The sequence below is a fragment of the Pseudomonas sp. Fl5BN2 genome (assembly GCF_009908205.1).
Taxonomy (GTDB): Bacteria; Pseudomonadota; Gammaproteobacteria; order Pseudomonadales; family Pseudomonadaceae; genus Aquipseudomonas.
This window is the reverse complement of record NZ_JAAARL010000006.1, coordinates 56,769-111,912: the sequence shown is the minus strand read 5'-3', so window position 1 is coordinate 111,912 and position 55,144 is coordinate 56,769. Positions and strand designations below refer to the sequence as shown.

Here is a 55,144-nt window from a genome sequence, read left to right as displayed (position 1 = left end):
AGCAGTTCGAGGCTGATCCCCAGCTGTTGCAGGATTGGCGCGCAGTCGTAGCCACGGCGGCGTGCCCCGCCTAGGGCGGCGCGGGCAAAGTGGCTGGCGATGGTGCGTTCGCGCATGCGGGATGGTCCGTCCGTTGAGTGGCGGATGTTAGCCAGCCGCTCGGCAAGGGACAAGGCGGATATCCGCCAAATTGTAGGACGAGAGCCGGTGAATGGGCGGAAATCCGCCATGTTCACTGTGCGAAATGGATGCAAAGGTCGGCCCGACCCCTGATGTCTAAAGGCCTGCAGGTTTTTTTGACGAGATGGCACGGGCTTTGCGATAGAGCCGAGAGATCTGCCAGCACGCAGCTCGACACAACAAATCCCTCCAGCGCAGGAGGGTTCGCACTATAGGCACCGCATGCATCGACGGAAGGTGTATGCCGGGGCTCTTGAGGAACTTTGCAATGACGACTCGTCAGCCACTGTACAAATCCCTGTATTTCCAGGTGATCGTTGCTATCACCATCGGCATCCTGCTCGGTCACTTCTACCCGCAGACCGGCGTAGCCCTCAAGCCCTTGGGCGATGGGTTCATCAAACTGATCAAGATGGTCATTGCGCCGATCATTTTCTGCACCGTGGTGAGCGGTATTGCCGGCATGCAGAATATGAAGTCAGTGGGCAAGACTGGCGGCTATGCGCTGCTGTATTTCGAAGTCGTCTCTACCATTGCCTTGCTGATTGGCCTGGTCGTGGTCAACGTCGTGCAGCCGGGCGCGGGCATGCATATTGATGTTTCGACTCTGGATGCCTCGAAAGTCGCGGCCTATGTGACTGCGGGTGCCGATCAGAGCATCGTCGGCTTCATCCTCAACATCATCCCGTCGACCATCGTCGGTGCCTTCGCCAACGGCGATATCCTGCAAGTGCTGATGTTCTCGGTGATCTTCGGTTTCGCCCTGCATCGCCTGGGTGCCTATGGCAAGCCGGTGCTGGATTTCATCGACCGTTTTGCCCACGTGATGTTCAACATCATCAACATGATCATGAAGCTCGCGCCCCTGGGTGCGCTGGGCGCCATGGCCTTTACCATTGGTGCCTACGGTGTGGGCTCCCTGGTGCAGTTGGGCCAGTTGATGATCTGCTTCTACATCACCTGCGTAGTGTTCGTACTGGTGGTCCTGGGCGCTATCTGCCGCGCTCATGGTTTCAGCGTGATCAAGCTGATTCGCTACATCCGTGAAGAACTGCTGATCGTGCTGGGGACTTCCTCCTCGGAATCGGCACTGCCGCGCATGCTGATCAAGATGGAGCGCCTGGGTGCCAAGAAGTCGGTGGTCGGCCTGGTGATCCCAACCGGTTACTCCTTCAACCTCGACGGTACTTCGATCTACCTGACCATGGCTGCGGTGTTCATCGCCCAGGCTACTGACACCCATATGGACATCACCCACCAGATCACTCTGCTGCTGGTGCTGCTGCTGTCCTCCAAAGGTGCTGCTGGCGTGACCGGCAGCGGCTTCATCGTCCTGGCGGCAACCTTGTCGGCCGTGGGGCACTTGCCGGTAGCTGGCCTGGCGCTGATCCTGGGTATCGACCGCTTCATGTCCGAAGCCCGCGCCCTGACCAACCTGGTGGGCAATGCCGTGGCCACCTTGGTGGTCGCCAAGTGGGTCAAGGAACTGGATGAAGACAAGCTGCAGGTCGAGTTGGCTTCCGGTGGTCGGGCGATTACTGACACCCGTGAAACCGATGACCTGGGTGTGGCCGAAGGTCCGGCACCGAGCATCAAGTAAGCGTCACTGAACATGAGAAACCCGCTTCGGCGGGTTTTTTATTGCCTGGCGCTTGAGCGCAACGGTCAGTGCGGCTGACCGTTGCGGTAATTGTTGGAGCGCTCACGGCTGCCTACTCTGTGGGCAGTCGATCAACAGGAGAGGGCATATGCAAGGGCCGTTGGTGTCACTTAAGGTACTGGATTTCTCTACTCTGTTGCCGGGGCCGTTCGCCTCGCTGCTGCTGGCGGACATGGGCGCCGAGGTGCTGCGTATCGAGTCACCAACTCGCATGGACCTAGTGCGGGTGCTGCCGCCCCACGACAGTGGGGTGTCCGCCAGTCACGCCTACCTCAACCGCAACAAGCGCAGCCTGGCCCTGGATCTCAAGCGGCCCGAGGCACTTGAGGTAGTCCGGCAGTTGGTGCACGACTACGACATCGTCCTTGAGCAGTTCCGCCCGGGGGTGATGGAGCGCCTCGGCCTGGGGTACGAGGCGTTGAAGGCGATCAACCCACGGTTGATCTACGTCTCCATCACCGGTTATGGCCAGACCGGGCCTTACCGGGATCGTGCCGGGCACGATATCAACTACCTGGCCCTGGCCGGATTGGCCAGCCAGACCGGGCGCCAGGACCAGGGGCCATTGCCCCTGGGCATTCAAGCAGCGGATATTGCCGGGGGCTCGCTACACGGTGTGATCGGTCTGCTGGCGGCAGTGATCGCCCGCCAGCACAGCGGCCAGGGTCAGCGCCTGGACGTGAGCATGACCGATTGCGTGTTCAGCTTGAACGCCATGGCCGGAGCCGGTTACCTGGCTTGTGGGGTTGTGCCTGGGATGGAGCAGCAGGTGCTCAATGGCGGCAGTTTCTATGACTACTATCGCAGCCGGGATGGCCGTTGGCTGTCCGTCGGTAGCCTGGAGCCGGTGTTCATGCAGCAGCTATGTCAGGCGCTGGGACGGCCTGAGCTGGCAGCCCAGGGTTTGTCTTCCAGGCCTGAGCAGCAACAGGCCCTCAAGCAGGCCTTGCAGTTCGAGTTCGAAAAACACGACTTCGCCGAGCTTTGCCAGTTGTTCTCAGGGCTTGATGCTTGTGTCGAACCGGTGCTGAGCCTGGCCGAGGCGGTGGCACATCCCCAGTTGCAGGCCCGCCAACTGGTCAGCCAGGTGCCCCGTGGCGATGGCAGCTTCCAGGCGCAAATGGCCTGCCCGTTGAAGTTTTCCGAAGGCTTGCCCGAGCCGCGACACATCGGTGCCCAGTTGGGCGCGAATTCCGCTCAAGTGCTTGCAGAGTTGGGCTATAGCCCGGAACGTATCGAGGAGCTGCGGTGCAGCCGAGTCATCGCGTAGGAAGCTGATTGTCGATGAAGCGCTTTCGTCCCTTCACTCGACTCGGGTTTCCCCGCTGTAAACCAGGGTGTGCCGGCAGCGCCGGCACAGGTAGCGGCGCCCCTGGGCCACCAGCCTGTGGCGTTGTGCGGAGAACGGGAAGTCGCTCTCGGCACAGGGACAGCGGTAGATGTAGCGGGTCATGCTACGGCGTTTGATCTCATAGGTGTGGCAGCGATTGGGCGGCAGTTCGTACACCCCGCGCATGATCAGTTGCCATTCTTCGCCGTGGGGCTGAATGCGCTCGCCGAACAGCTGATGGGCGATCAGGTGCGCGACCTCGTGGGCCACGGTCTGCTTGAGGAAATCCTCGGTGTTTTCCCGGTACAGCTGCGGATTGAAGCGCAGCAGGTTTTCATGCAAATGAGCGACTCCGGCTTTCTGGCCGCGCAATTTGAGGCTGACCACCGGGCGTTTGAAAGGGCGTTTGAAAAAGGATTCAGCGAGTAGGAAACAGTCTTCGACGCGGGTATTGAGTGGCTCGGGCATGCTTAACGGTTCTCCAGAGCGACTGAGTATGCCGCAAAGACCGGAGAATCCGAATCCTCCGGGCGCCGAATGGTCGTCAGATCGTGCCCATAAAGAAGGCCGCCTTGCGGCGGCCTGTGGTGGCAGACAGAGGATTATTATTGGTGTGGCGTCAGTTGGTGTACACGGGGCCGACGCCCAGGCCCCAGACAATCACGGTGAAGGCCATGATCGCTACCAGTACCACCAGTCCCACCGCCAGTACCGAGCTGGAAAACAGGAATCCCTCATCCGACGGGATGTTCATGAAGGTCGGCAGCCCGACGTAGAGCAGGTACACCGTGTAGCAGATAGCTGCGGTGCCGACGATCATCCCCAACCACATATGGGGGTACAGCGCCGCCAGGCCTCCGACGAACAGCGGTGTCGCGGTGTAGGTGGCAAAGGCCACGCAGCGCGCCAGGCTCGGGTTGGCGTCATAGGTGCGAGCCATCCAGTGAATGAAGGCTCCCATCACCGCCACGCCGCCAAGCATGGCCAGGTACGACATGATGGTCATCCACAGGGCGCTTTCCATGGTCAGCATCACTGGCGCGCGACTGCCGATGACCCAGCCAACCTGAGTGGTGCCAATAAACGCCGAGATTGCGGGGATCGCCGCCAGAACCAGCGTGTGAGTGAGGTACATGTGGCTGATGCTTTCCTCGGCATCGCCACGGATGTCTCGCCATTCCTGATCGGGGTGGGTGAAGAGTCCTACGACATGATGAATCATGGTCAGTCACTCCTTGGTTATTGCCATCGCCCCCCAACGGAGCGCTTACAGCCAAGTGGCACAGTCAGTTAGGTCTACATATGCGTGCGACCTTATGTCGCAGTATAGGGAGGAGTTTTCGTCAGATGTGCGCACCTTTAGAGCAAATTGCGCTGTAAACCCCTGGGTTAATCGCTAGCGTCTCTGTCACCCGGGGGCTGTAGCCGCTGCTCGGGGGCGCTTTCGCGGGGTTGGGGTTTTTGCGTAAAATGTCCGGCTTTTCGTCACACACCTCGCGGATTTCAAGCGCCATGGGCACTCTTACGGTCAACCAGAACAAACTGCAGAAACGCCTTCGCCGACTGGCGGGCGAAGCGGTCGCCGATTTCAACATGATCGAAGACGGTGACAAGGTGATGGTTTGCCTGTCCGGTGGTAAGGACAGCTACGCCATGCTCGACGTGCTGCTGCACCTGCAGAAGGTGGCGCCGATCAAGTTCGAGATCGTTGCGGTGAACATGGACCAGAAGCAGCCGGGCTTTCCCGAGCATGTGTTGCCGGCCTACCTCAAGGCGTTGGGGATCGAGTACCACATTGTCGAGAAGGACACTTACTCGGTGGTCAAGGAGCTGATACCCGAAGGCAAGACCACCTGCTCGCTATGCTCGCGCCTGCGCCGCGGCACTCTGTATACCTTCGCCGACGAAATCGGTGCGACCAAGATGGCCCTGGGGCACCATCGCGACGATATCGTCGAGACCTTTTTCCTCAACATGTTCTATAACGGCTCACTCAAGGCCATGCCGCCCAAGCTGCGGGCCGATGACGGGCGCAACGTGGTGATCCGGCCACTGGCCTACTGCAGCGAGAAGGACATCCAGGCCTACTCCGACCTCAAGCAATTCCCGATCATTCCTTGCAACCTCTGTGGTTCCCAAGAGAACCTGCAGCGTCAGGTGGTCAAGGAAATGCTGCAGGAGTGGGAGCGCAAAAGCCCGGGTCGTACCGAGAGCATCTTCCGAGGCTTGCAGAATGTGATCCCGTCACAGCTGGCGGATCGCAATCTGTTCGACTTTACCAATCTGCGCATCGATGACAGCGCCGCATCGCGCTTCGTCAACCTGGTGAACCTCTGATCCACCCGTATTGAGCCTTTGCTGCGACGCCGGTGATTACCGGTGTCGCAGCGCAGTTTTCAAGCACCTGGTACCTGAGGGATAAAGGCCACGCTGCCCTCTGCGGATTTCTTGGCCAGGCGCTCGCCGTTGGTGGGAGTTGTGCGAATCATCTGATGATCGCCACTCAGGTAGCTCAGCATCAGCGGTTCATTCTCGCTCTGTTGCACGAAAATCAACGTGCGTTGGGGATCCCAGTGCTGGCCGCTGGTCTTATCCAGCCAGGCCATGAAGTCTGCGCTGTTGCCTGTGCGAGGAAAGTCCAGGGTTTGCGCCACGTAATAGAACGGCGTCCCCTGATTCTGCAGGTACATCGGCAACTTGTTGTCCACCTCGATCATCACCATGCGCCATTGGTTCCAGGGGGCGATGCGACTCGCCTCGGCTCTGACCTGCGCGCTGAACTGGAGCACACCGCCGCCGCCATTGCTCCAGGGGTAGGCAATCCCCAGTACCAGCAGTAGCACTCCAACTGCGCTGGCAAAGCCGATGACCCAGCGCCGCTCGCTGGGTTTGCCGCTGGCGCGTCTTTGCTGCAGGTGTCGGCTCAGCCACCAAGCCCCCAACAATTGGGCGAAGGGCACCAGTGGCAGGACGTAGTAACTGCGCCGGCTACCGCTGGCGGTGAAGAACAAAAACAGCAGGCCCAGAGCCCAGACCAGCCAGCGCTCGTTGGGTTGCAGCTGGCGCCAGTGACGGGCGGCTACCCAGAGGCCGATGATCCAGCAAGGGGCCCAGGGCAAGGTATAGGCCGGTAGGTAGATCAGGTAGGTGTAGATCGGCCCGACATGATCGAACGGGTCGAAGAAGCGCACCACATTTTCGCGGAAGACCAGGCTCAGGCCGCTTTCGCCGTAGGTCGGGGCACCGTACAGGTGCGAGAGTACGAACGGCACCATGTAGAACAGGCCGGCAATCAACAGCGCCAGGCACAGGCGCAGATTCAAGTGGCGTTTCCAGCGACCCTGGCTCAGCAGATGAGGCAGCAGAATCAGTCCCGGCAGGACGAAACCAATCAGGCCCTTGAGCAGCGAAGTCGCCGCCAGCAGCAGGAAGAACACGCTGTAGCGACCCAGGCGTGTGTCTTCCGGGCCACGCCAGTACCACCACACCGAGGCCAGGACGCCGCATACGGTGAGAATGTCGGCGGTGGCCACCCGTGCCCAGAACGCGAAGTAGAACGTGGTGGCCAGCATCCAACCGGCGATCAGTCCGGTGCCTTTGTGAAACAGTCGCTCGCCGATCAGATACACCAGCCAGATGCTCAACCACGCGGCGAGCACCGACGACAGGCGCAACGACCAGGGCCCCAGCCCCCCCATCAGCCAGGCGCTGGCGGTAATCAGCCAGTAGGACGGCAGGGGTTTGTCGTAGTAGGGGCTGCCCTTCAGATAGGGATCGAAGTAGTCGCCACTCTGCAGCATCTGCAATGCGATGTTGGCCCAGCGAGTTTCCGGCCCCCACAACTCACGGGAGCCCAGGCCCAGCAGCAGGATCAAGGCCGATACGCCGAGGAGCAGGATCAGCGCCTTGCGCTCGCTGTTGTAGAAATTCATACACGGGTTTCCCAAAGGAGGAGGTCGAAAGAGTCGCAGTCATCCATGGCGCAACTGCACCTAAAAAAACGCCAGCGCCAACCGCAGTCGACGCTGACGCTGTACCTCATGCGTCAGGGGAGCCTGTGCAGGTCAGGGTTGGCTCTGTGGCAGGATCAGGATCAGTATGTTGCCTTCCTCGTAGCGTTTGCCGCCGGTCGGCAGCAGTGCCACTTCCTCATTCTCGACCACGTCCTTGACCCGCATGACTACGCCCACCGAACCCAGCTTGCGTGCTTCGCTCACCCATTGTCCGACGTCGGCCATGTTGGTTTTGCGCTGCGCCGAATCAGGATAAGCCAGGCCATATTTCAATTCGCCCTCGGTGTTGTACAGCGTCACCTCCGGGCGTTGCAGGCGCCAGGCCAGGGCCGAGGCAGCCCCCAGGTCGTTACTCAGCAGGGTCTTGGTCTGCTTGAGTTCCTCGATGTGCTCCTTGATGAACTGGTCCGGCATCTGGTTGTGCACGATGAGCCCGGGCATACCCGCTGGCAGCAGGGCGACCAGCAACCAGATACCCAACGCTGGGGCTGCCCAGTAGTGCAGGGGTTTGGAGGCCGGTAGCAGGTTGGCGATGATCCAGCCCATCAGCATGATGAATACCAGGGACAGGCTGAGCATTTCGTTGTGGCCATAAACCGGCCGGGTCAGTTGGATGACCAGCAGCGCCACCATTGCTCCGACACCAATCAACAGGTTGAGCAAGCTGTTGAGCCGAATAGCGCGACTCTGCAGGGCGTTCACCCGGTCGATCAGGGTGTTGCCCATGAGCACGGCCAAGGGCAGCAGGCACGGCATGATGTAGGTTGGCAGCTTGCCGCGGCTCAGACTGAAAAAAACCAGCGGCAGCAGGAACCACAGCAACAGGAAACCAGTTGCCGCCTGGCGTTTATCTTTCCAGGCTTGAATGAATGTAGTGGGCAGGAGGGCAGCCCAAGGCAGGCTGGAGGCTACCAGCAGAGGCAGGTAGAACCACCAGGGGCGGGTGTGTTGCGCATTGTCGGCGGCGAAGCGGCGAATATGCTCATGCCAGAAGAAAAAGCGCCAGAAGTCGGGCTCGTGAGCATGAATGCTCAGGACCCAGGGCAGGCTGATGCCGATTGCTACTACTACTGCTACCAGGCCATAACGCAGCAATTCACCAAGGCGACGCTGCCAGAGCATGTAGGGCAGGGCGATGAGTACGGGTAGCAGCCAGGCGAGGAAGCCCTTGGTCATGAAACCCATGCCGCAAGCGGCACCCAGCACGGCCCAGGCCAGCATGCGACCGCGGCGGGTCTGGCTGTCCAGGGCGAACCACAGCGCCACCAGGCTCAGGTTGACCCATAAGGTGAACTGCGGATCCAGGTTGGAATACCCCGCTTGCCCGGCAATCAGGCCAAAGCTCATGTACAGCAAGGCCGCAGTGAAGCTCTTGCGCGGGTCGTTCCACATCCGGCGGGTGATCAGGTAGGCCAGCAGTACGCTCAAACCGGTGCTGAGGGCCGAGGCGATGCGCACCCCAAACAGGTTGTCGCCGAATACCGCCTGCCCGATGGCAATCATCCAGTAGCCGGCAATGGGTTTCTCGAAGTAACGGATGCCCATGAAATGTGGCGCAACCCAGTCCCCGCTCAGCAGCATCTCCTGGCTGATTTGCGCGTAGCGGGTTTCGTCGGGAATCCACAAGCCGTGAGTGGTCAGTGGGAGCAGGTAGAACAGGCCGAAGGCCAACAACAGAAATGGCAACGCCCAACGCTTGGTCATGCCGTTTTCGCTCCTGCAAGCAGTGCAGTCATGAGGCGTGGTGCTCGTTCCATAAGCTGGGGGCGTAAAGTGCGGTGCATTGCTGTCCTCGAAGTCAGGTAAGGAGTTCAACGTACAAGTTCTGGTGTCGGAGCTCACTGATAATCAGCGATTGCCGCATCAGCAGATTTCTCAAAATAAACCATAGCTTTCATCTGGTCTTTCAGGCGTTTTTGAGAATGCTTGTTATAAAGAGCTGGCACTAATTGCTAATAGTGCAAAACACAACAAAGTCAAATAAATAACAGGCTGGCTAGTCTGTCTGTCAGCTGAGTGAAGTCTGTTGTTGTGTTGTTAAAAATAGTTACAGATTGTTGGGCATCTCTTTAAGTACCTGAGGCCAGTTTCTTGCATTCATGATTCCCACTACTTGCATTTCACCGTCTGCGGTCAGGGTCACGAATAACGAACTGGTGTATTCACTGGCCAGGGCGTGGGCGAATCCCAGATGGCTTTCCAGATCACTGATGCAGCCGCTGTGGGTGACCAGGATCAGGTTACGTCCTTGAAGCTTGTGGGCTTTAATATCCCTTTCAAGGTTCTTGCCACAGGTCACCAGCCATTCCTGGGTTCTAGGCGCTTGATTGAACATGGACTGTGTGGTTTGCAGGGTGCGCGTCATGGGGCTGCTCAGGACATCCGTATGCTCCATGCCAAGAGTGCGAAAGGCCTGGCCCAGTTCGCTGGCTGTGACGCTGCCAAGCTGGGTGATGCCGTCCGCAGGGCCCAGGCACGGATTGGCAGAGCGATCGCAGCGCTCTGAGTGACGCACCAGAACAATCACCTGGCCGGCTCGCCAGTGCTCATAGAGACCGCTCTGTTGCATCTGGTTGTCGAGGGCCAGGTCTTGAGGGGTTGCAGGCCACAACATAAAGCCGCTGACCACGATAGTCAGGGCGACCGCAATCGCACTGAAGATGATTTTTCTGGAGCGGCGCATGCTGGCGGTTTTAGCTTGGGGGCCGGCTTGCAGAGTATTGACCACGTCGTTTACCTGAATATGTTTTTGAGAGGTTTTTTAATTCGGGTTGAAACTAATGTTCTGCAACGAACCGGCACGCGCACCGGCATCAGCGCCGCCACTAGAGCCAACTTAAAGAAGGCCAGGTGGGGGAATGGTGAAAGCAATGTGAAAAAAACGAATGGCATAGCGCCGCCTGTTTTACGCCAGACAGCAAACGTTCAGGTTACGAGTTTGAGAAAAGCGTTACCCGCCAAGCGATGGGCGAATGAGCTTCGCGTCCTGCAGCTATTTTTAATGGCGCTGTTCTTATCGGTATGACAAGCCGAAGAAACTGTAGCTGAGAAAAAAACTTCTGTGGAAAAACTGCAGGTTAGTTCAGCTTTCTGTCAGCTAGAGACGCGAGGAGATGACTGCTTCAGTCCGGTGTCCGGAGACGAAGCAGTGCGGGAGGCAAGAGTAATGACCAGCGGGCTTAGTGGTTGACGGTATAGGCCAGCATGGCTGAAAGCTGGCACAGCGGCCTGCCACTTTCGTTCTGCCATTGGTTGAACACTTCTTGCACCAAGGCCTGGTCGCGTTTGCTGCTGGGCACTTTGTCGATGATGTTCTGCGCGCTGAGTGCGGCGACCACATCCCAGGTAGGAATGAAGGTGTCTTTGCCCACCATGCGCAGGAAACGTGGCGCCGAGAGGCCACCCATCTGATTGCCGTGTTTGGCCAGGTATTGCCAGAGCCCGGTAATGTCCTGGACCGGCCAGTCGGCGATAAAGGCGCCGAAGCGGGTGTGTTGCTGCTCCACGTCGAGGATCATCTGGGCGTTGCGCGGGACGCTTTTGAGCTTACCCAGATGGCGAATGATTCGCGTGTCCTGCATCAGCCGCTCCAGGTGCTCGGCGCCCATCAGCACCACCTTGTCTGGATCGAAGCCAAAGAACACTTGTTCGAATGCCGGCCATTTGGCATCCACCAGGCTGTGCTTCAGGCCGGCACGAAAGACCCGCAATGCCAGGGTCGACAAATAGCGATCGGCGCTCAGTGAACGCAGATAGTCATCACTGGCTGGCGTTGGCAGCTGGGCTTCCAGTGCCGCGGTGGAGCCGAAGCGGTTAAGACAGTATTCATTCAGCCATTTGTAATCGTGCATGCCTGCTCCGGGTCGGTGTGGGAGTGTCGGTCAGCGAGTCTGTCGATCAAGATTGGGGCGCGAAACGACGATGCAAGTTCCCCGGAGCATTGCCTTGCGTTCCGGGGAACTCGTGTGCCTTCAGGATCAGGCTGGGCTTGCGCCTTCGCCGGCAAGCCTGCGGTTGAGCTGGAAGCGCCAGCGCACGTACAGCAACGCCGAGGTGAACACCGCCAGGCTGGCGAACATCTCCAGCAGGCCGAACAGCTGGCGATTCGGATCGTAGGCCGCCAGTGCACCCTTGATGAAGTACAGGTTGACCACGAAGCACATCCACGAATGTCCGCGAGCACTGCCGCTGAGCATGCCGGGCGCCATCAGCAACAGAGGCAGTAACTCGATCAGCAGGATCACCCAGGGCCGTGCGCCGTGCAGGTCGGCTATCAGCAGGTAATACACGCAGAGCAGGCCTACCAGGCCGAGAAAGCAGATCAGGCTGAGGACCCGGGTTACCCGGACCCGGGGTTCCAGCCACTCCACCGCAGGCAGGATTTTCGGCTTCTTAGCCACGGCCGCTCTCCAGTTGCTGGGCGGTTTTCGCTAGGCGCAGGCCCAGGGCCCGGCACAGCGCGATTTCGTGCTCGTCCAGCGGGCTCTTGCCGTCCGCCCCGGCATGATGGCTGGCGCCGTATGGGGTGCCACCGCCACGGGTTTCCAGCAAGGCCGACTCGCTGTAGGGCAGGCCAGTGATCAACATGCCGTGATGCAACAGTGGCAGCATCATCGACAACAAGGTGGCTTCCTGGCCGCCATGCAAGCTGGCGGTGGAGGTGAACACCCCGGCGGGTTTGCCCACCAGTGCGCCGGTCAGCCAGAGGTTGCTGGTGCCGTCGAGAAAGTATTTCAACGGTGCTGCCATGTTGCCGAAGCGAGTCGGGCTGCCCAGGGCCAGGCCCGAGCAGTGCTTCAGGTCATCAAGGCTGGCGTAGAGCGCGCCGCTCTCGGGGATGCTCGGTGCCACGGCTTCGCACTCGGCGGAAATTGCCGGGACGGTGCGCAGTCGGGCTTCCAGGCCCGCCTGCTCGATGCCTCGGGCGATCTGCCGGGCCATCTCGTTGGTCGAGCCATTGCGGCTGTAGTACAACACCAGGATATACGGCGTGCTCAAGGCAGAATCTCCAGCACATTTTCCGGCGGCCGGCCGATGATGGCCCTGTCAGCGGCTTCGAGAATTGGCCGTTCCATGAGCTTCGGGTGTTGGGCGATGGCGGCAATCAACTGCTCTTCGTTGAGGCTGCTGTCTGCCAGGTCGAGGCTTTTGTACTCATCTTCACCCGTACGCAGTAATTGACGCGCACTGATACCAAGCTTGCCCAGAAGGCTGCGCAGTTGGGTTGCGTCCAGTGGAGTTTCCAGGTAGCGGACCACGGTTGGAGCCAGGCCGCGTTGTTCCAGGAGTTCCAGTGCAGCACGGGATTTCGAGCAGCGCGGGTTGTGATAAAGCGTCAGATCGGTCATGTGCGGGTCGCATCTTGCGTAAGGTGGCGGCTATTCTACCCGGGCGACGGGCTCTCCTGAACCTTGGGAGTCGATAGGTCGCAGCAACAAGGGTTACCGATCATTTTTCAAGACCTCCTTCAAGACAGGAAACGGTGCATGGCAAGGCAATTGGCAGCAGTATTGGCGATTTTCACCACCTTGCTGCTTGGCGGCTGTGGCAATGACTACGGGGTTGACCAGTACGGTCAGAAAGTCGCTGCTGAACGCCTCGATAAACAGTGGCTGGTGCTCAACTACTGGGCTGAGTGGTGTGGGCCTTGCCGGACAGAGGTGCCTGAGTTGAATGCCTTGAACGAGCAGCTCAAGGGGCAGTCGGCGACGGTGCTGGGAGTCAACTTCGATAATGTTCAGGGCGATGAGCTCAAGAGCGCCAGCGAAAAACTGGGTATCAAGTTCACTGTGCTGGCGCAGAACCCTGCTGAGATTTTCGAGCTGCCACGTAGCGAGGCGTTGCCGGTGACCTACATCATCGACGACAAGGGCAAGGTGCGTGAGCAAATGCTGGGCGAGCAGACTGCGGCGGGCGTGCTGGAAAAGCTGCGGACTCTGCGCGGTCATTGAAGAAAGGCCGTGATTCTTGTAGCTGCCGGCGCAGGCTGCGCCAGCGGCTACAGAATGGTGTCAGCCTTCTTCCAGCCACCAGCGCAGCGGTTTGCCTTCGGCTGGCCAGAAACGCAGCTGTTCGATCGGTGAGACATCCCAGCGCTCGACGGTTTCCAGTGCCTGGAGGAAACGCCGCTCCTGCTCCATCAATGCCGGAGCGCAGAGTTTGCGGGTGCTGCCCACCTTGCCGAAGCTGAGCTTGTCTGCATCAAGGGTGTAAGGCGCGAACCAATGGTTGCAGCCACCATTGCCATAGGCACGGCCATCGGCGCCCAGAGTGATGGTCAGGTGGCTGTAATCGATGAGCGGCCGCTCACCGATCCATTCCAGGACGTAACTGCGATCTTGCTGCAGCTTCAGCGGCTCGGCGGCGCAGCCCATCAGGCTGGCCCCCAGTGCCGCAGTCAGCGCCAGGTGTTTCATTGTCCGGCCTGCTGGCATTTCGGGCAGAGGTGGCGTTCGCCCTCGCTGGCCCAGCCGAGTTCGGCAATCCGTGCGCTGGCTGCAGGTTTCTGAGCCTTGTTACCGAGCTTGGTGTCTACCGCGAACTCGAAATGGAGTTCGGCGGCGCAGCTGTCGCAGTTGACTTGCCATTGATGAATTGCCAGTTCACCGAACACCGGGCCACGGGCCACGGCGACCCACTGACCGAGTGGATTGATCAGGTGGCGGACGGTTTCTACCGTCAGGCGCATGGACAAGTCCTTGCTGCCCTTGAGGGTAACCAGTAGCACGTCGTCGGTACGGATCGAGCCACCGTTACCGGTGACTTGATAGCGCCCCGGCACCAGGGCGCGGCATTCGATCAGGGTGTGTTGCGGGTTCATCAGGTTGTAGCGGAAATCGTGTTCGACCATGGGTCCTCCAAATCTGCCGCGTATGCTAGCACGGGCCCCTGGGCCGCAGGTTGCGGGCTGATGACCTTCGATCAGCCCGTGCTGGGGATTTTAGCCATGGACCTGATTCTGTGGCTGGCCCGCGGCCCAACTGGCGATGTTGTGCAGCGTGGTGTCGGCGATGGCTGCCAAGGCTTCGTGGGTCAGGAATGCCTGGTGCGCGGTCACTATCACATTGGGAAAGGTCAGCAGCCGAGCCAGTACATCATCCTGCAACGGCAGGTCGGAACGGTCCTCGAAGAACAGTTGGGCCTCTTCTTCGTAGACATCCAGCCCCAGATAGCCCAGTTGGCCGCTTTTCAGGGCTTCGATCAACGCCGGTGTGTCCACCAGTCCGCCGCGACCGGTATTGATCAGCATCGCTCCCGGTTGCATGTGCGCCAGGCTTTCCTGGTTGATCAGGTAACGACTGTCGTCGGTCAGCGGGCAGTGCAGGCTGATGATCTGCGCCTGGGCCAGTAGTTCCGGCAGGCTCAGGTAACGGGCTCCGAGGGCTTCGACGGCGGGATTGGGATAGGGATCGTAGGCCAGCAGTTGGCAACCGAAGCCGGCCATGATACGGGCGAAGGTGGCGCCAATCTGCCCGGTACCGACAATCCCCACGGTCTTGCCCACCAGGTCGAAGCCGGTCAGGCCGTGCAGGGTAAAGTCGCCTTCGCGGGTACGGTTGTAGGCTCGGTGCAGGCGGCGGTTCAACGCCAGGATCAAGGCGACGGCATGTTCGGCCACCGCATGCGGTGAATAGGCTGGGACCCTTACTACATCCAGGCCCAGGCGCTTGGCTGCCGGCAGGTCGACGTGATTGTACCCCGCCGAGCGCAGGGCGATCAGCCGTGTGCCGCCGGCTGCCAGTTGTTCCAGTACCGGGGCGCTAAGATCATCGTTGATAAAGGCACACACCACTTCGTGGCGTTCGGCCAGGGCCACGGTGTCCAGGCTCAGGCGGGCGGCCTGGAATTGCAGCTCAATGCCTGCTGGCAGGTGGGTACCGAGAAAGCTCTCACGGTCATAATTCTGGCTGCTGAAAAGAATCGTCCGCATGCTTGCATCCTTGTTCAAGGCGCTCAGCATGAAGGCTGGGCGCCGGGCGGGTCTTGCTCTGGGTCAGGCGTTGCTCCGTGCCGCGGTGGCCAGGCGGCCGATGGCATGGTCCAGTTCATCCAGTGCGGCAAAGGCCTTGTTGTCTTCCTGCTTGAGCAGGGTTTCGCTGCGCTGGCAGGCCGCACGCAACTGCGGTACTCCACAATAACGGGTGGCGCCGTGCAGCCGATGGACGCGTTCGATCAGCGTGCCATGGTCATTGGCGGCCCGCGCTACGTTGATCGCTTCGCGATCGGCCTCAAGGGATGCCAGTAGCATGGCCAGCATGTCGGCTGCCAGATCGGCCTTGCCGGCCGCCAGGCGCAGGCCTTCGTCCGCATCCAGCACCTGCAGTTGCTGTCCCAGCTCCGGGCGTTCACCGGCCCGCTCCGAGCCTTGGTTACGCAGCGCCAGGCCGGTCCATTTCAGAACGACCTGGGCCAGTTGCCGCTCACTGATGGGTTTGGTCAGGTAGTCGTCCATGCCGCTTTGCAGCAGGGCGCGTTTTTCGTTGGCCATGGCATGAGCGGTGAGGGCGACAATGGGCAGTGGCGTGCCGTGGCGCTCGCTTTCCCATTGACGGATCGCCTCGGTACTTTGCCGACCGTCCATGCCGGGCATCTGTACATCCATCATCACCAGGTCAAAAGGCTCGTTCTGGATCGCGCTCAACGCGGCGTAGCCGTTGTCCACCGCCAGTACCTTGGCGCCCATGTCTTCCAGCAGGGTCTGGATTAGCAGCAGGTTGGCCGGGTTGTCGTCGACGCACAGGACCCGTGGCGCGCGACTGGAGAGAGGCTCTTCCGGTTCGCTGCGGGCCCGGCGTGGAATGACCAGGTCGGACAGGGCTCGGCGCAGTTTTCGGGTACAGGCCGGCTTGGCCTGCAACTGACTGTGAGGGTTGGGCACCGAAAGCTGGAACAGTGTTTGTTCGGTGGTCGGGCACAATACCAGGACCTTGCAACCCAGATGCTCCAGGTCCCAGATATGCTGGCTCAGGCGCTCCGGTGACATGTCGTTGCTGGTGATCCCGAGTACCGCGAGGTCGATGGCCTGATCACTTTGATGTACCCCGGTAATTCCATTGGTCAGGGCCTCCAGGGTGTTGAACGGCGTCACTTCCAGGCCGCAGTCCTCCAGTTGGTGCAGCAGGGCCTGACGCGCCAGTTCGTGATTTTCCAGTACCGCTACGCGCCGCCCCAGCAGTGGCGGGCCGGGTAGGTCCTCGGCATCGTCACGGGTTTTCGGCAGGTTCAGGCTGATCCAGAATTCCGAGCCTTCACCCGGTGTGCTGTCGACCCCGATTTCGCCGCCCATCTGTTCGATCAGGCGTTTGGAGATCACCAGTCCCAGGCCAGTGCCGCCAGGTTGTCGCGACAGCGAGTTGTCGGCCTGGCTGAAGGCCTGGAACAGGGCGCGCACGTCCTGGTTCGACAGACCGATGCCGGTGTCCTGGATGCTGATGCGCAGTTGCACACTGTCTTCGTGTTCTTCTTCAAGCATGGCGCGGGCAACGATGGTGCCTTCGCGGGTGAACTTGATGGCATTGCTCACCAGGTTGGTGAGGATCTGCTTGAGCCGCAACGGATCGCCGATCAGGGACAACGGGGTATCGCGATAGACCAGGCTCACCAGCTCCAGCTGTTTGGCATGGGCGGCCGGAGCGAGGATGGTCAAGGTGTCTTGCAGCAGATCCCGAAGGTTGAACGGAATGCTGTCGAGTACCAGTTTGCCGGCTTCGATTTTCGAGAAGTCGAGGATCTCGTTGATGATTCCCAACAGACTGTCGGCGGACTTTTCGATGGTGCCCAGGTAATCCAGCTGACGGGGCGTCAGCTCGCTTTTCTGCAGCAAATGGGTGAAGCCGAGAATGCCGTTGAGCGGCGTGCGGATCTCGTGGCTCATGTTGGCCAGGAACTCCGACTTGATCCGGCTGGCCTCCAGGGCCTCTTTGCGCGCCAGATCCAGCTCGATGTTCTGGATCTCGATGGTTTCCAGGTTCTGGCGCACGTCTTCGGTGGCCTGATCGATGCTGTGTTGCAGTTCTTCATGGGCATTTTGCAGGGTGCCGGCCATACGGTTGATGCCGGAGGCCAGCTCATCCAGCTCCTGGCTGCCCAAGGGTGGCAGGCGAGTTTCCAGGTTGCCATCCTTGAGTTGCGCCACGGCCTGCTTGATCTGGCTCAGCGGAGTGTTGATGGTCCGCCCCATGCGTACCGCCAGCAGGGCGGTGATTCCAAGGCCGGTGGCGATCAGCAGCAGGCTGGCGAACAGACTGCGATAGCCGCGCAGCAGCATGCCGCTGTGGGACAGCTCCAGTTCGACCCAGCCCAGTAGGCGGTCGGACTCATCGGGAATCAGGTCGCCGGCGAGGTTGCGGTGACGGCCGAAGACCGGCAGTTGATAGCGGGTCGCGTCATTGCCGGTGCGTTGCAGCATGTGGGTGTTGTTACCGCTGGGCGGCGGATTGAGCATGCTGGGGCCGGCGTGGGCCATGAGCGTGCGATCAGGGGCGAGCAACGACACTGCGCGTACGTCTTGCTGCTCCAGGGCCTGAGTGGCAATGCGTTCGAGCATCAGGGTGTTGTGATTGCCCATCGCCGGGGCTACCAGGGAGGCCAGTTGCTCGGCGATCATTTCGCCGCGTTGCAGCAGTTGGGTCTGCAGGTCCGAGAGCTGCATCCAGGTGAAGTAGCCGCCCAGCACCAAGGCCATCAGGCTGGTTGGCAACAAGGTTAGCAACAGTACGCGGCCTTTGATTCCCAGTTTCTTGAGCACGCAACTCTCCTGCTTCCACGCTGTTTTGAAAGGTCGACGGGCACGTCCGTGATGCGCCACCTGCGCAGTGTAACGATTTGCCGGGGGCTGATCTTGGCAAATTGCGCTCCGCCAGCCGAGCACCTGCAGGAGGCGAGGGGGCTGCGACCAAGGCATTGGTTGCCGCGATCCAGGCAATCTTGAATAATTGCTCAATTGAGAATTACTTGCAGAAGCCAATGACTCCCGTATCTGTTGAGCCTCCCCGCATCCTGACCATTGAAGACGACCCAGTGCTTGGTGCCTACGTGCATGAACAGTTGGGGCGCTGCGGTTTTGCCGTGACTTGGTGCCAGAACGGTCTGGAAGGCTTGGGGATTGCCCGTCGACAGGCCTTCGATGTGGTGCTGATGGACATCCTGTTGCCGGGGATGGACGGTTTGACGGTGCTGACGCATTTTCGTCAGAGCCATTCGACCCCGGTATTGCTGATGTCGGCCTTGGGGGCGGAAGCCGATCGCATCAGTGGTTTTCGCCTGGGGGCCGATGACTACCTGCCCAAGCCGTTCAGCATGGCCGAGTTGCGGGTGCGCATCGAGGCCATCTTGCGACGGGTGGCATTGGATCGACGCCCAACGCCGCCGGTGCTCAGCAGCAATCTGCAGAGCCTGCGATTCGATGATGAATTGTGTGATGTGTTCTTTGCCGAACAATGGGCGGGCCTGACCCGCAGCGAATTCCGTCTCCTGGAAACCTTGCATCGCAATGCCGACGAGGTGCTGAGCAAGGCCTTCCTCTATCAACATGTGTTGCAGCGTGGCTATGCGGCTCACGATCGCAGCCTGGACATGCATGTCAGTCAGATTCGCCGCAAGCTCAAGGCGTTGGGTTACAGCGAGCGTGAAGTGCGGACGGTGTGGGGCAAGGGGTATGTGCTGAGTGCCTTCGATGAAGTGGTCTAGCCTGCCCGGTCGGCATTCATTGTTCTGGAAGCTGGCGCTGTTGCTGGTGGCTTTCTGTCTGCTGATGATTTGGCTGAGCTGGTCCTGGGGGCGTTATGTGGAGCAGCGGAACCTGTACCTCTCCGATGAGGCCCGGGTCACTCTCGGTGCCTATGCGCGGCAGGCCGAGCAGGCTTGGAAGAGCGGGCAGAATACCGGGGTCGACGCCTGGATTCAGCAAATGGCCAGCCGGGAAAAGAGCTGGATCGGGGTCATTGGCAGTGACCTGCAATCGTTGAGCAGCTATCCGCTGACCCCGCAAGAAGCTCAGCACCTGACCTTTCTGCGGAGTGCGGATTGGCCGGTGAGCCGGCATGCTCGTGGCCTGCCGTGGCTGAACATTCCATTCCCCGATGATCCGTCCCTCGGCAGCCTGGTGATCGAGTTGCCGCAACGCTTCATGCCGGGGCGTTATCGGTTGTTCTGGCAGGTGGTGACCAATGGCGTGATCCCGGGGCTGTTCACGCTGTTGCTGTGTGTCGGCCTGTACCGCTTGCTGGTGGTGCCGCTGAATCAGTTGCGCGAGCAGGCCAATGCCTGGCGTGCGGAACAATTGAACGCGCGGCTGTCCACTGAAACGACTCAGCGCAAGGATGAGTTGGGAGATCTGGGGCGGGCGTTCGATCAGATGTCCGAGCGCTTGCAGAGCACCGTGGCGGTGCAGCAGCAGTTGCTGCGGGACCTGTCCCACGAACTGCGCACGCCCTTGAGTCGCCTGCGGGTAGCGTGTGACGGCGAGCAGGACCTGGCAGCCCTGCGGGAGCGACTGGCCCGAGAAATCGATGGCATGCAACGCCTGGTGGAGGACAGCCTGCAACTGGCCTGGCTGGACACCGAGCGTGCGCCATTGCCTGAGGAGCAGATCCAGATCCAGGCACTGTGGGAGATGCTCAGCGAGAACGCCTGCTTTGAAAGCGGCTGGTCGCCAGAGCAGTTGCGTTGCCGGTTGGAGGCGGATTGTTGGGTGCGCGGGCATCTCAATAGCCTGGCCCAGGCCCTGGAGAACATCTTGCGCAATGCCATTCGGCATTCACCGCCCGGGGCGCTGGTGGTCCTCGATGGGCGGCGCGATGACGCGTATTGGCATCTGTGGCTGGATGATCAGGGGCCGGGGGTGGCCGAGTCGGAGCTGGAGCGGATCTTCGCTCCCTTCATTCGTCTCGACGGATCGCGGCCCGGAGATGGTGGTTTCGGCTTGGGCCTGAGCATTGCGCGCAACGCAGTAGAGCGCCAAGGGGGGCTGCTGTGGGCGCAAAATACAGGGCATGGATTGCGTATCCATCTGCGCCTGCTGGCAGTCAGGTCGCCGGCGCCGGCCTGAGTGCGCCGACTGTCGGCCTTATATCAATAAGCCATAAGCCCCGTACTTTGCGTGATATGGCGCTAGGACGTTTGCCGGTATGATAGGCGCCCCCGCAGTCTGGATTGCGAATACGCCATGACCTTGCAGTACCCAACCATTGCCGATTGCGTCGGCAACACCCCGCTGGTTCGTTTGCAGCGCCTGCCTGGCGCCACCAGCAACATCCTGCTGCTCAAGCTTGAGGGCAATAACCCGGCGGGTTCGGTCAAGGACCGTCCGGCGCTGTCGATGATCACCCGTGCCGAGTTGCGTGGGCAGATCCAGGCCGGCGATACCCTGATCGAAGCGACCTCGGGCAATACCGGGATCGCCCTGGCCATGGCTGCGGCGATCAAGGGTTACAAGATGATCCTGATCATGCCCGACAACTCCAGCGCCGAGCGCAAGGCGGCGATGACTGCCTATGGCGCCGAACTGATCCTGGTGAGTCAGGAACAGGGCATGGAAGGCGCCCGGGACCTGGCAGAGCGGATGCAGGCCGAAGGCCGCGGCAAGGTGCTCGACCAGTTTGCCAACGGTGATAATCCGCAGGCCCATTACACCGGCACCGGCCCAGAGATCTGGCGCCAGACCGAGGGTAGTATCACGCACTTCATCAGCTCGATGGGGACCACTGGCACCATCATGGGAACCTCGCGTTACTTGAAAGAACAGAATCCCGCAGTGCAGATCGTCGGCCTGCAACCGATGGAAGGCTCGGCGATTCCCGGTATCCGTCGTTGGCCCGAGGAGTACCTGCCGAAGATCTATCAAGCCAGTCGCGTCGATCGGATCGTCGACATGGCCCAGAGCGAGGCCGAGGAGGTGACCCGGCGTCTGGCTCGTGAAGAAGGCATTTTCTGCGGTGTGTCCTCCGGCGGTGCGGTAGCGGCGATGCTGCGCTTGTCGCAGGAGGTTGAAAATGCGGTCATGGTCGCGATCATCTGTGACCGTGGCGATCGTTACTTGTCGACCGGTATTTTCGATGCGCCCAATTGATGGCTAAGCACGAGAGAGGCCTGCGCTTCCAGCCTGCTGGCGGCACCCGGGCGCCACAGGTTCCTGTGGGCAAAAAACAGCGTCTGAGCATCCAGCGCTTGGCCAACGACGGTCGCGGCATTGCCTTTGTCGAGGGGCGCACCTGGTTCGTCAGCGGTGCCCTGGCCGGTGAAGAAGTCGAAGCGCGAGTGTTGGGCGCCCACGGCAAAGTGGTGGAGGCCCGTACCGAGCGGGTTTTCAGCGCCAGCGAACTGCGCCGTCCGGCGGCTTGTGCTCATGCCGGGCGTTGCGGCGGGTGCAGCGTCCAGCATTTGCCCCATGCAGAACAGCTTGCCCTGAAACAGCGCATGCTTGCTGAGCAGTTGAGCAAGATCGCGGGTGTTGAACCCGAGGTTTGGGCGGCGCCCTTGAGTGGCCCGGAGTTCGGTTATCGACGTCGTGCCCGGGTGGCGGTGCGCTGGGATGCCAAGGGCAAGCACCTGGCAGTTGGGTTCCGTGCTGCCGGCAGCCAGGACATTGTCGCCATCGACGATTGCCCGGTGTTGGTACAGGCATTGCAGCCCATCATGAGCCGCTTGCCGGCGATGCTGCGACGCTTGAGCAAACCTCAGGCGCTGGGGCATGTGGAGCTGTTCAGTGGCTCGGCCCTGGCTGTGCTGCTACGGCATATGGCGCCTTTGTCCGAGAGTGATCTTGGAATCCTCAAGGACTTCTGCGACTTCCATCAAGCGCAGTTGTGGTTGCACGGTGAAGGCGAGCCGCAGCCGTTCGATCCATCACAGGCTCTGGGTTATCGCCTGGAATCGTGGGATCTGCAGCTGGCTTATCGGCCTGGAGACTTCGTCCAGGTCAATGCCGGGGTCAACGAAGCCATGGTGGCCCAGGCCCTGGAGTGGTTGGCGCCACAAGCCCACGAACGGGTGCTGGACCTGTTCTGTGGCCTGGGCAACTTTGCCTTGCCGTTGGCCCGACAGGTACGGGAAGTGGTGGCGGTGGAAGGCGTGGCAACCATGGTGGCGCGAGCCGCGGAAAATGCTCTCAGCAACAATTTGCATAACACGCGCTTTTTTCAAGCCGATTTATCCCAGCCTCTGAGTGCTGCCGAGTGGGCCGATGAAGGCTTTTCTGCGGTACTCTTGGACCCACCCCGTGACGGTGCTTTCGAGGTGGTCCGCCAGTTGGCGAGCCTGGGTGCCAAACGGTTGGTGTATGTGTCATGCAACCCGGCAACTTTGGCCCGTGACACGGTCGAATTGATCAAGCAGGGCTATCGGTTAAAACGTGCCGGGATTCTCGATATGTTTCCTCAGACGGCGCATGTCGAGGCCATGGCGTTATTCGAAGCGAGCTAGGATGGCTTGTCTAATCCGACTGGCCTGTCAGGCATGGCTCGCTGGCCCTGCGAGCAAGGCCTGACAGTTGAAGGTCAGCGATTTGACGCATTGAATGTGCGTCGTAGGGAAGGTAAAGCAAGATGGTACAGGTGAGAGCGCACCAGCCGATCAACACCGACGGCAGTATCAATCTCGAGGCATGGCTCGATCATACGGTCAGCGTCGATGTGGCACTGGATCGTGAAGCCTTGAAAGAAGCCTGCGAGTTCGCTCGTGAGGCAGAGTTGCAACACATCGCAGTCAAGGGGCAGAGCTCCGAGGACGTGTCGAGTTTCAGTACCGGCCTGGAGATCGCAGAGATCCTCGCCGACCTCAAGCTGGATCAGGATTCGCTGGTTGCCGCGGTGCTGTACCGCGGCGTCCGTGAAGGCCAGATCCAGTTGCCGGCGGTCAGCCAGCGCTTTGGTACGGTGGTGGCCAAGCTGATCGATGGCGTGCTGCGCATGGCCGCCATCACCGCCAGTCTCAGTCCCCGTCAATCATTGGTACTTGGCACTCAGGCCCAGGTGGAAAACCTGCGCAAGATGCTGGTGGCCATGGTCGATGACGTGCGGGTCGCACTGATCAAACTGGCCGAGCGCACCTGCGCCATTCGCGCGGTGAAAAGCGCCGACGAAGAGAAACGCAACCGGGTTGCCCGGGAGGTCTTCGACATTTATGCGCCCCTGGCCCACCGCCTGGGCATTGGGCATATCAAATGGGAACTGGAGGACCTGTCTTTCCGTTACCTGGAGCCCGAGCAGTACAAGCAGATCGCCAAGTTGCTGCATGAGCGGCGCCTGGATCGCGAGCGTTTCATCTCCGACGTGATGAACCAGCTGCAAAATGAACTGCAGGCCACTGGGGTCAATGCGGACATCAGCGGCCGGGCCAAACACATCTATTCCATCTGGCGCAAAATGCAGCGCAAGGGCCTGGAATTCAGTCAGATCTACGATGTGCGCGCAGTGCGGGTGCTGGTGCCGGAAATGCGCGATTGCTATACCGCGCTGGGTATCGTGCATACCCTGTGGCGGCACATTCCCAAGGAATTCGACGACTACATCGCCAACCCCAAGGAAAACGGCTACCGCTCGCTGCACACTGCGGTGATCGGCCCCGAGGGCAAGGTGCTGGAAGTACAGATTCGCACCCATGCCATGCACGAAGAGGCTGAGCTGGGGGTTTGCGCGCACTGGAAATACAAGGGTACCGACGTCAAGTCCGGTTCCAACCATTACGAAGAGAAAATCTCCTGGTTGCGCCAGGTGCTGGAATGGCACGAGGAACTGGGGGATATCGGCGGCCTGGCCGAACAGTTGCGGGTGGATATCGAGCCGGACCGGGTGTACATCTTCACCCCTGACGGTCACGCCATCGACCTGCCCAAGGGCGCCACGCCGCTGGACTTCGCCTACCGGGTGCACACCGAGATTGGCCATAACTGCCGGGGCGCAAAGATCAACGGGCGCATCGTGCCGCTCAACTACAGCCTGCAGACCGGTGAGCAGGTGGAGATCATCACCAGCAAGCACGGCACCCCGAGCCGCGACTGGCTGAACCCGAACCTGGGTTATGTCACCACTTCCAGGGCGCGGGCGAAGATCGTCCACTGGTTCAAGTTGCAGGCGCGAGACCAGAACGTCGCCGCCGGCAAGACCTTGCTGGAACGCGAGCTGAATCGTCTTGGCCTGCCGCAGGTGGACTTCGACAAGCTGGCCGACAAGGCCAACATGAAGACTGCCGAAGACATGTTCGCAGCCTTGGGGGCGGGCGATCTGCGGCTGGCGCAACTGGTCAACCTGGCCCAGCAGTTGGTGGAGCCCGAGCGCGGTAACGAACAGTTGGAGCTGATCCCACGCAAGGCTACCGGCTACAAGCCAGGCAAGCGTGGCGACATTCAGATTCAGGGTGTGGGCAACCTGATGACTCAGATGGCTGGCTGCTGTCAGCCGTTGCCGGGGGATGCGATCGTCGGTTACATCACCCAGGGCCGGGGCGTGAGCATTCACCGCCAGGATTGCGCTTCGGTGCTGCAGTTATCCGGTCGCGAACCAGAGCGGATTATCCAGGTCAGCTGGGGGCCGGTGCCGGTGCTGACCTATCCGGTGGACATCATCATTCGTGCCTACGACCGTTCCGGCCTGCTGCGTGATGTGTCCCAGGTGCTGCTCAACGAGCGGATCAACGTGCTGGCGGTCAACACCCGCTCGAACAAGGAGGACAACACTGCGTTGATGTCCCTGACCATCGAGATTCCGGGGCTGGACGCGTTGGGACGCCTGTTGGGGCGGATTTCCCAGTTGCCGAACATCATCGAGACCCGGCGCAACCGGACCCCCTGATGCCTGTATGAAATGGATGAACTGATGTACAGCCTTGAAGACCTGCTCCACCTGATGGCGCGCCTGCGGGACCCGCAATACGGCTGCCCCTGGGACATCAAGCAGAATTACGCCAGCATCGTCCCCCATACCCTGGAAGAGGCCTATGAAGTGGCCGACGCTATCGAGCGCGGCGACTTCGACCACTTGCAGGGTGAGCTGGGGGACCTGCTGTTCCAGGTGGTGTATTACAGCCAGCTGGCCCGGGAGGAAGGGCGCTTCGAATTCGACGGAGTGGTGGACAGCATCACTCGCAAACTGATTCGGCGTCACCCTCATGTGTTCCCCACCGGAGATCTGTATGCGTCGCTGGACATCCCGCGGCTCAATGAAGAGCAGGTCAAGGAACGCTGGGAGCAGATCAAGGCCGAGGAGCGCGCGGAGAAGTCCGACGCCCCTCAGCAGTTGTCCTTGCTGGACGATGTGCCGGTAGCCCTGCCGGCCTTGTCCCGCGCCGCCAAGTTGCAAAAGCGTGCGGCCCAGGTCGGTTTCGACTGGCCGGAGGCCCTGCCAGTGGTGGACAAGGTCCGCGAGGAACTGGATGAAGTGTTGGAGGCCATGGCCGACAATGACCCGGCAGCGATCACCGATGAAATCGGCGACCTGTTGTTTGTCGTGGTTAACCTGGCCAGGCACCTCAAGGTTGATCCGGAAACGGCCTTGCGTGGCGCCAATGCCAAGTTCGACAGACGCTTTCGATTTATCGAGCAGGCATTGCGCGATACCCGTCGTCCCATGGAAGATTGCACCCTCGAAGAGTTGGATGCCCTGTGGGGCGAAGCCAAACGTCAGGAAAAGAATTTGCCCAGCTGTGGCTGAGGCCGTTGCCTAAGTGAGTAAGTACCATGAGTATTTCCCTTCGCGACCAGTTGCTCAAAGCAGGGCTGGTCAATCAAAAGCAGGCCAAGCAGGTCGGCAAAGACAAGCAGAAGCAGCAGCGTCTGGCCCACAAAGGTCAGATCGAGCTGGATGATTCCCAGCAGCGCGCAGCCCAGGAAGCCATGGCCGAGAAGGTCAAGCGTGACCAGGAGCTCAATCGTCAGCAGCAGGAGAAGGCTGAGCAAAAGGCTCGTGTGGCACAGATCAAGCAATTGATCGAAGTCTCGCGTTTGCCCAAGCTGACCACTGAGGACTACTACAACTTCGTCGACGACAAGAAGGTCAAGCGCCTGTCGGTGAATACCCTGATGCGCAACAAGCTCAGCAGCGGCTCTCTGGCGATCGTCCATCATGGCGGCGGTTATGAGGTGATTCCACGCGAGGCGGCGCTGAAGATCCAGGAGCGCGACCCGCGTCGTATCGTGCAACTGAACACGCCTACCGAGGCACCGGATGAGGATGATCCGTATGCGGCCTATCAGATTCCCGATGACCTGATGTGGTAAGCCACCACTGACGAAAAACCCCGCTCATGGCGGGGTTTTTTCGTTTATGGGGGAGGCGGGTGATCCGCGTGGAGATCCCGGCACTCCTGCGCTGACGTCGAGTCAGGAACTCTGGGGCGCGCGGTTCTGCTCGAGCTTTTCCAGTTCAGCCTTGTAGCTGTGGGCATCGGTCTCGGAGTGGAACATGCCCACCAGCAAGTCTTGTTGATGTACATCCCAGATCCGTACACCCGCGGCTACGCCTTCATGGGACATATGTGAATCGTCGCGTTCAGTTACTTTTACAGTCATCTGCTAGCTCCAATCTCTGTTGATCTGCAGCAAGGCGTGTGCAGGACTCTGTTATATATTTTGTTAGCTTGCTAAGTAAATTGCCTGGAAATGCAACAGACCCTTACAGGATTGAAGATAATCCTGTGGCCCGCGGAAACCGTGACATTTGGCCGCAGGGCGGAAAGTTTCATGACAAAAGTTTCATCTTCGCGGCCTTGCTTTACGCTCCAGCGGCCGGGCCTGCGAGTAAATCCAGAGCAAAAAAAAGCCCCGCATTCGCGAGGCTTTGTTCTGTCTCAGGCTCAGCTGCCTTTGACCGTCTTGCCGTTGACGGTGCCGTTGAGGAGCATGATGTTGTACTCCTTGCCGTCGGTTTCCACCTGCTGCAGGCGCACCAGCAGATAATCCCAGTCCTTGGCGAACCACATCACGGTGGTGCGTTTGCTTTGTGTCGGATCGCGCACGCGCTCGACCTTGATTGCATCGATCTGGCCGGCCTTGGTATCGACCTTCTCCGAGCCCAGGACGCGGAAGTCATAGGTATCGACTTCGCCGCCATCGACCACCTGATAGCTCATGGTCTTCTTACCAGCGGCCACGTCATGCTGCAGGGCCAACTGGTAGGTGGATTTGTCCACCATGCCGCTGTTCAGTGGCAACTTGACCGCATCGCCACGGTCGGTGCCAGTGACCATCTTCGCGTTCCAATCGAAGTCCAGGTCGGCTTTCTTGGCCTTGCCCAGACCGCCACGCTCGAAGTGATAGGACTGGGGCACCAGAGTGTCCTTGTCCAGGGTCAGGGTGCTTTCCTCGCTCAGGCTGGCGATCATCATCGAAGCCTTGAAGCTGAGTTTCCAGGCACCGCTGGCGGTTTTTTCCAGGCTGCGTTCAGCAGTGCCGCTCATGGGCAGCTGCTTCCAGTCAGCGGTGTAGCTGGCGGAGAACGGGTGAAGGTCTGCCGCCTGCACAGCTGGCAGGGCGAACAGAGCACAAGCGAAGAGCAGGGCGCGACGCATAAAATCTCCTAGGTTCGAATCAAATAGCCGCTGGCGGCCAGTAATTGACCATCCAGTAAAGCACCCTGATCGCCGAGCGTTAGCCGACCTTCGGCAAACCAGCGTACGGCCATGGGGTAAATCCGGTGTTCCTGGATGTGCACTCGCTGCGCCAGGCTTTGCGGCGAGTCGTGCAACTCTACCGGGATCACAGCCTGTACGACCAGTGGTCCGCCATCGAGTTCCTCGGTGACAAAGTGCACGCTGCAACCGTGCTCGGTGTCTCCGGCCTCCAGCGCCCGCTGATGAGTGTGTAACCCTTTGTATTTGGGCAGCAGCGAAGGATGGATATTCAACAGGCGGCCCTGATAGTGGCGGACGAACCCGGCGCTGAGAATGCGCATGAATCCGGCCAGCACCACCAGTTTCGGTTGGAAGGTGTCGATCAGTTCGATCAGCCCTTGATCGAAGGCCTCGCGGCCTTCGAAGGTGGTGTGATCGAGGAAGCGGGTAGCGATACCCGCGTCCTTGGCGCGCTGCAGGCCATAGGCGTCAGCGCGGTTGGAGATCACGGCAGCGATGCGCACCGGACTGTCGTCGGTTTGCGCGCTGTCGATCAGGGCTTGCAGGTTACTGCCGGTGCCGGACAGCAGCACCACAACATCACAGGTCGGCGACATCCGCTCTTGCATCAGTGGGCCTTGAGGTTCTTCAGTTCGACCTGGGCCGCGCCTTCGGCGGCGGCGGCGATCTGGCCGATGACCCAAGGCTGCTCGCCGGCTTCACGCAGGACCTTCAGGGCATTTTCAACCTGGTCCTGAGCTACGCAGATGATCATGCCTACGCCGCAGTTCAGTACGCGGTGCATTTCGTGTTCGTCGACGTTGCCTTTCTCTTGCAACCAATCGAAAACGGCCGGGCGTTTCCAGCTCGCCACGTCGACCACGGCCTGGGCGCCTTTTGGCAGCACGCGCGGGATGTTGTCCAGCAGGCCGCCACCAGTGATGTGGGCCATGGCCTTGACCGCGCCGGTGTCCTTGATCAGCTTCAGCAGCGGTTTGACGTAGATGCGGGTCGGGGCCATCAGCAGCTCGGTCAGTGGCTTGCCGTCCAGCTGGATGCTTTCGATGTCGGCGCCGGAGACTTCGATGATCTTGCGGATCAGCGAGTAGCCGTTGGAGTGCGGGCCGGAGGAAGGCAGGGCCAGCAGGGCATCGCCGGCGGCAACTTTCGAGCCGTCGATGATTTCGGCCTTTTCCACGACGCCGACGCAGAAGCCGGCCAGGTCGTAGTCTTCGCCTTCGTACATGCCAGGCATTTCAGCGGTTTCGCCGCCGACCAGGGAGCAGCCGGAGAGTTCGCAACCTGCACCGATACCGGTCACCACTTGAGCGGCGGTGTCTACGTTCAGCTTGCCGGTCGCATAGTAGTCGAGGAAGAACAGCGGCTCTGCACCACAGACCACCAGGTCGTTGACACACATGGCCACCAGATCGATGCCGATGCTGTCGTGCTTGTTCAGGTTCAAGGCCAGGCGCAGCTTGGTGCCGACGCCGTCGGTGCCGGAAACCAGTACAGGTTGTTTGTAGCCGGCCGGGATTTCGCAGAGGGCGCCGAAACCGCCCAGGCCGCCCATGACTTCCGGGCGCGCAGTGCGCTTGGCGACGCTCTTGATGCGTTCGACCAATGCTTCACCGGCGTCGATGTCTACACCGGCGTCTTTGTAGCTCAGGGAGGGTTGCTTGCTCATGATCCAGGCCTTTAGGGGGGATTCAGGGGTATCGACCGAACCAGTGAGACTGCCGAAACACTGCGGGCGCAATCGCCGCAAAAATGTTTCAGAGTGCCCAGCTGATGCCGGCCTGCGAAGGCGCGCGATTTTATCAGGCTTGAGGGGCAGCGGCCATCCTCGGGCCGACGGGTAGAGGTATATCGGGTTAAAAAAACCCTGATTGGCCGTGTTGGTGCTCCTGCCCATGCCTGTATAAGGTATAGCGCTCAAGTGGCTATCGTTATGACAGCGCGAAAACAATCGGGCGAGAGGTGAATGTTTCGCCGGGGCTTGTGGTCACAGCCTTGTTCGCAGTGAGTCATGCGCGCTGTTTCAATCGTTTTTTTGTCGTCGGGAATCTTCCATGCGTCTGGGTAAATTTCTGTTTGTGGGCTGTTTGTCATTGGTCAGCCTGGCGAGTCATGCCGAAACCCTCAATGGTCTGTATCAAGTGCGTGAGCCGGTGAGCAGCCAGGCCCCTGAAGAGCGGGACCAGGCCACCCAGCGGGCGTTGGAAACCCTGGTGCTGCGCCTCACGGGTGACCCCAAGGCAGCACAGGGGCAGGGGCTGGCGGCGATCCGCAAGGACCCGCAACAAATCATCAGCCAATACGGCTACGACGCCGGGCCGCCGGAAAGCCTGCAGGTGGATTTCGATCCGGTCAGCACCGATCGCGCCCTGCGGCAGGCGGGGCTGTCGCTGTGGGGCAGCAATCGGCCGTCGATCCTCGGTTGGTGGCTGAGCGACTCCACTGAGGGTTCAAGCCTGGTGGGAGATGGCCAGGCCAGTGCTGCGCCCTTGCGGCGCGCGGCCCAGCATCGCGGCTTGCCACTGCGTTTGCCCCTGGGGGACCTGAACGAACAGATCGTCGCCACCGCGCCGAATCTTGAAGGCACCGATCCGGCCCCTTTGCGTGAGGCCTCGGAGCGTTATGGCGCCGATGCTCTGCTAGCGGTACATGCCCGTGAAGAGGGCGGTCAATGGCAGGCCAAGTGGCGACTATGGCTGGGGGACCAGAAAGAGCAGGGCTCTGTTCAGGGCGCCGATACTGCGGCCCTGGCCGATGCGGTGCTGCTGGCGGTGAGTCAGCGTCTGGCGCCGCGTTTCGTCACCCGTCCGGGTGCATCCAGCGAGCAGTTGCTGGAGGTCCAGGGTATGACCCTGGAACACTACGCGGCACTGGGGCACCTCCTGGAGCCTTTTGGTGCGCAGTTGCATAGCGTCGAGGGTGACCGGATCGTCTATCGAGTCAACGGCAGTGCGGAGCAGTTGCGGGCGCAATTGTCGCTGGCCAAGTTGCAGGAGCTTGCCGCCGGTGAGGCCCAGGCTTCGCAGGTGCCAGTGCAAGGTGCTGATGGGGCGGTGCCAGCGGTTGCGCCAGCTCCTGAAGCGCAACTGCGTTTTCGTTGGTAGCGGGTTGTTTCCTTCTATATAGAAGCTGGAGTGGTTTATGGCAGATACGCGTCGTTGGGTCTGGTTGGGCGGGGTAATCCTGGTCTGTGGGTTCGTCTACCTGCTGCACCCGATCCTCAGTCCGTTCCTGGTGGCGCTGTTGCTGGCCTACCTGTTCGATCCGCTGGTGGATCGGCTAGAGAAGTGGGGGATGTCCCGTACCTGGGGTGTGGTAGCGGTATTCGCGCTGTTCACCTTGATTGTCATGACGCTGCTGTTGGTGCTGGTACCGATGTTGGCCAAGCAGTTGGTACGGCTTTATGAGCTAGCGCCGCAGATGCTCGATTGGGTCCAGCACAGTGCCATGCCCTGGGTGCAGTCCAGGCTGGGGCTGGCAGACGGCTTCTGGAAGTTCGACAAGGTCAAGGCGGCAATCAGCGAGCATATGGGGCAGACCAGCGACATTGTTGGTGTGGTGCTGAGCCAGGCCACGGCTTCAGGGTTGGCGCTGATCGGTTGGCTGGCCAACCTGGTGCTGATCCCGGTGGTCAGCTTCTACTTGCTGCGGGACTGGGACTTGATGATGGCCAAGATCCGCAGCCTGCTGCCGCGCAACCGCGAGGAGCAGGTAGTGTCCTTGGCGGGTGAGTGTCATGAGGTGCTGGGGGCTTTTGTCCGCGGACAATTGCTGGTGATGCTGGCCCTTGGGGTGATCTATGCCGCGGGCCTGATGCTGGTGGGGCTCGAACTGGGTCTGTTGATTGGTTTGATTGCAGGACTGGCGGCGATCGTGCCGTACATGGGTTTTGTCATTGGCATCGGTGCGGCATTGATCGCTGGTCTGTTCCAGTTCGGCGGCGATCTGTACCCGATGATAGGTATCGTCGCAGTGTTCATGGTGGGGCAAGCGTTGGAAGGCATGGTGCTGACGCCATTGTTGGTCGGTGACCGTATTGGCTTGCACCCGGTGGCGGTGATTTTCGCGATTCTCGCTGGTGGCGAGTTGTTCGGTTTTACCGGGGTGTTGCTGGCCTTGCCCGTGGCTGCGGTGATCATGGTGCTGGTGCGTCACGTGCACGATCTGTACAAGGGCTCCGGCCTCTACAGTGGTGCTGAAGACCCTGATCTGTAAGGCGGGTAAAGAGCTGGTAAATGCTGGGCGTCCTTGGTGGGCGCTCAGTCATGAGCTTCTGTTGATGGTCATCCGGTCTGTCAAAGAATCCCTTTCGAAGGCTTTCGGCTGATGCAAACCTTTGATTTTGCTTGTGGTCTGCTGCATTGTGCGCTCGGCGTCACGGGTATAAACTTTGCAAACTTTACACAGAGGCCACTAACGGTTCGTTTGGAACTGTTCAGTCAGCATGAAACCGATTCAGCTGCCCCTAGGTGTGCGTCTGCGTGATGACGCCACCTTCATCAACTACTACCCAGGCGCCAATGCCGCAGCACTCGGCTACGTCGAGCGCCTATGCGAAGCCGACGCCGGTTGGACCGAAAGCCTGATCTACCTCTGGGGTAAGGACGGTGTGGGGCGCACGCATTTGTTGCAGGCGGCCTGTTTGCGTTTTGAGCAGTTAGGTGAGCCTGCGGTATATCTGCCGCTGGCGGAGCTGCTGGATCGCGGTATCGAGATTCTCGACAACCTTGAACAGTATGAGTTGGTCTGTCTGGATGATTTGCAGGCGGTGGCCGGCAAGGCTGATTGGGAAGAGGCGCTGTTCCATCTATTCAACCGTCTGCGTGACAGTGGGCGCCGTCTGTTGATCGCGGCCTCGACCTCGCCCCGTGAGTTGCCGGTGAAGTTGGCGGACTTGAAATCCCGCCTGACTCTGGCGCTGATCTTCCAAATGCGTCCGCTTTCCGATGAAGATAAATTGCGTGCCTTGCAGTTGCGTGCATCCCGTCGCGGTCTGCACCTGACCGATGAGGTCGGGCATTTTATCCTGACCCGTGGTACCCGCAGCATGAGTGCCTTGTTCGAGCTTCTTGAGCGTCTTGACCAAGCCTCATTGCAAGCCCAGCGCAAGCTGACAATCCCGTTCCTGAAAGAGACCCTGGGCTGGTAAAACCGAGGCCTGCAGCGGTTTTTTCCTAGGGTTTTGGCATATTTCAGGCGTCAGAAAGCGCGCCTTTGGAAGGGTTTCCAGAGGCAGGCGGACTTAAAATGGGCTTAAAGCCTTAGATGTACGAAAGAAACTCATAAGTCACATTCTGATCGATTGAATTTGCAAATGAGGGCGATAGAAGGCATAGTCGCGGCTTCATTTATTTCAAGCCACGGTCGTGCCCATGCTAAATCGCTTCGCACCCCTCGTGCCTCTCGCACTCGTCACCCTGTTGTTTGGTTGCGCTTCTCACACTCCGGTGTCCCAGCAGCAACCCGCACAACAGACTCAAGTCTCCGCAAAGAACCAATCTTCCGCTGTTTATCAGGAAGAGCTGGCAACTGAAAAGGAACTGGCAGAGTTCTCTGACAGCAAGCCTTACCAGTTGCCAGTTCTGGCTGACAGCATCCTCGAGCGCGGCATGTCCCTGATCGGTACTCGCTACCGTTTCGGCGGTACCTCGGAAGCCGGCTTCGATTGCAGCGGTTTCATCGGCTATCTGTTTCGTGAAGAGGCGGGTATGAACCTGCCGCGTTCCACTCGCGAAATGATCAACGTAAAAGCTCCTCTGGTGGCGCGTAACAACCTCAAGCCGGGTGATCTGCTGTTCTTCAGCACCAACGGCCGCGGGCGCGTCAGTCACGCAGGCATCTACCTGGGTGATGATCAGTTCATCCACTCCAGCAGCCGACGCAGTGGCGGCGTGCGGGTTGATAGCCTTGGCGATAGCTACTGGAGCAAGACCTTCATCGAAGCCAAGCGTGCACTGGCCATGGCGCCGACCGTGGTTACTGCACGCAAATAAGCAGACTATTTGTAGGGCGAAGTTAAAGTCTTACTTGAAGTTTGGCGCGTAGGCGCTAGAATCCTGATCTATTGTTGAAACTAACCGCGTAAGCCTTGCTTACGCGGTTTTGTTTTCAGTATCACGGCAGAGAAAGCCGCATCCCGATCAGGATCGTTCAGCTTATGTCGACCTCAGCCCGTTTCGCGCTCATTGCCCTCGCCGCGCTGCTCAGCGCCTGTGCCAGCCGTACTCCGCCACCCGCGCCTGCGGTGCGTGCTCCGGTGTTCAATTCCTCGCAGTCTTTCTCCCCGGTTGCCGAAGACGTGCTGTTTCGTGCCTTGGGCCTGGTAGGCACGCCTTATCGCTGGGGTGGCAATACGCCGGATTCCGGATTCGATTGCAGTGGCCTGATCGGTTATGTCTACCGGGATGCGGCGGGCATTTCGCTGCCGCGTTCGACCCGTGAAATGATTGGCATGCAGGCTCAGGATGTCGGCAAGAATGCCTTGCAGACTGGCGACTTGATCTTCTTCGCTACCAATGGTGGTTCCCAGGTCAGTCATGCCGGGATCTATGTCGGTGAAGGGCGTTTCGTGCATGCGCCGGCCACGGGCGGTACGGTGAAGCTCGACAGCCTGTCCAAGGCCTATTGGCAGAAAGCCTACCTGAGCGCGAAGCGCGTGTTGCAGCCGGAACACCTGGCGCACAATCCATAACCCTTCGCTGGTCGAGGTGCTTGTGACCGCTCGGACGCTCAACCTCGACGATGCCCTGTACCAATACCTGCTGGATGTCTCCCTGCGCGAAACGCCCTTGTTGCGTCGCCTTCGCGATGAAACCCAGGCGTTGCCTACCGCCCGCTGGCAGGTGGCGCCCGAGCAAGGGCAGTTTCTCGCGCTGCTGGTGAGGCTGATCGGTGCTCGCCGGGTGCTGGAAGTCGGCACCTTCACCGGCTACAGCGCCTTGTGCATGGCTCAGGCGCTGCCTGAAGGCGGTTCGCTGATCTGCTGCGACATTCCTGGTGACTACAACCTCACTGCACGCCGTTATTGGCAGGAGGCGGGGCTCAGTGAGCGCATTGATCTGCGCCTGGCTCCGGCCCTGGAAACCCTTGCCAGTCTGGAGCGGGCGGGACAGCTGGAGTGTTTCGATCTGCTCTTCATCGACGCCGACAAGGCCAATTATCCCGCTTATCTGGAGGCTGCGTTGCGCTTGCTGCGGGTGGGAGGGCTTGCCGTGTTCGATAACACCCTATGGAGCGGGAGAGTGCTAGAGCTGGATTCTGCCAGTGACGACACTCGAGCCATCCAGGCGCTCAATCGCGCCTTGAAGGATGACCCGCGTATCGATCTGTCGCTGTTGCCTCTGGGCGACGGCTTGACTCTGTGTCGCAAGCGCTGAGCTTAGGGGGCCTTGGCGGCGGAGACTCGCCAGATCTTGTTGCCGACATCATCGGCGACCAATAACGCCCCTTGCTGATCAATCACGACTCCTACCGGGCGGCCCAGGGCTTTTTCATCGGCATTGAGAAAACCGCTGAGTACATCGACAGGTTGTCCCTGGGGTTTGCCCGCACTGAAGGGCACAAATATCACCTTGTAGCCGCTATGGGGGTTGCGGTTCCAGGAGCCGTGCTGGCCGATGAAGGCTCCCTCGGTGAAGGGGGCGGGAAGTTTGCTGCCTTCAGCGAAAGTCAGTCCCAGCGAAGCGGTATGGGGTCCTACGGCGTAGTCCGGTGCGATTGCCTTGGCTACCAGGTCGAGGTTCTGTGGTTTGACCCGTACATCCACGTGCTGCCCGTAGTAACTGAAGGGCCAGCCGTAGAAGGCGCCGTCCTTGACCGAGGTGATGTAGTCCGGCACCAGGTCGCTGCCGATCTCATCCCGCTCATTCACCGCGGTCCAGAGTGCTCCGCTGACAGGTTCCCAGGCCAGGCCGTTGGGGTTGCGCAGGCCGGTGGCGAACAGTCGATGCTCGCCGCTGGCACGATCCACTTCCCAGATCGCTGCCCGGCCTTGTTCTTTGTCCAGGCCGTTCTCGCCGACGTTGCTGTTGGAGCCCACGGTGACGTACAGCTTGCTCCCGTCCTTGCTGGCGATGACGTTTTTGGTCCAGTGGTGGTTGAGTGTGCCGCCGGGCAGGTCGAGCACCTTGGTGCCGGGGGCGCTGATCCGAGTGTCACCGTCCTGGTAGGGGAAGCGCAGCAGCTTGTCGGTATCGGCTACATACAAGTCATTGCCCACCAGGGTCATGCCAAAGGGTGAGTTGAGGTTTTCCAGGAGCACGGTACGGGTTTCTGCCACGCCGTCGTGATCCAGGTCCCGCAGCAGAGTGATGCGGTTGGCGCTGGGTGCGGCGGCGCCGGCGCGGCTCATCACCTTGCTGGCAATCCAGCCACGGATGCCCTGGCTGTCGTCCGGCTTGGGCGGTGCATTGGTTTCTGCCACCAGTACATCGCCGTTGGGCAATACGTAGAGCCAGCGCGGATGGTCGAGGTTCTCGGCGAAGGCATTGACTTGGGTGCCGGCCGCTGCCACGGGTTTTCCGTCTTGAGGCCAGCCAATGGCCGGGGCGATGTTGACGGTGGGGATCAGCGTCGGGTTGGGTTCCGGCAGTTTGGGGTTCGGTCCGGTACCGTCCGAGACCTGCAGGCTGGAGGTCTCACCGCAGGCGCTGAGGCCGGCGGCGATGGCGATAAGCAAGGTGTGTCGAAGTTTGAGCATGCTGATTTCCCTATGAGTGCATGGACATCGTAGTCATAGAGGAGCATAGCCAGTCGATGGTTCCACCTGGTCAGCGAGACTCCTTGAACAATACCGCGATCCCGGGATGGTAGTTGCCGGCTTCGTTGCGCAGCTTGCGATAGGCGTAAGGGAAGTACCAGGCTACCGCGCAGCAGTGTTCTTTTTGCAGTTCGTCGAGCATGTCCTGGAGCTCTTCGGGGGTGGCGCTGTGTTGGGCTTTTTGCGGAGCGACGAACAGGCAGCCAAGCTTCAGGTCGCTGGCGTAGCTGATCTTTTTCGCATCAAGGGCAGCGTCCAGCAAGGCCTGGGTCAAGTGCAGGCTGTTGACCCGCGGCCAGCGCTGGGTGGCCTGGATATAGGCGCGTTCGTCCTTGGTGGCCAGATACAGGTCGGTGCGAGCGTTGCGGGCGCCTTCTTCCTGCTGCTTTTTGCTGGGGCTGTGTTCCAGGCTGACCATCTCTGCCATCCAGGCGGCCGCGGAGAGCAGTCCAAGGTTGGCTCGCTCGTCGAACCAGTAGGGCGTTTCGTTATCGCCGCGAATCGTGTTGTAGCGGTCAATGCAGTCGAACCAGCGTTCCAGCATCGGGCGCAGGAATTCCAGTTTCGGGTTGCTGATGATCATGCCTTGCATCGGGGTCCGTCCTTATTGTTGTCTGGCAGGATAGTGGGGGGGTGATTTGTGGCCATTTGATATCACTGTGATCAGTGTGGCACAAGATTGGCGTCAGTTTGTTGATGCAGTGCAGTTTTCTGGTGGACTCGACGGCCGGCTTTAATTGACGCTCCACCCCCAACCCTCTAACCTTCGCGACTTGTTTCAGGTGCTCTGTGGCCGGTGGTCGACAGAGTGAAACAGGGAAGCCGGTCAGGGCCTGTTCCAGCGATGGAGCCGGCGACAAATCCGGCGCTGCCCCCGCAACGGTAGATGAGTCAAGACTGCGCCAGGTGCCACTGTGTCGGTGACGATATGGGAAGGTGCGCAGTCCGGCAGTGATGCCCCTCATGAGCCCGGAGACCGGCCTGATCCATCCAACGGCATCACGGTGGGCGATGCCAGGCTTATGCCGTCTATTTCTTTTCCTGCCCGCCGTTCCCCAGCCCCAACGGAGAGCTGCCCCATGAGTGATTCCCCTGATCGTGACGAGCGCCATCTGGCGCGCATGTTGCGAAAAAAAGCCGTGATCGACGAACGCATTGCCAACTCACCCAATGAGTGCGGCCTGTTGCTGGTGTTGACTGGCAATGGCAAAGGCAAGAGCAGTTCGGCCTTTGGCATGCTGGCGCGGTCCATGGGCCACGGCATGAATTGCGGTGTGGTGCAGTTCATCAAAGGCCGTAACAGCACTGGCGAAGAGCTGTTTTTCCGGCGTTTTCCGGACCAGGTACGCTTTCATGTGATGGGCGAGGGCTTTACCTGGGAAACCCAGGATCGTCAGCGCGACATCGCCGCGGCTGAGGCTGCCTGGGCGGTATCCAAGGAGCTGTTGAGCGACCCGAGCATCGGTCTGGTGGTACTCGATGAGTTGAACATCGCTCTCAAGCACGGCTACCTGGACTTGGATCAGGTGCTCAGTGACCTGCAGGCCCGTCCACCGATGCAGCACGTAGTGGTGACAGGGCGCGGGGCCAAGCCGGAGATGATCGAGCTGGCAGATACCGTTACTGAGATGGGCGTGGTCAAGCATGCTTTCCAGGCCGGTATCAAGGCACAGAAAGGTGTTGAGCTGTGAGTGTGAATTCATGACCGATGTTCGTCATTGCCCGGCGGTATTGATTGCCGCACCGGCTTCCGGCCAGGGCAAGACCACCGTGACCGCAGCGCTTGCCCGTCTTCACCGTAATCAGGGGCGCAAGGTCCGGGTATTCAAATGCGGTCCGGACTTTCTCGATCCGATGATTCTTGAGCGTGCCAGCGGTGCTCCGGTCTATCAGTTGGACATGTGGATGGTGGGCGAGCAGGAAAGTCGTCGGCTGCTCTGGGAAGCTGCAGGCGAAGCCGACCTGATCCTTATCGAAGGGGTCATGGGCTTGTTTGATGGCACGCCCTCCAGCGCCGATTTGGCGCGGCACTTTGGCGTGCCGGTGCTGGGGGTGATCGATGGCACTGCCATGGCCCAGACCTTTGGCGCCCTGGCCTTGGGCCTGGCGCGCTACCAGCCAGACCTGCCGTTCGCCGGGGTGCTGGCCAACCGCGTCGGTACCCTGCGTCATGCGCAGTTGCTTGAGGGCAGCCTTACCGAAGGTTTGCGTTGGTATGGCGCTTTGTCTCGGGAGACCGGTATCGAGCTGCCCAGTCGCCACCTGGGGCTGGTGCAAGCCAGCGAGCTGAACGACTTGGACCTGCGTCTGGATGCCGCTGCCCAAGCCCTGGCCAGTAGCTGTGAAGTGGCGTTGCCGCCGGCGGTGGATTTCGCCGCGCCAGCGCCAGTAGTGTGCGAGCCGCTGCTGGAAGGTGTGCGTATCGCCGTGGCGCGCGACGAGGCGTTTGCCTTTACCTACGGTGCGAGCCTGGACCTGTTGCGGGCAATGGGCGCGCAGTTGAGTTTCTTCTCGCCCATCCATGATCGAGAATTGCCCGAGGCAGACAGTCTGTACCTGCCCGGTGGTTACCCCGAATTGCACCATCAGGCGCTGGCGCAGAACACTTCGATGCTGGACGCCATTCGCGCCCACCATGGCGCCGGCAAGCCGTTGCTCGCCGAGTGCGGCGGCATGTTGTATCTGCTGGATTCCCTGACCGATGTCGAAGGCCGGCGTGCCGAACTGCTGGGGCTGCTGCCCGGTGAGGCGGTGATGCAGAAGCGTCTGGCGGCCCTGGCCCTGCAGGCGGTGGAGTTGCCGGAGGGCAGCTTGCGTGGCCACACCTATCACCATTCCCTGACCAGTACCGAGCTTGAGCCGATTGCCCGGGGTGTGAGCCCCAATGGCGGCCGGGGAGCGGAAGCGGTGTATCGCGATGGGCGGATGACGGCTTCTTATGTGCACTTCTATTTCCCGTCCAATCCGGCGGCGATGGCGGCTTTGTTTGTTCCGGATGGGATTGACGCTGTTGTCGGCACGTCGGTGGTTGTCGAGGGTGTGGCAGGTGAGTGAGAAGGGTTTTTCTGCGGCGGAGCGCGAGGCGGTCTATCGCGCCATCGCCGAGCGGCGCGACATGCGTCATTTTGCCGGTGGCAGCGTGGCGCCCGAGCTGTTGAGGCGTCTGCTGGAGGCGGCGCATCAGGCACCCAGTGTGGGGTTGATGCAGCCTTGGCGTTTTATCCGTATCAGCGATCGCCTGCTGCGGGGGCAGATCCAGCAACTGGTGGAAGAGGAGCGGGTGCGCACCGCCGAGGCGCTGGGCGAACGTTCCGACGAGTTCATGAAACTCAAGGTCGAAGGTATCAATGACTGTGCCGAGGTGCTGGTCGCGGCATTGATGGACGGACGCGAGCGGCATGTTTTTGGTCGTCGAACCTTGCCGGAAATGGACCTTGCCTCCCTGTCCTGTGCGATTCAGAACCTCTGGCTGGCGGCGCGTAGCGAAGGCCTGGGAATGGGCTGGGTGTCGCTGTTCGAGCCGCAGGCCCTGGCCGACCTGCTGGGGTTGCCGGCTGGCGCCAAGCCCTTGGCGGTGTTGTGCCTGGGGCCGGTTACCGAGTTTTACCCTGCACCAATGCTGGTGTTGGAGGGCTGGGCACAGCCGCGGCCATTAAGTGAGTTGTTGTATGAGAATTACTGGGGAGTGAGTCAATGAGTGTGGCGTTGCTGAGTGTCGCTGGGGTAGCGCTGGATGCGCTGCTGGGCGAACCCAAGCGCTGGCATCCGCTGGTGGCGTTCGGCCGTCTGGCGGATCGTATCGAGCAACGTTTCAATGCCGCCGGCCGTGGCTGGCGCAGCCATGGCGTCACCGCCTGGGTCCTTGCGGTGCTGCCCTTGACTCTGCTGGCAACCGCACTTTCCTGGCTGCCTTATATCGGTTGGCTGGTGGAAGTCCTGGCGCTGTATTGTGCCTTGGGGCTGCGTAGCCTCGGCGAGCACGTCGAGCCTGTAGCTCAAGCATTGCGCAGTGACGATCTACCAGAGGCACGGCGTCGGGTAGGGTTTCTGGTGAGCCGCCAGACCAGTGAACTGGACGCGACTGAAGTGGCGCGCGCAGCCACTGAATCGGTGCTGGAGAACGGCAGTGATGCAGTATTCGCCGCATTGTTCTGGTTTGCCGTGGCCGGCGTGCCGGGTGTGGTGCTCTATCGTCTGAGCAACACCCTGGATGCGATGTGGGGCTATCGTAACGAGCGTTTCGAGCGCTTCGGTTGGGCGGCGGCACGGATTGACGATCTGCTCAACTACATCCCTGCACGGCTGGTGGCGCTGACCTATGCCCTGCTGGGCAAGACCCGCTTGGCACTCAAGTGCTGGCGTCGTCAGGGCCCGACCTGGGACAGTCCCAACGCCGGTCCGGTGATGGCGGCTGGAGCGGGCGCGCTGGGTGTGGAACTGGGCGGTGCGGCGATTTATCACGGTGAGTTGCATCAACGTCCGCAGCTGGGCGAGGGCGAACCGGCGGACGCCAATTCGATTGATCGCGGCTGGCAACTAGTGCAGCGAGGCGTGTGGCTATGGCTGCTGGTTCTTTGCCTGGGGGCTGAATTCTATGCTTGAACACGGCGGACGGTTGCGCAAGGCGGCCCAGGAATACGGCATTGCCGAAGAGGCCTGGCTGGATCTGTCCAGCGGACTGGCACCTTGGCCATTCCCTCTGCCGACCATCCCCATGCGCGCCTGGGCACGCCTGCCGGAGACCGATGACGGCCTGGAGCAGGCGGCCTGTGCCTATTACGGTGCCAGCGAAGTGTTGCCGGTGGCCGGTTCCCAGGCGGCGATCCAGTTGCTGCCGCGCTTGCGGCGAGCGGGCAAGGTCGGCGTGTTATCACCCTGTTATGCCGAGCACGCCGAAGCCTGGCGTCGTAGTGGCTATCGGGTGCGTGAGGTGCTGGAGCAGGAAGTGGATTTCTTCCTCGACAGCCTCGATGTACTGGTGGTTGTCAATCCCAATAATCCCACGGGCCTGAGCCTGACCCCGGAACGCCTGCTGGACTGGCACGGGCGGTTGGCCCAGCGCGGCGGCTGGCTGGTGGTCGATGAGGCCTTTATGGATAACACCCCGGACCTGAGCCTGGCCCGTCATGCTGATCAGGTCGGGCTGATTGTGTTGCGCTCGTTCGGCAAGTTTTTCGGTCTGGCTGGCGTGCGCCTGGGGTTTGTCCTGGCCGAGCGCCATTTGCTCAAGCTGTTGGCCGAGCAGGTCGGGCCCTGGGCGGTCAGCGGGCCGACCCGGATTCTTGGTCAGGCTTGCCTGCGGGATGTCGCCGGGCATACCCGGCAACGCTTGCGCAGTGAGGCGGCGAGCCAGCGCTTGGTGGACGTCCTGGAGCGTCATGGATTCAAGCCCCAGGGCGGTTGCGCCCTGTTTCAATGGCTGATCACCGCCGAGGCCGAGCGCCTTTATCAGTTCATGGCGCAACGCGGCATTCTCCTGCGGTTGTTCGTGCACAACAGTAGTCTGCGTTTCGGCCTGCCCGCCGACGATGCTGAATCGATGCGCCTGGAGCAGGCGTTGCTGGCTTATCGCAAGGAATACCCATGAGTACGTTGATGGTACAAGGCACCACCTCGGATGCGGGCAAGAGCACCTTGGTCACGGCCCTGTGCCGTTGGTTGCAACGCCAGGGTGTCAGCGTGGTGCCGTTCAAGCCGCAGAACATGGCGCTCAACAGTGCTGTGACCGCTGACGGTGGCGAGATTGGCCGGGCCCAGGCGGTACAGGCCCAGGCGGCCAATCTGGCGCCCCACACCGATATGAACCCGGTGCTGCTCAAGCCCAACAGTGATACCGGCTCGCAGGTAATCATTCATGGCCGGGCGGTCACCAGCATGAATGCTGTGGCCTATCACGACTACAAAGTCATCGCCATGCAGGCGGTATTGGCCTCCCATGAGCGTCTGCGAGGCGCCTATCAGGTGGTGATGGTGGAAGGCGCCGGCTCGCCGGCGGAGATTAACTTGCGGGCTGGCGATATCGCCAATATGGGGTTTGCCGAGGCGGTGGATTGTCCGGTGTTGCTGATCGCCGATATCAATCGTGGCGGAGTGTTCGCTCACCTGGTGGGTACCCTGGAATTGCTGTCTGCCAGCGAGCAGGCGCGAGTCCAGGGTTTCATCATCAATCGTTTTCGTGGCGACCTGGCGCTGTTGCAGCCAGGGCTGGACTGGCTGCAAGCCCGTACCGGCAAGCCGGTGATCGGCGTGTTGCCTTATGTCATGGACTTGCACCTGGAGGCGGAGGATGGCATCGACCAGCGCCAGGCCAGTAAAGACGAGCAGGTACTGAAGGTGGTGGTGCCGGTGTTGCCGCGCATCAGCAATCATACGGATTTCGATCCGTTGCGCCTGCATCCTCAGGTGGACTTGCAGTTCATCGGCCCGGGGCAGGCGATTCCCGCTGCTGACCTGATCATTCTTCCTGGTTCGAAAAGCGTGCGCGGTGACCTGGCTTATCTGCGGGCCAATGGCTGGGACCGGGCTGTTTCCCGACACTTGCGCTATGGCGGCAAGTTGCTGGGGATCTGTGGCGGCCTGCAGATGCTTGGTGAGCAGTTACACGATCCTCTGGGCTTGGAAGGGGCGGCGGGTTCGAGTCCGGGCCTGGGCCTGCTGGCCTTTGAAACCGTACTCGAAGAAGAGAAGCAACTGCGCAATGTCAGCGGTCACCTGACCCTGGAAAATGCCCCGGTCAGTGGCTATGAAATTCACGCCGGGGTTACCCGAGGGCCGGCGCTGGAACAAGCGGCGGTGCTGCTCCAGGACGGTCGCAGCGATGGCGCCTGCAGCCTCGACGGACAAATTTTCGGGACCTACCTGCACGGCCTGTTCGAAACCCCGGCAGCCTGTAGTGCACTGCTGCGCTGGGCCGGCCTGCAGGATGTGCAGGAGGTGGATTACCACGCCCTGCGTGAGCGCGATATCGAGCGTCTGGCGGACTTGGTCGAGTGTCATCTGGATACCGGCGCGTTGCGTCGGCTCTGCGGTCTGTAGGCCCGGAGCCCCGGCCGACTTCTTTTCAAAGGTGCCTAAGCATGTTGCAACTGATCCTCGGCGGAGCTCGTTCCGGCAAGAGTCGCCTGGCTGAAAAGCTGGCCACGGACAGCGGTCTGGCGGTGACTTATATCGCCACTAGCCAGCCTCTGGATGGCGAGATGAGTCAACGTATCGTCCACCATCGTGAGCGGCGTCCGGCGCAGTGGGGCTTGATTGAGGAGCCGGTGGAGCTGGCTCGGGTGCTGCAGCAGAGCGCAGCAGGCGGCAGCTGCCTGCTGGTGGATTGCCTGACCCTGTGGCTGACCAACCTGTTGATGCTCGACGATGCCAAGCGTCTGGTGGCAGAGCGTGAGGCTTTGCTGGAGTGCCTGGCAACGTTGCCGGGAGAAATCATTTTTGTCAGCAACGAAACCGGAATGGGTGTCGTACCGCTGGGCGAATTGACTCGCCGCTACGTGGATGAAGCCGGTTGGCTGCATCAAGCCCTGGCCGAGCGTTGTCAGCGTGTGGTGCTGACTGTTGCCGGCTTGCCCCTGACTTTGAAAGGAACTGCATTATGAGTAACTCCTGGTGGCTGAACCCATGCAAGGCGATTGATGTTCAGGTGGTTGAGCAAGCGCTGGAGCGTCAGCAGCAATTGACCAAACCGGCCGGTTCCCTCGGGCGCCTGGAGCCTTTGGCCGTGCGCCTGGCGGGTTTGCAAGGACGGCTCAAGCCCAGCCTCGAACAGGTGTGGATCGCCATCTTTGCTGGAGATCATGGTGTGGTCGCCGAGAGGGTTTCCGCTTATCCGCAGGAAGTGACTGGGCAGATGCTGCTGAACTTTGTCAGTGGCGGCGCCGCGATCAGTGTGCTGGCCCAACAACTGGGGGCGCAGCTGGAAGTGGTCGATCTGGGAACGGTGACACCTGGGCTGAACCTGCCTGGTGTCCGTCATCTGAACCTGGGGCTCGGCACGGGCAATTTTGTCCAAGGCCCGGCAATGACCCGGGCTCAGGCCGAGCTGGCACTTGAAGCCGGCCGCGCCAGCGCATTGCGTGCCCATGCCAACGGCGCCCAGCTGTTTATCGGCGGTGAAATGGGCATTGGCAACACCACTGCTGCCAGTGCCATTGCCTGTGCCTTGCTGGATATTCCGGCGGCGCAGTTGGCCGGACCCGGCACCGGCCTGGATGCCGAGGGCGTCAACCATAAGGCCCGGGTGATCGAGCGTGCCCTGACGGTGCATGCCGCTTGCCGAGGCGATGCCTTGCAGAGCCTGTTCAGTCTTGGCGGTTTTGAAATAGCGGCTTTGGTGGGGGCTTACTTGGCTTGCGCCCAGGAAGGTATCGCGGTGCTGGTGGATGGTTTTATCTGCAGTGTCGCAGCCCTGGTGGCGGTGCGCCTGAATCCGTCTAGTCGTCCATGGCTGTTGTTTGCCCACCAAGGGGCCGAACCCGGGCATCGGCTTGTGCTACGCATTCTGGACGCGGAGCCGTTGCTGGATCTCGGCCTGCGCCTGGGCGAAGGCAGCGGCGCTGCATTGGCAGTGCCGTTGCTGCGGCTTGCCTGTGATCTGCATGGGCAGATGGCGACTTTTGCCGAGGCGGCCGTGGCGGATCGTCCGGCATGACCTTGCATCTGGACCTGCTGCGCCACGGTGAGACCGAGTTAGGAGGGGGCCTGCGCGGCAGTCTGGACGATGCGTTGACCGTTCGTGGCTGGCAGCAGATGCGTGAAGGGCTCCAGGGTCGTGGCCCGTGGGACCGGGTGGTCAGTTCTCCGTTGCAGCGTTGTGCGCGTTTCGCCGAAGAGCTGGCGGCGCAGTTGCAGTTGCCGTTGACCCTGGAGCATCACCTGCAGGAGCTGCATTTTGGCGTGTGGGAAGGGCAGAGCGCGGCGGCGCTGATGGAGACCGATGCCGATGCGTTGGGGCGTTTCTGGTCCGATCCTTATGGCTTCACTCCTCCTGAGGGCGAGCCGGTAGAGGCATTTTCCCGGCGGGTCCTGGGGGCAATCGACCGCTTGCACCAGGCCTATGCCGGGCAGCGTGTGCTGCTGATCAGTCATGGTGGAGTCATGCGCCTGTTGCTGGCTCGGGCGCGGGGTTTGCCTCGCGAGCAGTTGCTGAATGTCGAAGTGAGTCACGGTGCATTGTTCAGCTTGAAGGTGGTCGCCGCGGGTCACTTGAGCGAGGAAGGCTGAAATGTTGCCATTCTGGATTGCCTTGCAGTTTCTCAGCAGCTTGCCGATCCGCCTGCCGGGAATGCCCCAGCCTGAAGAGCTGGGGCGCTCATTGCTGTTCTACCCGTTGGTGGGGTTGCTGTTCGGCATGCTGTTGTGGGCGTTGAACGCCTTGCTCGGCGGCACTCCCTTACTGGTACATGCGGCCCTGCTGCTGACGGCTTGGGTCTTGCTCAGTGGTGGCTTGCACCTGGATGGGTTGGCAGACAGCGCTGATGCCTGGCTGGGGGGCTTCGGTGATCGTGAGCGAACCCTGAGCATCATGAAGGACCCTCGCAGCGGACCGATCGCTGTAGTGACTCTGGTGATGGTGCTGTTGCTCAAGTTCACCGCCCTGGTGGCGCTGATCGAGCAGCAGCAAGGTTTTGCCTTGTTGTTGGCGCCGCTGATTGGACGTGCGGCATTGCTGGGGCTGTTTCTCGGCACGCCTTATGTACGTGCCGGAGGGCTGGGGCAGGCTCTGGCCGATCATCTGCCGCCGCTGGCTGGCCGGCAGGTGTTGGGCCTGAGTGTGCTGGCCTGCCTGTTGCTGGGAGGTTACAGCGGGTTATGGGCGATGCTGCTGGCGGTGGTAGCGTTCTTCTGGTTGCGTCAGTTGATGATGCGGCGCTTGGGTGGCACCACTGGGGATACCGCAGGTGCTCTATTGGAGTTGCTGGAAACGACTGTGTTGTTGGCAGTGGTGGTGTTTTGAGCAAAGCGTCGACTGGGCGATTTTTCCGAAAAATCTTGCTATGGATTAATCACGGGTATATACACGCATCATGCTTCCCTCTCAGTGTTTATGCACCAACCTGCGTCGCGCCGCACGTGGCGTCAGCCGGTACTACGACGGTGTCCTCGATGGCTTCGGGATCAATGTCGCCCAGTATTCCTTGCTGAACAATCTACTGCGCCTGGATCAGCCAAGCATCTCTAGCCTGGCGGAAGCCATGGGCCTGGATCGCAGCACTCTGGGGCGCAATGTGCGGGTGCTGGAAGCCGCCGGCCTGGTCAGGTTGATGGAGGGTGACGACCAGCGTAACCGTCTGGTGCAACTGACCGAGGCGGGGCACGAGCGGTTGATCGCCGCGCTGCCTGTTTGGGAAGCTGCCCAGCAGCGTCTGATCGATCGCCTGGGTGCCGAGAAGCGTGAAACCTTGTTGGCCTTGCTGAACGAACTGGCTTGATGCCAGTTTGTTTGAATACAAGCGGGTATATACCCGTAATTGGAGAATAAAATGTCATCGATGTGGCGTACCAGTGGCTGGGTGCTTCTCGGCAGTGCATTGATCCTGGCTCTGTCGCTGGGCATCAGGCATGGCTTTGGCCTGTTTCTGCCACCCATGAGCGCACAGTTTGGCTGGGGGCGGGAAGTGTTCGCCTTTGCCATTGCCCTGCAAAACCTGATCTGGGGTCTAGCCCAACCCTTTACCGGGGCCTTGGCCGATCGCTTCGGTGCCGCGAAGGTAGTGCTTGTCGGTGGTGTGCTCTATGCCGTCGGGCTGGTGTTCATGGGGTTGTCGGATTCGGCCCTGTCGCTGTCCCTGAGTGCCGGATTGCTGATCGGTATTGGGTTGTCCGGTACTTCCTTCTCGGTGATTCTTGGTGTCGTCGGCCGGGCTCTGCCGCCGGAGAAGCGCAGCATGGGCATGGGCGTTGCCAGTGCCGCGGGCTCTTTTGGTCAGTTCGCCATGCTCCCGGGAACCTTGGGCCTGATCGGTTGGTTGGGCTGGTCGACGGCACTGCTGGTGCTCGGGGTGTTGGTGGCACTGATCGTGCCGCTGGTGAGCATGCTCAAGGATAAGCCGCTGCCAGTACTGGGTCATGAGCAGAGCCTGTCGGAAGCGTTGCGTGAAGCCTGTTCACATTCGGGATTCTGGCTGCTGGCGTTCGGTTTTTTCGTCTGCGGTTTCCAGGTGGTGTTCATCGGGGTGCATTTGCCCGCCTATCTGGTGGATCAGCACCTGCCGGCCACGGTCGGCACCACGGTGTTGGCGCTGATCGGGCTGTTCAATATTTTTGGCACCTACACCGCAGGTTGGCTGGGCGGGCGGATGTCCAAGCCGCGACTGCTTACCGGCCTGTATCTGTTGCGGGCGGTGGTGATCGGTTTGTTCCTGTGGTTGCCGGTGACTCAGACCAGCGCCTACCTGTTTGGCATGGTCATGGGTTTTCTCTGGCTGTCCACCGTGCCTTTGACCAACGGTACGGTAGCGACCTTGTTCGGGGTCAGAAACCTGTCCATGCTCGGTGGGATTGTCTTCCTGTTCCACCAGTTGGGGGCCTTCCTCGGGGGGTGGCTGGGAGGCGTTGCGTATGACCTTACCGGGAGTTACGACTTGATCTGGCAGGTAGCGATTCTCCTCAGTCTGCTGGCCGCTGCCCTCAACTGGCCGGTGCGCGAGCTTCCGGTAGCACGTCTTCAGGCGAGCACAGCGTGAAGGCCTGGATCTTCTATGGTGTTGGCCTGGTTGTCGGCATCTTGCTGTTGCTGCTGGCCTGGTGGGGCTGGCATCGCGGCGGGCTGGCCGTGATGCAGTTGGGCATGGGCGCTTGCTAGGCAGGCACCGCGGCGAGTAACGTCGGGGTCTGTCGATTATTCAAGGACGCGGGACATGGCTGTGCGCTGGTTTGCTATTCCAGCTTTGCTGGTAACATTCGCCGGCTCGGCTTGGGCTGCGGATTGTCCGTCGTTGCTGCAGGGGTCGCTGCCCAAGTTGCACGCCAAGGAGTCCATTGATCTGTGCCAGCGCTTTGCCGGCAAGCCATTGGTGGTGGTCAATACCGCGAGCTTTTGTGGATTCGCCCCGCAATTCAAAGGCCTTGAGGCGCTGTATCAGCGTTACAAGGATCAGGGGCTGGAGGTGGTGGGTGTGCCTTCCGATGATTTCAAGCAGGAGTCCAAGGATGGTGCAGAGACCGCCAGGGTCTGCTACGTCAATTATGGTGTGACCTTTGTCATGACCGAGCCGCAGAAGGTCAGGGGCGCAGATGCGGTGCACCTGTTCAAGGTGCTGGCTGAGCAGAGCGGTGCGCCGAAGTGGAATTTCTACAAGTACGTGGTGGATCGTCAGGGGAAGGTGATCGCCCATTTTTCCAGTCTGACCAAACCGGATAATCCTGAGTTCATCGAGGCGGTGGAGCAGGCGCTGGCATCGAAGTCTTGAGTGTCTGAAGCGGCAGGAATGAAAAAGCCCCGGGTCCTGAGACGCCGGGGCTTTTTCATTCTGCATGCCAGGTAGTTGTCTGGCACCGAAGGTTAGAAGCGATAGGTTGCACCTACGCCGAAACCGTTTGCGCTGTTTTCGTACTCGGCGTTGTAAGTCTGGCCGAGTGCGTTTTTGCGGTTGATGCTGACCTTTTCTTCCTTGAGGTAAGAGTAAGCCACGTCGATGGTCAGGTCGTCAGTCGGGCTCCAGCCGGCACCGAAGCTGAGGATGGTCCGGTCACCGGTAGGGATACGTGGCGAGCGGTCAGTGTTGTTGGTTGGCGACTGGTCAAAGGTCAGACCTGTACGTACTACCCACTGCTTGTTCAACTGGTAGGAGGTACCCACGGCGTAAGCCCAGGTGTCGTGCCAGTTCTGATCTTCTTTGATGGTGCTCAGGCCGGCCGGAGCAAAGGCACCGCCGTTGGCGGCGGTTACACCTTCGTTGTTGACAGTGATGTCTTTCAGGCGGCTCCAGCGGGTCCAAGTGGTACCGGCATAGAGTTTCCAGGCATCGCTCATGTCTTGAGTGACCGACAGGTCGTAGGACTCAGGGGTTGTAACCTTGAGGGAGGCGTCGTAACGGTTGCTTTTCAGTACCGAGAACGGGCTTCCTGCGCCTGCAGTGCCTGCACCGGCATAGACGTCAGTATGACCTTCCAGTTTGTAATCCACTTTGGAGTGATAGGTCAGGCCAACGCGAGTCGTGTCGGTCGCTTGTACCAATACGCCGATGTTGTAACCCCAGGCGGTATCGTCACCCTTGATCTTGACGTTGCTGGTGTTCTGGGAAAATGGCGGCTGCAGGGCCGATTCCAATACACCGGAAATGCGGTTGATAGTCGGACCAAAACCAATCGATACCTTGTCATTGAAGGCATAGCTTACGGTTGGTTGGAGGGTCACTACCTTGACTTCACTTTTGCTGCCGAAGTTACGGCCCTGGAAGTTGCTTTCGTAGTTGGTCACCAGGCCGAACGGTGCATAAACACCCAGGCCGAATGCCCAATGTTCATCGATAGGCTTGACGTAGAAACCCAATGGCACGGCCGTGAAAGGAACCATGTCGCCGTTGTTGGTACCCTTCTGAGTACCACTGGTGTGCTTAATGTCAGTAGATGCGTCAATGGCGGCAACACCAACAGTCACTTGTTGGGTCTTGAGACGGGACATACCGGCAGGGTTACCAAATACAGTGCTTGCATCATCGGCAGCAGAAGAGCGTCCTGCAAAACCAGTCCCCATGCCACTGATGCTTTGTTCGTTAAGGGCAAAGCCACTGGCGAAGATCTGGCTAGATGCCACGGCAACAGCGAGGCTGATGGTCGATTTGAGCATTACTTTTTTCATTATTAGAACTCCTGGTGATCACCGAGGCGAAAATTACCAACATTTCGGCTTCGGCGCTATAGGCTGAAACAGTTGATTTAGAGTGTTTTTGTAGGACAATCCGACCAAAATCGGGTTTTTTCTCCGATTTTGTAAAAGTCATTGTCAGCAGGCGACCTGGCTCGGGGGGGCAATACAGGTTTGCCAGGCACAGGTGAAATCTCTCAAACGTCCTTGTGGTTGAAAGGTCTTCCTCCAGATGCGGGCCATGCCGAGCAGGTCGTCGGCAGCGGGGAGTGGGGTGTGTTGTGCTTCTACCAGCAACCAGGCGATTGCAGTGGCATACCGTAGATTGACTGTGAGCTCCAGCTGCGGTCCGCTGAGGAACGCATGTTGGCTGGCCAACCCGCGAACCAGGCTGGCCCGTTCAGGGTCAAGTGCCAGGTAATGGTCCCAAAGAGCTCTGTGGCGGGGCTCGGTGATGCGATACAGGCCATGGCCACGGCGATCGTGCAGGGCCGAGCCCAGCGCCGACTGGCTGGCGGCAATTCCTAGTAGCAAGGCTTCAGCGGTTTTGCTGTGACAGCCCAAGTACATCAGTGTTGGGCGGATCACGTAGCGACACAACTCGCTGGCGGCGATACCCATAAATCCCTCGACGGGTAAAAGTGACCGGTGAAACCTGATGAGGCTTGGCAGCGATAAAAGATTCAGGCTCACCGGAAGCGGGTCATGCCGCCTGACTTGAAGTGTAGTGTCATATCTATCTTGTAAAGGTTTGTTTTTAAAATATTTCCATTCTCTTGTTATAAGCCTTATATCGATTGGTGCTTTGGCTGGATTGCTGGGTGGACAAGCAGCAGGCAATAAAAAGCCCCGCTAGCAAGCGAGGCTTTTAGGTTTTTCAGCAATCTGGCGTATCAGGCAACCAGGGCCTGGCGGGTACGATCGATCACTGCCTGCAGCGGTTCGGCGCTGGAGTATTGATCGGGGTACAGGCGTTCGCTGTGACGGGCGATGCCATGTTCGTTGACCAGGGTGAAGCTAAAGCAGCCTTTGCGGGTAGCCATGATCAGGCAGTTCAACGGTGCAAAGGCGTGGGTGAGGGTGCGAATGGCATCCTGAGTCTGGATTTGAGTAGACATAATTATTAGGTGTTCCTACAAATGACACGGTTAAGAACCGTGCAACGTTAAAACGTTCCAGTAGCGCCGACCACCATTGGTCAAACGAAGAACCTGACTGGAACAAAGCCGCCAGTTGCAGCGCTTTAATAAGGTTGCGCTAGGGCTGGCAGGTAGGTACTTAGGAGGGCAGGCAACACAACAAGGGCAAAGGTTCTGGGCCCAGGGTGGAGATCCTGATCAATTTGCAGGTTGGTTCGGTCAGAGTAATTAACTCGTGGGCTGCTTTTGAATTCTGTTCAAGAGCGGTACATGAGTACGAGTTTTACCTGGAAACCAGCGAGGTGGTCGGTCCTTGATGTTCGACATTGTTCTCGCTTGGAGAAGGTATCGGCGGGACTTGTTCGACCAGAATTGACTTTCAGCTTGGTACTAACGGCGAGGATTCTATTGGGTTGAACGAGATAATGCAAGTGTGCTAGGAAAAAATCCCACTGGCGGAGAAAAACCGTCGTATTGAATGCGTGACTCTCAACGTTGACGCGTGTACGAAAACGGTGCGTTACCGGCATTGTTTTTGGCGCAGTTGTGCACACTTGTTGCGCAGCGTGTCACCGCCTTGTCACCTTCCCTGTAGTCTGCCCTATAGCCTGTCTCGAGAATTTAAGTCAATGAAAAACATCGGTTTTTTTTACTGGTGAAAAAAGCGTCAGTTTGACTGAAAGGCCCGTCTCATGGGGGTTTTGGAGGGTTGTATAGGGGTTGTCCACTGAGTTATCCACAGCTTCTGTGGATTGTCCCAAGCGCTTGCTCTAGGGCGGGCGTGTTGGCTCTTTTAGACTTTACCCTTGCGAAAAAAGGAGTAGAGTGGCGCGCCTTCCGATCTGCCCCACAGTGCTTTATGAAGTTTCGCTCAGTATCACCTTCTGTTACCGCAACCCCTGCCAGTGTTACCGAATCCAAGCGCTTCTCCCTGCGTGTCGCTTTGTGGCTATTAGATAGCCCACGGCTTGGACATAACCCCAACGTCAAGCATTTCGCCGGACGACTGCTCAAGCAGCCAGCCCGCGAAGGCGTGGTCGCAGCACAAAGCCGCCTTGGCCAGTTGATGTGCCGTGAGTGCGGCAACGCCCGGGACCGCCGTATCGGTCATGATTTATTGCGCCAGGCTGCCCGTGCCGGCGACCTTCGCGCTCAGCGCGAGCTGGGCCGGATCGAAGACTGAGCTGTCCAACACCTGGTGGCTTGGTTAACCTTCATTTCTTATTTCGACGGCAGGAGTCGCTATGGCTATGGACTTGACCAGCATGCTGCTTGGCCTGGCGGGTGCCGCGCTGCCGCTGCTGGCGTTGGTCTGGCAACTGCAACGTCGTGGGAGCTCCAGTCAGACTGAGCTGTCCCTGCTGGAGGAGCGCCTGGCCACGGCCCAACTGGCCCAGGAAGGACTGACAGCGCAATTGGACGCTTGCCGGGACGAAGTCAGCGACTTGAGTCAGGCCAATGCCCTCAAACAAGCGGATCTGGCTGCGCTGCGTCGGGAAGTCGAGCTGCTGCAGATCGAGCGCGATAACGCCCGGGATGCCGCCCACGCCTGGAACCTGGAGCGTGCGGCCAAAGAGAACGAGTTGCGCCGGCTGGATGCCCACGCCGCATCACTGAATGCCGAACTCCGTGAGCAGCAGGAGAGTCATCAGCAGCGTCTTACCGATCTGCAAGGTTCCCGGGATGAATTGCGTGCACAGTTCGCTGAGCTGGCCGGCAAGATTTTTGATGAGCGCGAGCAGCGTTTCGCCGAGACCAGCCAGCAGCGTCTCGGGCAATTGCTGGACCCGCTGAAGGAACGCATCCAGTCCTTTGAAAAACGGGTCGAGGAAAGCTACCAGGCCGAGGCTCGGGAGCGTTTCTCCCTGGCCAAGGAGTTGGAACGCCTGCAGCAGTTGAATCTGCGCTTGAGTGATGAGGCCACCAACTTGACCCGCGCTCTCAAGGGGCAGAAGACTCAGGGCAATTGGGGGGAGCTGATTCTCGAACGGGTACTGGAGCACGCTGGCTTGGAGAAAGGCCGCGAGTACCAGACTCAGGTCAGCCTCAAGGGGCCGGACGGCGAACGTTTCCAGCCCGATGTGTTGATCATGCTACCGGGTGACAAGCAGGTGGTGGTGGACTCCAAAGTTAGCCTCACGGCCTATCAGCAATACGTTGGCAGCGATGATCCGCAGGTTGCCCAGGCGGCCTTGAAGCAGCACGTGCTGTCCCTGCGTAATCACGTCAAGGGGCTGTCCGATAAAGACTACAAGCGACTCGAAGGCCTGCACAGTCTCGACTTTGTGTTGCTATTCGTGCCCATTGAGGCGGCGTTCTCCGCTGCCCTGCAGGCCGAGCCCAACCTGTTTCAGGAGGCTTTCGACCGGCACATCGTCATTGTCAGCCCCACCACTCTGCTTGCCACGCTACGGGTGATCGACAGCCTGTGGAAGCAGGAGCGGCAGAGCCAGAATGCCCGGGAGATAGCCGAGCGTGCGGGCTGGCTGTACGACAAGTTCGTACTGTTCATCCAGGACCTGGACGAAGTCGGCAATCGCCTGCAGCAATTGGACAAGGCCTACGCCGCGGCACGCAACAAATTGACCGACGGCCGGGGCAATCTGGTCAGTCGCAGCGAACAACTCAAGTTGCTCGGGGCCAGGGCCAGCAAGAGCTTGCCGGCGGACTTGCTGGAGCGGGCGATGACCGACGCCGAAGGGCGTGAGCTGGAATTGCCGGAATAACCGGTCTCAACCCAAGGGCAGATGCCGGCTCAGCAGGGCGCGCAACGCCGCGGGCTTCACCGGCTTGGCCAGATAGTCCAGTCCCGCTGCATGTACCTGGGTGACCATCTCCGGACGGCCATCGGCGCTGATGACCACTCCGGGCACCGGTTCGCCCAGTTGTGTGCGTAGCCAGGCCATGACCTCGGTGCCGGTTTCGCCGTCGTCCAGGTGGTAGTCCACCAGCGCCAATTGCGGGCGGACCCCCTCCTTGAGCAGCGCGGCGCACTCATCACGGTTGCGCGCGGTCCAGACCTGGCAGCCCCAGCGTGTAAGCAGGCTGTTCATGCCGATCAGAATACTGTCTTCATTATCTACGCAGAGCACTTGCCCGCCGTTGAGGGGCTGCCCGTTCAGTTCGGTAGCCTTGTCTAGCGCGACTGCGCTGCTGAGGACCAGGGGCACGCTGACACTGAACACACTGCCTTTGCCAGGCCATGAACGCACCTGCAAGGGATGGCCGAGCACCCGGCACAGGCCGTCGGCAATCGCCAGGCCCAGTCCCAGGCCTTTCTCGGCGCGGGTCTGATGGCTGTCCAGGCGCTTGAATTCCTCGAAAATCACCTGCTGCTTGTCCAGCGGAATGCCTGGTCCCTGGTCCCAGACCTCCAGGCTCAGTGAGTCTCCATGGCGACGTGCTCCCAGCAGTACCGGACCCTTGGCGTAGCGGAAGGCGTTGGTCAGGAAGTTCTGCAGGACCCGCCGCAACAGCTTGCTGTCGCTGTCAATACGCAGGCGACTGCCGCGCACGCGAAACTGCAAGCCCTGTTCCTGGGCCAGGGCCTTGAATTCGGTGCCCAGGGTGTCGAACAGTTCATTGAGGGCGAAGGGCTTGCGATCGGGGGTGATCTTGCCGTTTTCCAGGCGCGAGATGTCCAGCAGGTCGCTGATCAGGTCTTCTGCAGAGCGTAACGAACTGTCCAGGTGCTGGAC

General features: G+C 60.2%; 58 protein-coding genes and 1 riboswitch (2 of these 59 only partly in view). Of the genes, 34 read left to right on the top strand and 24 right to left on the bottom strand.

All coding sequences use genetic code 11. The annotated features are described in order from the left end of the window. Nucleotides 1-116: the 5' portion of an AraC family transcriptional regulator gene (locus tag GV819_RS10340; protein ID WP_161755975.1), read on the bottom strand. Its footprint begins 883 nt before the window's first position; 116 of the gene's 999 nt are visible here — the first part of the coding sequence; its start codon is at nt 114-116; its stop codon lies beyond the left edge, outside the window. A gap of 332 nt (nt 117-448) precedes the next feature. Between GV819_RS10340 and GV819_RS10335 the strand changes: the two genes are divergently transcribed. Together GV819_RS10335 and GV819_RS10330 are read left to right on the top strand one after the other, a co-directional pair. Further along, nucleotides 449-1,780, top strand: coding sequence for a dicarboxylate/amino acid:cation symporter (locus GV819_RS10335; protein ID WP_161755974.1), 1,332 nt, complete (start codon nt 449-451; stop codon nt 1,778-1,780). A gap of 148 nt (nt 1,781-1,928) precedes the next feature. Next, a complete protein-coding gene (locus GV819_RS10330; protein WP_161755973.1) occupies nt 1,929-3,110 on the top strand; it encodes a CaiB/BaiF CoA transferase family protein in 1,182 nt (393 codons plus the stop codon). A 33-nt stretch (nt 3,111-3,143) separates the two neighbouring features. Here GV819_RS10330 and GV819_RS10325 read toward each other — a convergent pair whose 3' ends face one another. Continuing rightward, nucleotides 3,144-3,638: a SprT family zinc-dependent metalloprotease gene (locus GV819_RS10325; protein WP_161755972.1), complete on the bottom strand. Its 495-nt coding sequence runs from the start codon at nt 3,636-3,638 to the stop codon at nt 3,144-3,146. Nucleotides 3,639-3,789: 151 nt separating this feature from the next. Then, entirely contained in the window at nt 3,790-4,392 is a 603-nt protein-coding gene (locus tag GV819_RS10320) for a Yip1 family protein (RefSeq protein WP_161755971.1), read from the bottom strand. A 290-nt stretch (nt 4,393-4,682) separates the two neighbouring features. On the opposite strand from GV819_RS10320, the gene ttcA reads away from it, so the two are divergent. Further along, complete coding sequence (ttcA, locus tag GV819_RS10315) at nt 4,683-5,507, top strand: tRNA 2-thiocytidine(32) synthetase TtcA (protein ID WP_161755970.1); 825 nt, start codon at nt 4,683-4,685, stop codon at nt 5,505-5,507. A gap of 59 nt (nt 5,508-5,566) precedes the next feature. Here ttcA and GV819_RS10310 read toward each other — a convergent pair whose 3' ends face one another. The 3 genes from GV819_RS10310 to GV819_RS10300 all read right to left on the bottom strand — a co-directional run bounded on the left by GV819_RS10310 (nt 5,567) and on the right by GV819_RS10300 (nt 9,911). Further along, nucleotides 5,567-7,102: an ArnT family glycosyltransferase gene (locus GV819_RS10310; RefSeq protein WP_161755969.1), complete on the bottom strand. Its 1,536-nt coding sequence runs from the start codon at nt 7,100-7,102 to the stop codon at nt 5,567-5,569. A 132-nt stretch (nt 7,103-7,234) separates the two neighbouring features. Next, on the bottom strand, nt 7,235-8,887 hold the full coding sequence (gene arnT, locus GV819_RS10305; RefSeq protein ID WP_161755968.1) for a lipid IV(A) 4-amino-4-deoxy-L-arabinosyltransferase: 1,653 nt from the start codon (nt 8,885-8,887) through the stop codon (nt 7,235-7,237). A gap of 343 nt (nt 8,888-9,230) precedes the next feature. Beyond that, complete coding sequence (locus GV819_RS10300) at nt 9,231-9,911, bottom strand: histidine phosphatase family protein (RefSeq protein WP_368668885.1); 681 nt, start codon at nt 9,909-9,911, stop codon at nt 9,231-9,233. Here GV819_RS10300 and GV819_RS10295 point away from each other — a divergent pair. Beyond that, entirely contained in the window at nt 9,894-10,208 is a 315-nt protein-coding gene (locus tag GV819_RS10295) for a hypothetical protein (RefSeq protein ID WP_161755967.1), read from the top strand. The two genes, GV819_RS10300 and GV819_RS10295, sit on opposite strands and share 18 nt — an antisense overlap. A gap of 154 nt (nt 10,209-10,362) precedes the next feature. Here GV819_RS10295 and GV819_RS10290 read toward each other — a convergent pair whose 3' ends face one another. The 4 genes from GV819_RS10290 to arsC form a co-directional block, all read right to left on the bottom strand. Next, complete coding sequence (locus GV819_RS10290) at nt 10,363-11,034, bottom strand: DNA-3-methyladenine glycosylase I (protein WP_161755966.1); 672 nt, start codon at nt 11,032-11,034, stop codon at nt 10,363-10,365. 126 nt (nt 11,035-11,160) lie between these two features. Further along, nucleotides 11,161-11,583 carry a DUF2069 domain-containing protein gene (locus GV819_RS10285; RefSeq protein WP_161755965.1) on the bottom strand — a complete coding sequence of 141 codons (423 nt, stop codon included), beginning with the start codon at nt 11,581-11,583 and terminating at the stop codon, nt 11,161-11,163. Continuing rightward, nucleotides 11,576-12,181 (bottom strand): NAD(P)H:quinone oxidoreductase, encoded by a 606-nt coding sequence (gene wrbA / locus GV819_RS10280; protein ID WP_161755964.1) that lies wholly within the window; start codon nt 12,179-12,181, stop codon nt 11,576-11,578. Before wrbA ends, GV819_RS10285 begins: the two co-directional genes overlap by 8 nt. Then, entirely contained in the window at nt 12,178-12,531 is a 354-nt protein-coding gene (arsC, locus tag GV819_RS10275) for an arsenate reductase (glutaredoxin) (RefSeq protein ID WP_161755963.1), read from the bottom strand. The genes wrbA and arsC overlap by 4 nt, the downstream gene beginning before the upstream one ends. Nucleotides 12,532-12,669: 138 nt before the next feature. Here arsC and GV819_RS10270 point away from each other — a divergent pair, with 138 nt between their 5' ends. Then, nucleotides 12,670-13,134, top strand: a complete 465-nt coding sequence (locus tag GV819_RS10270) for a TlpA disulfide reductase family protein (RefSeq protein WP_161755962.1) — start codon at nt 12,670-12,672, stop codon at nt 13,132-13,134. A 60-nt stretch (nt 13,135-13,194) separates the two neighbouring features. On the opposite strand, the gene GV819_RS10265 is transcribed toward GV819_RS10270, so the two are convergent. The 4 genes from GV819_RS10265 to GV819_RS10250 all read right to left on the bottom strand — a co-directional run bounded on the left by GV819_RS10265 (nt 13,195) and on the right by GV819_RS10250 (nt 17,930). Next, nucleotides 13,195-13,599 carry an META domain-containing protein gene (locus GV819_RS10265; RefSeq protein ID WP_161755961.1) on the bottom strand — a complete coding sequence of 135 codons (405 nt, stop codon included), beginning with the start codon at nt 13,597-13,599 and terminating at the stop codon, nt 13,195-13,197. Then, nucleotides 13,596-14,033: a hypothetical protein gene (locus GV819_RS10260; protein ID WP_161755960.1), complete on the bottom strand. Its 438-nt coding sequence runs from the start codon at nt 14,031-14,033 to the stop codon at nt 13,596-13,598. The genes GV819_RS10265 and GV819_RS10260 overlap by 4 nt, the downstream gene beginning before the upstream one ends. 90 nt (nt 14,034-14,123) lie before the next feature. After that, on the bottom strand, nt 14,124-15,113 hold the full coding sequence (locus GV819_RS10255) for a 2-hydroxyacid dehydrogenase (RefSeq protein WP_161755959.1): 990 nt from the start codon (nt 15,111-15,113) through the stop codon (nt 14,124-14,126). A 63-nt stretch (nt 15,114-15,176) separates the two neighbouring features. Beyond that, nucleotides 15,177-17,930: a response regulator gene (locus GV819_RS10250; RefSeq protein ID WP_161755958.1), complete on the bottom strand. Its 2,754-nt coding sequence runs from the start codon at nt 17,928-17,930 to the stop codon at nt 15,177-15,179. 218 nt (nt 17,931-18,148) lie between these two features. On the opposite strand from GV819_RS10250, the gene GV819_RS10245 reads away from it, so the two are divergent. The 7 genes from GV819_RS10245 (at nt 18,149) to GV819_RS10215 (ending at nt 26,393) form a co-directional block, all read left to right on the top strand. Next, complete coding sequence (locus tag GV819_RS10245) at nt 18,149-18,871, top strand: response regulator transcription factor (protein WP_161755957.1); 723 nt, start codon at nt 18,149-18,151, stop codon at nt 18,869-18,871. After that, entirely contained in the window at nt 18,858-20,231 is a 1,374-nt protein-coding gene (locus GV819_RS10240; RefSeq protein ID WP_161755956.1) for a sensor histidine kinase, read from the top strand. The genes GV819_RS10245 and GV819_RS10240 overlap by 14 nt, the downstream gene beginning before the upstream one ends. Nucleotides 20,232-20,348: 117 nt before the next feature. Then, entirely contained in the window at nt 20,349-21,251 is a 903-nt protein-coding gene (gene cysM, locus GV819_RS10235) for a cysteine synthase CysM (protein ID WP_161755955.1), read from the top strand. Then, nucleotides 21,251-22,603, top strand: coding sequence for a 23S rRNA (uracil(1939)-C(5))-methyltransferase RlmD (gene rlmD, locus GV819_RS10230; RefSeq protein ID WP_161755954.1), 1,353 nt, complete (start codon nt 21,251-21,253; stop codon nt 22,601-22,603). Before cysM ends, rlmD begins: the two co-directional genes overlap by 1 nt. A gap of 122 nt (nt 22,604-22,725) precedes the next feature. Beyond that, nucleotides 22,726-24,969, top strand: a complete 2,244-nt coding sequence (relA, locus tag GV819_RS10225; RefSeq protein WP_161755953.1) for a GTP diphosphokinase — start codon at nt 22,726-22,728, stop codon at nt 24,967-24,969. Between the two features lie 24 nt (nt 24,970-24,993). Next, nucleotides 24,994-25,827, top strand: a complete 834-nt coding sequence (mazG, locus tag GV819_RS10220) for a nucleoside triphosphate pyrophosphohydrolase (RefSeq protein ID WP_161755952.1) — start codon at nt 24,994-24,996, stop codon at nt 25,825-25,827. Between the two features lie 26 nt (nt 25,828-25,853). Beyond that, nucleotides 25,854-26,393, top strand: coding sequence for a DUF2058 domain-containing protein (locus tag GV819_RS10215; protein WP_161755951.1), 540 nt, complete (start codon nt 25,854-25,856; stop codon nt 26,391-26,393). 102 nt (nt 26,394-26,495) lie between these two features. On the opposite strand, the gene GV819_RS10210 is transcribed toward GV819_RS10215, so the two are convergent. The 4 genes from GV819_RS10210 to purM form a co-directional block, all read right to left on the bottom strand. Continuing rightward, the gene (locus GV819_RS10210; protein ID WP_161755950.1) at nt 26,496-26,684 is read right to left on the bottom strand and encodes a hypothetical protein; all 189 of its coding nucleotides are present in this window, start codon (nt 26,682-26,684) and stop codon (nt 26,496-26,498) included. Nucleotides 26,685-26,968: 284 nt separating this feature from the next. After that, nucleotides 26,969-27,682, bottom strand: coding sequence for a DUF3108 domain-containing protein (locus GV819_RS10205; protein WP_161755949.1), 714 nt, complete (start codon nt 27,680-27,682; stop codon nt 26,969-26,971). Between the two features lie 8 nt (nt 27,683-27,690). Continuing rightward, the gene (gene purN, locus GV819_RS10200) at nt 27,691-28,341 is read right to left on the bottom strand and encodes a phosphoribosylglycinamide formyltransferase (protein ID WP_161756199.1); all 651 of its coding nucleotides are present in this window, start codon (nt 28,339-28,341) and stop codon (nt 27,691-27,693) included. 11 nt (nt 28,342-28,352) lie between these two features. Next, a complete protein-coding gene (gene purM, locus GV819_RS10195) occupies nt 28,353-29,411 on the bottom strand; it encodes a phosphoribosylformylglycinamidine cyclo-ligase (protein WP_161755948.1) in 1,059 nt (352 codons plus the stop codon). Nucleotides 29,412-29,796: 385 nt separating this feature from the next. On the opposite strand from purM, the gene GV819_RS10190 reads away from it, so the two are divergent. The 6 genes from GV819_RS10190 to GV819_RS10165 all read left to right on the top strand — a co-directional run bounded on the left by GV819_RS10190 (nt 29,797) and on the right by GV819_RS10165 (nt 35,118). Next, a complete protein-coding gene (locus tag GV819_RS10190; RefSeq protein WP_161755947.1) occupies nt 29,797-30,846 on the top strand; it encodes a DUF2066 domain-containing protein in 1,050 nt (349 codons plus the stop codon). 37 nt (nt 30,847-30,883) lie between these two features. Then, on the top strand, nt 30,884-31,957 hold the full coding sequence (locus GV819_RS10185; RefSeq protein WP_161755946.1) for an AI-2E family transporter: 1,074 nt from the start codon (nt 30,884-30,886) through the stop codon (nt 31,955-31,957). Nucleotides 31,958-32,186: 229 nt separating this feature from the next. Next, complete coding sequence (gene hda / locus GV819_RS10180; protein ID WP_007898944.1) at nt 32,187-32,891, top strand: DnaA regulatory inactivator Hda; 705 nt, start codon at nt 32,187-32,189, stop codon at nt 32,889-32,891. Nucleotides 32,892-33,114: 223 nt separating this feature from the next. After that, on the top strand, nt 33,115-33,735 hold the full coding sequence (locus GV819_RS10175) for a C40 family peptidase (RefSeq protein WP_161755945.1): 621 nt from the start codon (nt 33,115-33,117) through the stop codon (nt 33,733-33,735). A gap of 164 nt (nt 33,736-33,899) precedes the next feature. Then, nucleotides 33,900-34,433 (top strand): C40 family peptidase, encoded by a 534-nt coding sequence (locus GV819_RS10170; protein ID WP_161755944.1) that lies wholly within the window; start codon nt 33,900-33,902, stop codon nt 34,431-34,433. A gap of 22 nt (nt 34,434-34,455) precedes the next feature. After that, on the top strand, nt 34,456-35,118 hold the full coding sequence (locus tag GV819_RS10165) for an O-methyltransferase (RefSeq protein ID WP_161755943.1): 663 nt from the start codon (nt 34,456-34,458) through the stop codon (nt 35,116-35,118). Between the two features lie 2 nt (nt 35,119-35,120). On the opposite strand, the gene GV819_RS10160 is transcribed toward GV819_RS10165, so the two are convergent. Continuing rightward, complete coding sequence (locus GV819_RS10160; RefSeq protein WP_161755942.1) at nt 35,121-36,440, bottom strand: PQQ-dependent sugar dehydrogenase; 1,320 nt, start codon at nt 36,438-36,440, stop codon at nt 35,121-35,123. A gap of 70 nt (nt 36,441-36,510) precedes the next feature. Then, entirely contained in the window at nt 36,511-37,092 is a 582-nt protein-coding gene (locus GV819_RS10155) for a hypothetical protein (protein ID WP_161755941.1), read from the bottom strand. A 171-nt stretch (nt 37,093-37,263) separates the two neighbouring features. Then, nucleotides 37,264-37,499, top strand: a riboswitch (cobalamin riboswitch). A gap of 80 nt (nt 37,500-37,579) precedes the next feature. Between GV819_RS10155 and cobO the strand changes: the two genes are divergently transcribed. From cobO to GV819_RS10090, 14 genes are all read left to right on the top strand, one after another. Next, complete coding sequence (cobO, locus tag GV819_RS10150) at nt 37,580-38,191, top strand: cob(I)yrinic acid a,c-diamide adenosyltransferase (protein ID WP_161755940.1); 612 nt, start codon at nt 37,580-37,582, stop codon at nt 38,189-38,191. 10 nt (nt 38,192-38,201) lie between these two features. Then, nucleotides 38,202-39,554, top strand: coding sequence for a cobyrinate a,c-diamide synthase (locus GV819_RS10145; RefSeq protein ID WP_161755939.1), 1,353 nt, complete (start codon nt 38,202-38,204; stop codon nt 39,552-39,554). Next, entirely contained in the window at nt 39,547-40,197 is a 651-nt protein-coding gene (bluB, locus tag GV819_RS10140; protein ID WP_161755938.1) for a 5,6-dimethylbenzimidazole synthase, read from the top strand. The genes GV819_RS10145 and bluB overlap by 8 nt, the downstream gene beginning before the upstream one ends. Continuing rightward, nucleotides 40,194-41,102, top strand: coding sequence for an adenosylcobinamide-phosphate synthase CbiB (gene cbiB, locus GV819_RS10135; protein WP_161755937.1), 909 nt, complete (start codon nt 40,194-40,196; stop codon nt 41,100-41,102). The genes bluB and cbiB overlap by 4 nt, the downstream gene beginning before the upstream one ends. After that, nucleotides 41,095-42,087: a threonine-phosphate decarboxylase CobD gene (cobD, locus tag GV819_RS10130; protein ID WP_161755936.1), complete on the top strand. Its 993-nt coding sequence runs from the start codon at nt 41,095-41,097 to the stop codon at nt 42,085-42,087. Before cbiB ends, cobD begins: the two co-directional genes overlap by 8 nt. Then, on the top strand, nt 42,084-43,535 hold the full coding sequence (locus GV819_RS10125; RefSeq protein ID WP_161755935.1) for a cobyric acid synthase: 1,452 nt from the start codon (nt 42,084-42,086) through the stop codon (nt 43,533-43,535). Before cobD ends, GV819_RS10125 begins: the two co-directional genes overlap by 4 nt. Before the next feature lie 41 nt (nt 43,536-43,576). Further along, nucleotides 43,577-44,098, top strand: a complete 522-nt coding sequence (gene cobU / locus GV819_RS10120; RefSeq protein WP_161755934.1) for a bifunctional adenosylcobinamide kinase/adenosylcobinamide-phosphate guanylyltransferase — start codon at nt 43,577-43,579, stop codon at nt 44,096-44,098. After that, nucleotides 44,095-45,150, top strand: coding sequence for a nicotinate-nucleotide--dimethylbenzimidazole phosphoribosyltransferase (gene cobT / locus GV819_RS10115; protein WP_161755933.1), 1,056 nt, complete (start codon nt 44,095-44,097; stop codon nt 45,148-45,150). Before cobU ends, cobT begins: the two co-directional genes overlap by 4 nt. Then, nucleotides 45,147-45,722 (top strand): alpha-ribazole phosphatase family protein, encoded by a 576-nt coding sequence (cobC, locus tag GV819_RS10110; protein ID WP_161755932.1) that lies wholly within the window; start codon nt 45,147-45,149, stop codon nt 45,720-45,722. The genes cobT and cobC overlap by 4 nt, the downstream gene beginning before the upstream one ends. Before the next feature lies 1 nt (nt 45,723). After that, nucleotides 45,724-46,455 (top strand): adenosylcobinamide-GDP ribazoletransferase, encoded by a 732-nt coding sequence (locus GV819_RS10105; RefSeq protein WP_161755931.1) that lies wholly within the window; start codon nt 45,724-45,726, stop codon nt 46,453-46,455. Between the two features lie 70 nt (nt 46,456-46,525). Further along, nucleotides 46,526-46,930, top strand: a complete 405-nt coding sequence (locus tag GV819_RS10100; RefSeq protein WP_161755930.1) for a MarR family winged helix-turn-helix transcriptional regulator — start codon at nt 46,526-46,528, stop codon at nt 46,928-46,930. 51 nt (nt 46,931-46,981) lie between these two features. Beyond that, the gene (locus tag GV819_RS10095; RefSeq protein WP_161755929.1) at nt 46,982-48,184 is read left to right on the top strand and encodes an MFS transporter; all 1,203 of its coding nucleotides are present in this window, start codon (nt 46,982-46,984) and stop codon (nt 48,182-48,184) included. Then, nucleotides 48,181-48,303, top strand: a complete 123-nt coding sequence (locus GV819_RS33160; RefSeq protein WP_256667466.1) for a hypothetical protein — start codon at nt 48,181-48,183, stop codon at nt 48,301-48,303. The genes GV819_RS10095 and GV819_RS33160 overlap by 4 nt, the downstream gene beginning before the upstream one ends. 55 nt (nt 48,304-48,358) lie before the next feature. Beyond that, on the top strand, nt 48,359-48,910 hold the full coding sequence (locus GV819_RS10090; RefSeq protein WP_161755928.1) for a glutathione peroxidase: 552 nt from the start codon (nt 48,359-48,361) through the stop codon (nt 48,908-48,910). A gap of 92 nt (nt 48,911-49,002) precedes the next feature. Here GV819_RS10090 and GV819_RS10085 read toward each other — a convergent pair whose 3' ends face one another. The 3 genes from GV819_RS10085 to GV819_RS10075 form a co-directional block, all read right to left on the bottom strand. Further along, a complete protein-coding gene (locus GV819_RS10085; protein ID WP_161755927.1) occupies nt 49,003-50,301 on the bottom strand; it encodes an OmpP1/FadL family transporter in 1,299 nt (432 codons plus the stop codon). A gap of 144 nt (nt 50,302-50,445) precedes the next feature. Next, nucleotides 50,446-50,928, bottom strand: a complete 483-nt coding sequence (locus GV819_RS10080; RefSeq protein ID WP_161756198.1) for a hypothetical protein — start codon at nt 50,926-50,928, stop codon at nt 50,446-50,448. Between the two features lie 272 nt (nt 50,929-51,200). Continuing rightward, nucleotides 51,201-51,425, bottom strand: a complete 225-nt coding sequence (locus tag GV819_RS10075; RefSeq protein ID WP_161755926.1) for a hypothetical protein — start codon at nt 51,423-51,425, stop codon at nt 51,201-51,203. A gap of 880 nt (nt 51,426-52,305) precedes the next feature. Here GV819_RS10075 and GV819_RS10070 point away from each other — a divergent pair. Beyond that, entirely contained in the window at nt 52,306-52,629 is a 324-nt protein-coding gene (locus tag GV819_RS10070) for a sel1 repeat family protein (RefSeq protein WP_161755925.1), read from the top strand. Between the two features lie 175 nt (nt 52,630-52,804). Then, nucleotides 52,805-54,172: a DNA recombination protein RmuC gene (gene rmuC, locus GV819_RS10065; protein ID WP_178125979.1), complete on the top strand. Its 1,368-nt coding sequence runs from the start codon at nt 52,805-52,807 to the stop codon at nt 54,170-54,172. Nucleotides 54,173-54,178: 6 nt separating this feature from the next. On the opposite strand, the gene GV819_RS10060 is transcribed toward rmuC, so the two are convergent. Beyond that, a protein-coding gene (locus GV819_RS10060) for a hybrid sensor histidine kinase/response regulator (RefSeq protein WP_161755923.1) crosses the window boundary here: on the bottom strand, nt 54,179-55,144 show its 3' portion. 2,508 nt of this gene lie beyond the right edge of the window; only the last 966 of its 3,474 coding nucleotides appear in the window; the start codon falls outside the window, past its right edge; it ends in the stop codon at nt 54,179-54,181.

Bases quoted from the DNA above. Each gene is read 5' to 3' on its own strand.
- cbiB (WP_161755937.1), top strand. From the start codon at position 40,194: ATGAGTGTGGCGTTGCTGAGTGTCGCTGGGGTAGCGCTGGATGCGCTG.
- cysM (WP_161755955.1), top strand. From the start codon at position 20,349: ATGACCTTGCAGTACCCAACCATTGCCGATTGCGTCGGCAACACCCCG.
- GV819_RS10170 (WP_161755944.1), top strand. From the start codon at position 33,900: ATGTCGACCTCAGCCCGTTTCGCGCTCATTGCCCTCGCCGCGCTGCTC.
- GV819_RS10320 (WP_161755971.1), bottom strand. From the start codon at position 4,392: ATGATTCATCATGTCGTAGGACTCTTCACCCACCCCGATCAGGAATGG.
- GV819_RS10070 (WP_161755925.1), top strand. From the start codon at position 52,306: ATGAAGTTTCGCTCAGTATCACCTTCTGTTACCGCAACCCCTGCCAGT.
- GV819_RS10260 (WP_161755960.1), bottom strand. From the start codon at position 14,033: ATGGTCGAACACGATTTCCGCTACAACCTGATGAACCCGCAACACACC.
- GV819_RS10105 (WP_161755931.1), top strand. From the start codon at position 45,724: ATGTTGCCATTCTGGATTGCCTTGCAGTTTCTCAGCAGCTTGCCGATC.
- GV819_RS10330 (WP_161755973.1), top strand. From the start codon at position 1,929: ATGCAAGGGCCGTTGGTGTCACTTAAGGTACTGGATTTCTCTACTCTG.
- GV819_RS10215 (WP_161755951.1), top strand. From the start codon at position 25,854: ATGAGTATTTCCCTTCGCGACCAGTTGCTCAAAGCAGGGCTGGTCAAT.
- GV819_RS10245 (WP_161755957.1), top strand. From the start codon at position 18,149: ATGACTCCCGTATCTGTTGAGCCTCCCCGCATCCTGACCATTGAAGAC.
- purM (WP_161755948.1), bottom strand. From the start codon at position 29,411: ATGAGCAAGCAACCCTCCCTGAGCTACAAAGACGCCGGTGTAGACATC.
- GV819_RS10100 (WP_161755930.1), top strand. From the start codon at position 46,526: ATGCTTCCCTCTCAGTGTTTATGCACCAACCTGCGTCGCGCCGCACGT.
- GV819_RS10155 (WP_161755941.1), bottom strand. From the start codon at position 37,092: ATGCAAGGCATGATCATCAGCAACCCGAAACTGGAATTCCTGCGCCCG.
- GV819_RS10190 (WP_161755947.1), top strand. From the start codon at position 29,797: ATGCGTCTGGGTAAATTTCTGTTTGTGGGCTGTTTGTCATTGGTCAGC.
- rlmD (WP_161755954.1), top strand. From the start codon at position 21,251: ATGGCTAAGCACGAGAGAGGCCTGCGCTTCCAGCCTGCTGGCGGCACC.
- GV819_RS10175 (WP_161755945.1), top strand. From the start codon at position 33,115: ATGCTAAATCGCTTCGCACCCCTCGTGCCTCTCGCACTCGTCACCCTG.
- cobD (WP_161755936.1), top strand. From the start codon at position 41,095: ATGCTTGAACACGGCGGACGGTTGCGCAAGGCGGCCCAGGAATACGGC.
- cobC (WP_161755932.1), top strand. From the start codon at position 45,147: ATGACCTTGCATCTGGACCTGCTGCGCCACGGTGAGACCGAGTTAGGA.
- GV819_RS10240 (WP_161755956.1), top strand. From the start codon at position 18,858: ATGAAGTGGTCTAGCCTGCCCGGTCGGCATTCATTGTTCTGGAAGCTG.
- GV819_RS10095 (WP_161755929.1), top strand. From the start codon at position 46,982: ATGTCATCGATGTGGCGTACCAGTGGCTGGGTGCTTCTCGGCAGTGCA.
- GV819_RS10145 (WP_161755939.1), top strand. From the start codon at position 38,202: ATGACCGATGTTCGTCATTGCCCGGCGGTATTGATTGCCGCACCGGCT.
- GV819_RS10090 (WP_161755928.1), top strand. From the start codon at position 48,359: ATGGCTGTGCGCTGGTTTGCTATTCCAGCTTTGCTGGTAACATTCGCC.
- purN (WP_161756199.1), bottom strand. From the start codon at position 28,341: ATGTCGCCGACCTGTGATGTTGTGGTGCTGCTGTCCGGCACCGGCAGT.
- GV819_RS10085 (WP_161755927.1), bottom strand. From the start codon at position 50,301: ATGAAAAAAGTAATGCTCAAATCGACCATCAGCCTCGCTGTTGCCGTG.
- GV819_RS10160 (WP_161755942.1), bottom strand. From the start codon at position 36,440: ATGCTCAAACTTCGACACACCTTGCTTATCGCCATCGCCGCCGGCCTC.
- GV819_RS10205 (WP_161755949.1), bottom strand. From the start codon at position 27,682: ATGCGTCGCGCCCTGCTCTTCGCTTGTGCTCTGTTCGCCCTGCCAGCT.
- GV819_RS10255 (WP_161755959.1), bottom strand. From the start codon at position 15,113: ATGCGGACGATTCTTTTCAGCAGCCAGAATTATGACCGTGAGAGCTTT.
- GV819_RS10265 (WP_161755961.1), bottom strand. From the start codon at position 13,599: ATGAAACACCTGGCGCTGACTGCGGCACTGGGGGCCAGCCTGATGGGC.
- cobT (WP_161755933.1), top strand. From the start codon at position 44,095: ATGAGTAACTCCTGGTGGCTGAACCCATGCAAGGCGATTGATGTTCAG.
- GV819_RS10335 (WP_161755974.1), top strand. From the start codon at position 449: ATGACGACTCGTCAGCCACTGTACAAATCCCTGTATTTCCAGGTGATC.
- GV819_RS10325 (WP_161755972.1), bottom strand. From the start codon at position 3,638: ATGCCCGAGCCACTCAATACCCGCGTCGAAGACTGTTTCCTACTCGCT.
- mazG (WP_161755952.1), top strand. From the start codon at position 24,994: ATGTACAGCCTTGAAGACCTGCTCCACCTGATGGCGCGCCTGCGGGAC.
- GV819_RS10080 (WP_161756198.1), bottom strand. From the start codon at position 50,928: ATGGGTATCGCCGCCAGCGAGTTGTGTCGCTACGTGATCCGCCCAACA.
- relA (WP_161755953.1), top strand. From the start codon at position 22,726: ATGGTACAGGTGAGAGCGCACCAGCCGATCAACACCGACGGCAGTATC.
- GV819_RS10125 (WP_161755935.1), top strand. From the start codon at position 42,084: ATGAGTACGTTGATGGTACAAGGCACCACCTCGGATGCGGGCAAGAGC.
- GV819_RS10310 (WP_161755969.1), bottom strand. From the start codon at position 7,102: ATGAATTTCTACAACAGCGAGCGCAAGGCGCTGATCCTGCTCCTCGGC.
- arnT (WP_161755968.1), bottom strand. From the start codon at position 8,887: ATGACCAAGCGTTGGGCGTTGCCATTTCTGTTGTTGGCCTTCGGCCTG.
- GV819_RS10075 (WP_161755926.1), bottom strand. From the start codon at position 51,425: ATGTCTACTCAAATCCAGACTCAGGATGCCATTCGCACCCTCACCCAC.
- arsC (WP_161755963.1), bottom strand. From the start codon at position 12,531: ATGACCGATCTGACGCTTTATCACAACCCGCGCTGCTCGAAATCCCGT.
- hda (WP_007898944.1), top strand. From the start codon at position 32,187: ATGAAACCGATTCAGCTGCCCCTAGGTGTGCGTCTGCGTGATGACGCC.
- cobO (WP_161755940.1), top strand. From the start codon at position 37,580: ATGAGTGATTCCCCTGATCGTGACGAGCGCCATCTGGCGCGCATGTTG.
- GV819_RS10290 (WP_161755966.1), bottom strand. From the start codon at position 11,034: ATGCACGATTACAAATGGCTGAATGAATACTGTCTTAACCGCTTCGGC.
- ttcA (WP_161755970.1), top strand. From the start codon at position 4,683: ATGGGCACTCTTACGGTCAACCAGAACAAACTGCAGAAACGCCTTCGC.
- cobU (WP_161755934.1), top strand. From the start codon at position 43,577: ATGTTGCAACTGATCCTCGGCGGAGCTCGTTCCGGCAAGAGTCGCCTG.
- GV819_RS10210 (WP_161755950.1), bottom strand. From the start codon at position 26,684: ATGACTGTAAAAGTAACTGAACGCGACGATTCACATATGTCCCATGAA.
- GV819_RS10270 (WP_161755962.1), top strand. From the start codon at position 12,670: ATGGCAAGGCAATTGGCAGCAGTATTGGCGATTTTCACCACCTTGCTG.
- GV819_RS10185 (WP_161755946.1), top strand. From the start codon at position 30,884: ATGGCAGATACGCGTCGTTGGGTCTGGTTGGGCGGGGTAATCCTGGTC.